This window comes from Streptomyces sp. 15-116A, assembly GCF_025290915.1.
GTDB lineage: Bacteria > Actinomycetota > Actinomycetes > Streptomycetales > Streptomycetaceae > Streptomyces.
This window is the reverse complement of sequence record NZ_JAOCQE010000011.1, coordinates 1-55,711: the sequence shown is the minus strand read 5'-3', so window position 1 is coordinate 55,711 and position 55,711 is coordinate 1. Positions and strand designations below refer to the sequence as shown.

Below are 55,711 nucleotides of genomic sequence, written 5' to 3'. Positions count from 1 at the left end.
CCGCACATGCGGATCAACGCGGTGGAACCCGGCTACACCAAGACGGACCTCAACGGCAACACGGGCACCCAGACCGTCGAACAGGGCGCGGAGATCATCGTCCGTATGGCCCAGCTGGGCCCCGACGGCCCCACGGGGGGCTACTTCGACGCGGAGGGCCGGTTGCCCTGGTAGCCCGTCATCCCTGAGCCCTGAGCCCTGGAGCCGAGGACAGGAGACGGACTCGACAGCCCCTGCCCTTCCCTCCAACAGGGCAGTTCCCCATACGAGCAGGCGCAGAGAACAGCAGCCGCCCCGACGACCGGACCCCCTGAAAACCCCACGCAGCCGGCGCCCGCCCGGCAGACGACCGGCACCCCCACCCACCGTCCCCGCCGCCCCCCTTTGGGCCGCCCGGCCAAGGAGAACTCCGCGGTGGAGGGGCGAGCGTCAAGAGTGAAGCGAAGCGGAATCGGCGCTAGCCGACGCCAGAAGGGCGCTCTTGACGCTCGCCCCGGAACCGCCACCCTGAGAAAACCCGGGCGGCCATGGGCACCTTGCAGCCAACGCCCCCTACAACCCACCACCCGGCAACCGCAACACCGTCATCCCCGGGTGACGTACGTACTGACCCTCACCGCTCACAGTCACCCTGAACGCCTCCGGCCCCGGCCGCCCCGCCGCGTCGTACGCGTCCAGGACAGCCTCGACCCGCTCCCACAGCTTCACGAGCCCGCCCTCACGTACATCCCACCCGCCCCCGTTCTGGGTGAGCGTGGCAGCCGAACCGCTTACGACGTCGATCAGATGCACCACACCATCAAGGGTGATCAACTGAGCGTCCGGCACGGCACATTGGGCCAGGAACAGCAGATGGAACGCCTCCGTCGTCGCGGCGGTAAGGCGATCACAACTGTGCCGGGCGGCCCGAGGCTCCTCAGGCAGCCCCGCCGTCCAGTCGGACGGATTGCCGAACGCGGGCGCCACATGCCTCCGTACGGACATGAAGGAGATCGTGCCCGGCAACAACGGCCCTTCAGCCGAGCCATCGCCAGCCACGGTGAGCAGAGCGCGCGCATGCCCGTAGAACCAGCCGGACAGATTCACCAGGATCTTCCCGCCAGGACGACACTGAGCAATCAGCGCAGACGGCACCGCCCGCATCGAGCAGGCGGTCACGATCCGATCGAACCAGGCCTCGGGCCAGTACCCGTACAGCCCGTCCGCGACAGCCAGCGTCGGCACATAGCCGCAGGCATACAGCGCCTCTGCCGCGGCCTCCAGCCGACTCGAGTCGACGTCGACGCTCGTCACATGCGATGACCCCAGCCGCTCACACGCGAGCGCGGTGGAGTACCCGGTGCCGGTCCCGATCTCCAGCACATCGTGCCCCTCCCGCACATCGGCGTCCTCCCACATCCGCACGACGAGCGACGGCAGCGTCGACGACGAGGACGGCGCACCCCCATGCCGTACGACCGGGCTCTTCCAGTCCGGCTCCTCACCGTCGAACTGCGTCACCAACGTGGAGTCGGAGTACGCGCCGGCGAGCCACCGCCCATAGTCGAGCTCGGCGGTGACCGGCTCCCACACGGTCAGCCCCTGCTCATCGCGCTCGGCGGCGGCCAGATAGAAGCCGGGCACAAAGCGGTGCCGCGGCACCTTCTCCACGGCCGCCCGCCACGCGGGATCGCCCAGCACACCCCCGTCGGCCAGGCCCTTCACCATGGCCTCCCGCAGCCGCACCGCATCGGTCTCAGGATCGGCGGGCACCATCATGGCTGACCGCCTCCTTTCTCGGTCAGAACATCGGCGAACGCCCCGGCGATGGCGTCCGCATCAGGCAGCCACCCCCACTGGCCGTTCGGATTGCACTCGATCGCCCACCACGCTTCAGGCTCGTCGGCGCATCCCGTGAGCGCGAAGTCGAAGCAGCCGAAGACCAGGCCGAACGCCCGCAGGTAGCTCTGCAGAGCCGCCTCGATACGGGGAGGGACAGCGACAGAGCCGTAGGCCAACTGGTCCCAGTCCCCTCTGCGCCAGTCCAGCGCACGGTCGGGCGTGATGATCTCCTGCGCGAAGACCCGCCGCCCGACCACAGTGACCCGTACGTCACTCCTCTTGGGAATCTCAGCCTGGAACAGGTGGGCGGTCACCGCGATCGACTCATCGAGAGTCGCCGCGTCGATACGTTGGGTCCAGACAGCTCCGGCACACCCGCCCTCGCCCCGAGGCAGCCCGCGGAACGTCTTGTAGACCACGTGCCCGTGAAGCTCGGCGAAGTTCCGCGCCGCATCAACGTCGTTGGTCACCAGGGTCGGCGGGATCTGCAACCCGAGCTCGGTGAACTGCCTGAGCTGCCTCGGCTTGAACTCGGCGTGGGCGACCGCCAGCGGATGATTGACGTACCGCACGCCGCTCAGCCCGTTGAGCACCCCACCGAGCCCGTGCCGCGCTTCGGCGACCGCGAACTCCCTTTCCTGCACGGAGAGATGGACGAACCGAGAGGTGTACGGCGTCGGACGCCGGAAGTAGACCGCAGCCACCTCCTCCAACCGCACCTCCCGGCTCGTTGTACGAAGCGACCCGCTCCACACCGTGCTGCCAGGGCTCAGGTGGAACGCGAAGGCGAGGTGCGGCCCGATGTCGGCAGGGTCGACGCGGGCAACGTGCACGCCACGCTCGTTGAGGGCTGCGATGACCAGGTCAGCGGTCACATCCTCCAGCGCGGTGATGACCAGGACGGTGGACGCCAACGGTCAGTCCGATTCGTAGTCGGTCGTCGTGTCGTCCTGGGACTGCGGCTGGGGCTGCTGCCCGTCCCCGCCCCCGGACACCGATGCCGTGCTACTCGTCCTCGACGTCCCGTGCTTGCCCATCTCAACCACGTGCCCGGCCGCGTCGGTGTAGCGGGCCGTCTGTGTGACCGAGTCCAGCGTCACAGTAGCGTAGGGAGCGGGACTGATGGGCCGCCGGTCTGTCACGAGCCGCATGGCCCAGGGTGCCTGGGCACAGGATGTCGCCATGGATGACCCTTCCTTTCTCGGGGCTTTGTGACGACCAAGCTAGAAATCGGCGAGACCAGCCCTCAACGAACGTGCATGGACTTGCACACAGTCACCCGAGCGAGTCGATGGCCGACGTGATCAAGGCACGGGCGGGTGTCCCGTAGACCGCAGAGTCTGCGAGAGTTGTGAAGGCCCGGGCGTACATACCGACCTCGTGCGGCTGCGAGATGGTGAGGAAGGCGGAGACCAACTCGACATTCACCTGGGCATCATCGAAGATCCAGAAGTCCTCGACCGGCCACAGGGCCGTACGGTCGGCGCTCAGCGGGATGACGCCCAAGCTGACGTTGGGAAGGGTCGCCAGCGACAGCAGATGACCGAGTTGCCCGGCCATCGTCTCCGCCCCGCCGATGATGTGCCGGAGCGTGCTCTCTTCCAGCACTACGGCGAAGCGGCGTGCTCCCTCGTACAAGACGCGCTGCTTATCCACGCGGATCTGAACTGCCGCGTCCAAGTCGTCGGGCAGAGCGCGCCGGTCGCGAATCGACATCAGAAGGGCCCTGATGTACGCAGGTGTCTGAAACGGGCCGGGTATCAGCCAGGACGAGTACGCCCGGAAGCGCCTGGTGCGTTCCCACAGGGGGATCACCGACTCCTGCGCACGTCGCAGCCCGGAGCGTTCCATGCGGCGCCACTCGACATATGCACCGTCGATGTTCCGCGCTGTGGCGATCAGGTCGGCCGTCTGATCGACCGCGCCGCAGTGCAGCGTGTACATGCGCAGGTCATCGTCGGACGGTGGTGTACGACCGTTCTCCAGGCGGCTGCACTTGCTTTCATGCCAGCCCGCCCTGAAGGCAAGCTCCCGCGCAGTCAAGCCGGAGTCCTTCCGAAGCTCCCGCAGGCGCTTGCCCAGGGCCTCTCGGGCTTGCTGGACGCTGGATGACGAAGACATGGAGGCTGAGGGACCGGGACAGTCAGGCCGGCTGGTACTCCTCATGAGGAGTCGCTCGCTCCCAGACAACGGCGAACGCGTCGGAGCACAGGTCCACGACTGCGGGGTCCGTCACAATCTCTTCTCCGGTCATCGTCCCGTCTCCTGCGAAGTGATTGAACAGGACGGTCGTGCCGTCGAACAGCCAGAAGTCGTTCCCCGGCAGCGCAAGTCCCGAAGCCTGCCTGCGCGGCAGCCAGCGCACGGCCTCACCGGCCTTGATGTTGTGCCCGCTGGTCAGCTCGTACTCGTAGCGGACGTAGGCGGAGATGGGCTCAGAGACGATGCGGGCGCGGTGCACGGCCACACCGCGGGCCACCGCTGAGGAAACCAGATCGATCCACCACGGCCAGCGCTCCGCCGGGTCGAAGCGATGCCCCGCGGACCACTCCTGATAGTCCTCGTCGAGCCCGTAGGCGTCCCGCATCTCCAGGTGGTACGCACTCCGCTGGGCGGAGCGGAACAGCTCCTCAAACCTCGTCTGCGGCACCGCCGTTCACCTCCGGGAAGAACTGCATCATGCGCCTGGGGAACTCGATCACAGTCTCGTGACTGGGGATATCTAGCTGCGCCAGCCGCTCGGCGTCCGTGACGCGCCATCCTTGCAGGATGTAGTTCCCGGTCTCGTCGTCCAGGTACACGGTCGGAGAGCCGTTGTTGGGACTCTCAGGGTCCTTGCCCAGGCGGTGCAGCGCCATGTTGCCTCCGGTGCTGGTGCCAACGGTTGACTTGACCAGACTTGCGGCGGTGTGACCCCGCCTGCCAGTTACTTGCACAGACTTCTACGCCTCTGAGCTGACCCTGGCTCGTATTCGATGCTGGCGCGGCCGACGATAGTGGCTCCGTCTCGGGGCGCTGCCGCGGCTCACTCGCCTTGTGCCTGCCGCTTCATTAGTGCCGCGAGGTCGATGCCTTCCTGGACGGCGATGTCGAAGTCGGGGTCGCGGTGCAGGAGGATCCTGCCCCGGTAATCGACGACGGCTCATGCGCTCCTCCGGCTGCTAGCCCAGAGCTCTGCTGTGCAGCGCATCAATGAACTCAACCCAAGCCTCCGCTCCAACGGGGACGACAGGTCCGTCTGCGTACTTGGCGTCGCGTATCAGTGCGCCGTGCGAGGCGTAGGCGCATTCGACGCACTCGGTGCCGCTGCCCCCGCTGTATGAGGACTTGAACCAGCGAGGCTCTGACGTTGCTGTCTTCAAGAGTCACTCCTTGCTGACCTGTCGGACGCGGTCAGGTGCGGCAGGCAGCTGGCGCCGTCGGCGATGCGGGTCAGGGACGCAGAGTTCCTCTGGCCAGACAACCTATGAAGTCGGCCCAGGCAGTCGCCGACATGCGCAGGTGACCACCTCCTGGCTGTTTGGAGTCCCTTACGAGCAGCCCGGCCGGTACGTAGGCAGCCTCCACACATTCGGTCGTGTTTCCCCCGCTGTGTGACGACTTGAACCAAGTCGGTTCCGTGACGGACTGATCGTCGGTAGGCATTCAAAGCTCCTTGCTGGCGCGGTGGATCAGTGCGGAGGAAGCCTCCATGTCCAACGCTTGTGCGCGGAGGTACTCGAACGCAAGTCTGTATCGCTCCAGTTCCTCCTCCTTCTCGAGGAACAAGGAGCCTGTGTGGAAGTCGACGTACACCACGTCGAGTGCGGGTTCTGTACCGCCGATGATGACGAAGCTCCCCAGTGCGGCCGCATGCGCGCCCTTGGCGAAGGGCAGCACCTGGAGCGTTATGTGCGGAGACTCGTTCGCCATAAGCAGCCGCTCAAGCTGTTCCTTCATGTCTCGTGGCGATCCGACGACCCGGCGGATCACGGACTCGTCCAAGATTGCCCACAGGCTCAGCGGCCTGGGGCGGGTGAGGATCTCCTGCCGCTTCATGCGGATGTCGACGAGCCGCTCGATCTCGGCCGGGGCCAGCGGCACCTCGTTGGCCTTCTGCAGCGCGGTGCTGTACGCGCGTGTCTGCAGTAGCCCGGGGACGTAGACGCAGGAGAAGTGGCTCTCTCGCACGGCATCGTCTTCGAGGGTGAGCAGCAGGTTCATGCTCTCTGGGATGGAGTCGCCGAACGAGCTCCACCAGCCTTGCTGCTTGGCGTCTTTCGCGAGGCGAACGACAGCTTCGCGCTCAGCATCTGACGCGCCGTATTCCCTGCACAGAGCGTCCACGACAAGCCACTTCACCGGGCCGGACTGTGTCTCGTATCTGCTGACCGTCGCCTTGGAGACGCCGACGAGCCGCCCGGCCTCCTCAAGAGTCAGACCCTTCCGCGCACGCAACTTGCGCATCATCGCGCCGAGTTGACGGCGGCGGGTGGTGGTGCGTTCGGGCATGTGGCTCCTCGCAGGGTGCCGGGCGACAAACCCGGGGGTGATCTCACTCAGGCTAGGCAGGGCCGAAGCGACTGACCATCAGATTCACCCGATGGATTTCAGTGAGAAGTTACACAGCGAGACTTCTCTGTGCCATGCTCGCTTCCGGATCGCTACGCAGTGCAGCCGTACGGATACGGCAGGTGCAGGCATGTGTGTGGCTTGGGAGGGAGGAGTACCCCATGGCCAGCTCCGAGGTGATCGCACACCGGCTCCGTTGTGTTCTGCCTTTCGAGGCGGTACCTGCTGAGGTGCGGCTGTTGCGGCGGGCCGCCACGAGACAACTTGACTGCTGGGGTGCGCCGACCATCGCCGAAGAGGTGGAACTGCTGGTCAGCGAGCTGGCCACGAACGTGATCAAGCACGTGGGCCGAGGTGCTCCCGCGACGCTCGTACTGGAGATGGGCGAGAGCAGGCTGCGTCTTGAAGTCCACGACAAGAGTGACGTGGTGCCGGTGCAGCAGTCCGCCGACTGTGGAGACGAGTGTGGCCGCGGCCTGCATCTCCTGGCTGCGATGGCCGCTGACTGGGGAATCGTGCTGACGGCGGCGGGAAAGGCGGTGTGGTGCGAGATCGACCTGAATGCACGGAGCGGCTGCCGGCGCATGGAGCGAGCCGTCCTGATGCTGGAGGCGTACCAGGAAGTGAGGGGGGCCGCCTCTGGCCCGCTGGTGCACAGCAGAGACGTGGGTCTGCGGGAGTCGGCGGTGGAGCTGATCGCGGATCTGCTGCACTGGACCGCCACCCGTGGGTTTGACCCCGAGGACATCCTGGACCAAGCCCAGATGCACTATGAGGCCGCGCCGGACGTCGCGGCCTGAGCGCCTTGTTTCCGGTCTGCGCCGGTACGTCCTCGGGCGGTCGGCTCTATCCAGACAGTCTGGTCTGTGAGGTAGCCGGCCCAGGATGCGCAGCTGCCGTCCGCAAGAGCGACTCCGCGTCCTTGGCGGCCTCGTGCTCGTGCAGCAGCAGCGCCGCTTGCACGACATCGTGGTCCGTCCGGTCACGGCCGTAGATGTGCACCAGGTTGTCGGCGAGCTTGTGCTGCTCGCGCATCCGCAACACGGTTATCAGCGTAGCGAGTTCAACAGGCGTGTAGGCCTCTGCGGTGTGGCGCAGGAGCGCGAGAGTGCTGTCCGGCCGGCCGCCGTGCAGCAGTTCCTCGGCGCGGAGTGCGATGTGCCGGGCGGCCGACCTTTCGTTTTTGCTCAGTTGCCGGTCCCTGCGTCGGCGGGGGACCGGCAACAGAGTTGCCGCCCGTGCCGACATCGCGACCTTACGCGAGCCGGCTCTTGAACCCGGTTGAGCAACCGGTTTTATGGTCCGGGCCAGCTGTGCCTCACGCTTGAGAACGGTCGCCTGCCGACGGAGTTCGCGCAGTTCTGCGGCATCTTCTGCCGCCGCACGCTCAAGCCTCTCCTGGTTTTCCTGCAGGGCCCTGAGCCGCTCCTGGGCGACGCGCTCCGCCTCACGGTGCCTTGAGCAGTTGCCGCATCGTTCCTGCTCGGCTTTCGCGTGCAGTTCAAGCAGCTTTTCCCTGGTGACGGGGAGGTTCTGCTCACCGCCTGCGTCCCGGCAAGCGGTCTCGAATATCAAGAGAGCCGTGGCACGCGGCGGGACGTGCTGGCCCCTGAGGTACCGCGTCAGCGCGCTCTCGCTGACGTTGAGGTAGCCAGCGGCCTGAGCTTGTGTTGGGTGAGTGAGGGGCGCGCCGTCGGCCGACCTGATCACGAAATGGCGGCAGATCTCCTGGAGCGCAGCACCGAACCGCCGCTTGTCCTGAAACACGTCGTCCGGGAAGTCCTTCTCCGTCCAAGCGAACGGGCGGCGACTGGTTCTGCGTGCTGCCATGTGGGGCAAACCTCCGCGATTCTGGCCAAACCGGCCCCATCTGCCGTCCAGTTAGCGGCAGTACCCGCCATTCTGCCGGAGGCGGGCAAGGCGTTGCCTGGTGGATTCTGCTTCCTCTCTTGCTAGTTAGTGCGCAAGTTGCTTCGAGACGGTTCGCTGTCATTCCGATGTGTCACTCTTTAGGTGTCAGCCGCGAGTGGCGCGGGGGGTCGGTGTAAGTCACAAGTACCGTGAAGCGGCGCATGCCTGTCGTTTCACGGAATACGTGGTAATTCACCGCATATGTTCTCCATGGGGAAGGGAACTCAACATGACGATGCCGTCTTGGCGTGAGACCAAGGTCGGGAACCACAAGCTGGGCAGCATGGCGCGGGCGGCGTTGTGGTTGGTCCAGGAGGTCGGGGAGGGGCAGATCTTCACTGTGGCCAAGCTCCGCGAGGCCTTCCCGGACATCGCGCAGATCGACCGGCGCATGCGTGATCTGCGCGACCACGACTGGGAGATCACGACCAACCGGGAGGACCCCGCGCTGCTTCCGCAGGAGCGCAGGTTCGCGAGGCGTGGCAAGGACGTGTGGGTTCCCGGTCAGGCGAAGGGGCCCAGCCACAAGGCCAGCATCACCAACGCACAGCGGGCAAAGGTGCTTCAGGAGGACGGCTACCTCTGCCGGACGTGTGGAATCGCCGGCGGTGAAGCGTACGAGGACGGTGTCGAGCAGTCGGTGCTGAACGTCGCCAGGCGACAGGTCACCCTGGCGGATGGCCGCGTCACGCACCAGCTGGTAACCGAGTGCAAGCGATGCGGGCGTGGGAGCGTCGACCGCTCAGTGGACCTGCGTGAAATCCTTTCCCGGATCGAGTCGCTTGCGCCCCTGGAGCGGAGCGTGCTCAGCGGGTGGGTGAAGGCTGGCCAGCGTACGTACAGCTCGCTGGAGGTCCTGTGGGGGATGTACCGGACTCTTCCGGAAGAGTCCCGTAAGACTGTGGCCGACGCTCTTGACCTTGACGGCACCGAAGACTGAGACAGGACGGACACACGATGATGCGCGAGCTTCCGGCCCCGCCCCGTGCGGCCGAGTTCAGTGAGCTGATCAGTAAGAAGGTGGATGAAGCCAGGGCGTCCGGCGGCACCCGGGAGACCGTGACGGTCGACTGGAACGGGCAGCAGGCCCACGTCGAAGTGATCGACCTGCCGCTCAACGGCCTCTACTACAACCCGAGCACCCACCGCATTCGAGCCCAGCGCAGCCATGACCCTGAGAAGGAGGCGGCGCTGGAGAAGGACCCGTGGAGCGCGGAGAGCCAGGATTACCTCCAGTTCTTGCTCAAGGCGTCGCCGGCGAACCCGAACGTGCGGGACAAGGACTTCGACACCCTCAGGGACAGTCTGCAGGAGTTCGGGCAGAACGACCCCGGGCTGGTGACCCGGCACGGTGTGCTTGTCAACGGCAACACCCGAGCAGCCGCGCTGCGGGAACTCGGTCAGCAGTCGATGCGGGTCGGTGTGCTGCCGGAGTCGTTCACCTGGGCCGACGTCAACGCTGTCGAGCTGGCCTTGCAGTTGCGCAAGGACCACCGGCGCGACTACTCCTACATCAACCGCCTTCTCGCTATGGAGGAGCAGGCGGCACTGGGGCGCACGCCGGAGCAGATCGCGAGGGACTTCCGGATTCAGGTCCGCACCTATCACCAGGAGCGGTGGATCCTGAGCACGATCCGTGAGCTCAACGAGCGCAGCCGCACGGGCGGCGGCAACGCACTGCGCCTGGTGGACTGGGAAGGAGCTCAGGAGCGCCTCAAGGAACTCCACCGCCTGTACGTGAAGTTGGAGACGGTCGACCGTGACCAGGCGGAGGTCCTGAAGGAGCTGCGCCTGGCCGCCATCCTTCTTAACTTCTCGAAGACGGATGTCCGTCACATCGACGAAGACTTCCTGAAAGCGGGTTTCGACGAGCAGTTGCCCAAGGGGAGCGGCGGCGCTGCCCAGCCGCAGTCGGTGTCTGTACCCGGTCTTGACCTGGAGGTCCCCGCAGCCTCCTCTGCGGTTGCCGAAGCGCGCGCGATGAACGATGAGATTCTGCGGGCCGCCGCGGTCGTGCGCAGTGATGCGCCGGCGATCGGCGATGAGCAGAAGGCCTCCGCGCAGGAGGTCTGGGACCGTGCGGAGAAGGCCTTCGACAAAGCGATCGAGGCAGCTGGCCGTAGCGCACGGCTGCGCAAGCGCAAGCAGCTTGCGCCTGCCCGGCTGGCTGACGCGTGCGCCAGCATCGACCAGTGCGTGAGTGACCTGGTACAGGCACGTACGGCCCGCAGCTTGGACGAGGAGCAGTTCGACGAGGCGCTGGTCAAGCTGCGGACCAGCCTGCTCAAGCTTGCGCAGCAGGCCGGGCGGGGGCTGCCGCAGCCCGGTGAGGGCGTTTCCTGGCTGCTTGAGGCCGTGTCGGCGGAGGGTTCGCGTTGACCGGCACTGATCGTGAGGTGTCCCTGCGTCTCGGGTTCGACGAAACCCGGACCCGTGTCGTCTTGCGGACGACCGAAACGTATCTGCAGGATCTTGTCCAGCTGGCTGCCCGGTTCCGTACCGGCGGCCAGCTTGGCCCGTCGAGCGCCTCGGTCTCCCTGGACGAACTGCTCGCCGACCTGGGAGTGCTCAGCTCCTGGCCCGACCCGGCTGGCGTGGAGTGGGCGGACGACCTGCGGGATCTGGTGTCCGGCGTGGTCCGGGACGCTCAGACTGTGCAGGAGCGGCTTGCGGGTCGCGAGACGCCCGGCGAAGTGGCGCCCGATGACGTCCCCGCACTTCTCGGCGACACCTGGAAGGGCGAACTCAGCGAGTTCCAGCGCCGGGATATCGCGAAGCTCCTGTCGTTGCAGCATGGCGCCAACTTCAGTGTCCCCGGTGCGGGGAAGACGCGCGTCGCGCTCGCTGTGTACGCGGCGCAGAAAGCGGCCGGCCGCGTGAGCCGCCTGCTGGTTGTCTGCCCCAAGTCCGCCTACGAGTCGTGGCGTTATGAGACCGCCGAGTGCCTGATTCATCCTCTGCGCATCAACGTCCTGGACGGGTCGATGGATCAGTGGGCTGAGGTGCTCGTGGTGAACTACGAGCGCCTCGACCGGTCGCTGTCCATGCTGGCCAGCTGGCTCAAGGCTGGGCCCTCCATGATCATCCTCGACGAGGCGCACCGGATGAAGCTCGGTGCCAGGGGCACTTACGGTGCGGCCTGTATGGCGCTCGGTCCGCTGGCGGCGCGCAGGCTGATCCTGACAGGTACGCCGGCTCCAAACGGTTCCCGGGACCTGGAGAACCTCCTGGGTTTCGTCTGGCCCGGACATGGCCAGCGCACGGTGGTGCAGGCGGTGGCCGGAGGAGACCTCGCGCACGCCAGTACCGTTCTCCGGCCCCTGTTCACCCGCACGACGAAGCAGGAACTCGGCCTGCCTCCCGTGCAGCTGGGTCTGCGCTTCGTTGATATGCCGCCACTGCATGACGAGATCTACACGGCAATCGTTGGCGGTGAGAACAGTGGCGCCGCACGAGAGGACCTGAGTTCCCTCGGGAAGACGGCCCTCCGCCTCCTCATGGCTGCCACGAGCCCGGCCTTGCTTCTGGAAGGAGGCAGCCGGTACGAGCCGCTCGCCTACCAACTGCCGCCTCTGGAGATCCCCGAGGGGACCTCGCTGTACTCGCTTATGCAGAACCTCCCTGACTACGAGCTTTCGCCGAAGTACAAGGAGGCTGTGGCGATCATCGCGGAGAATGCCGCCCAGGGCCGTAAGACGCTGGTCTGGACGACGTTCGTCAGGAGCCTGACCACGCTGGAGCGCATGCTGGAGAAGTACAGCCCTGCTGTCGTCCACGGAGGCACCCCTGACCGGGAGGAACAGCTTCGCCGGTTCCGGGAGGACCCGGCGTGCATGGTGCTCATTTCAAACCCGGCCACCCTGGGTGAGGGAATCAGCCTCCACCACGTCTGCCACGACGCTGTCTATGTAGACCGTGACTTCATGGCAGGCCGCTTCCTGCAGAGCCTCGACAGGATCCACCGTCTCGGCCTCGCCCCCGATACAGAGACCCGGGTGACAGTCCTGGCGGTGCGGAACTCCATCGACGAGGTGGTGGCTGACCGCCTGGAGCGCAAGCTGGAGTTCATGGGCCGCATCCTGGACGACCCCACGGTGCAGCAGCTCGCAGACCTGGAGGAGGAGCCGGCTGTGGCCGCCGGCCTGGCACCGAGCGATGTCGAGGCGCTCCTGAGTCACATGGGAGGCCGCCGCTAGGACTGGCTGCGTGCGGCTGGCTTCTCGGGACTACCCTCTGCGGTGTGTCTCATGATGGTGAATGGGTGGCTCCGGAAGGTTCCTGGGCTTCGTCCGCTGCACGCCGCCGGAACATGCAGGCGATCCGCAGCCGTGACACGAAGCCCGAGTGGCTCATCCGGCGGCTCCTCCACGCCAGGGGGCTCCGCTACCGCGTGGCGGCACGGCCTCTGCCAGACCTTCGCCGGACGGCGGACCTGGTTTTCCGTCCGGCAAAGGTGGCCGTCTTTATAGACGGCTGTTACTGGCATGGCTGCCCTGAGCACTACGTGCCCCCGAGAACGAATTCTGGCTACTGGTCCGAAAAAGTGCTGCGCAACGTGAGAAGAGACCGGGATACAGATCAGAGGCTGAAAGAGGCCGGGTGGCTCGTGCTCCGCTTCTGGGAGCACGAGCCGTCAGAGGCCTGCGCCAACAAAATTACCGAGGTGGTTCTCGCTCGCAGAGCCGGGGCTGACGGTTTCTGACATCGAGAACTCCATCTGCTGGGCCTCGTCTCCAGGGATCGCTCCCTCATCAGAGCAGTCGATTTCGTAATCAGCGAGCAATTCGTCGCTGTGCTCGGGGCGGAGTACGGCGGCGATTGCTCGGCCCACCGCTTCGGCCACCGGCGGCGGAAACGCGTTTCCAACCTGACGGTATCGTGCAGTCTTCCTGCCCTGGAAATCCCAGTCCCGAGGAAAGCCTTGGATGATGGCTGCCTGCTCAACGGTCAGCATTGGGCCAGCGTCCCTGAACAAGTCGCGTTCAGGGTCGCAGTCCTTCCGGTCATTGGCGAGGCCCATGGCGTTCACATGCATCGCAGCCCAGGCCTTCTTGGCGCGAGTCGGACCCAGGTCGGCACCGCCGTGCTTCCTGGACCCGCCGACCAGAGTGGGCGCCACTCCCCGGCCGAGGACCGCCGCCTTCTCCGCGGCCTCGCGCCATGCGTAGTACACGTCTTTACCGGTTCGCTCGCCTGGTTCTGCCGGTTCACCCCGCTGGTTCTTGTCCCAGAAATCCTCGCAGCGCTCACGCATGGTCTGGTCGAGGCACTCGAAGACCGTGGCCTCTTCCGTCCTGAGGCGGATGGGCCAGTGGAATTCCCGCCCGCCCTTGAGTGCTTTTTCATGGAAGGCTACGAGGATGGCTCGCGGACGCAGCTGAGGAACTCCAAAGTCCTTCGCGTCGAGCCGACGCCAGACTTTGCGCATGGCGAGGTCTTGCGCCTTTGCGCTCTGTGTCGCATCGATGTCTGGAACGGTGTAACCGGAGTCGCTGAGATGATCCAGGATGCGCTTCCTGTACTCGATGAAGAATTCCGGAGGTTCGAGGATTCCTCGGACATTCTCGATCATCACTGCCCTGGGCTGCAGCTCATCGATGATCTTCAGTGCTGCAGGGAAGAGGTCTCGCTCGTCGTCCTCTCCCAGCCTCTTTCCGGCCAAGGAGAAAGGAGGGCAGGGGACTCCGCCTGCTAGCAGGTCGAGGTTCCCTTTTTCCTTGAGTTCTTTCGCCGTCGGAGAGTCAAGGAAATCTCTGACGTCCATCGGCGTAATATTGCGGGCCTTTTCAGGAGTCCAGCCCGGCCAGTCTCCAACGTTAGATCGCAGCGTGTTTACAGCGTGGGGGTCCCACTCAACCAATGCGAGATGATCGAACCCGGCGTTGTGGAGCCCAACGGCTTGTCCGCCGGCCCCGGCACAGATCTCGATTGAGGTCAGTGGCTGGGCGAACTGCGGGCGCTCATGGCCGCTGGGGGGCATGACTCTCCTTCTGCGATGGCTGCTCATGCGAGCGTCAGTGATCTTGTCCACTGACTCTCGGCATCAAGAGTCTCGCATTAAAGCAAGCGCACGTCTGGGCTCTGGGAGTGGCTTGCCTATCTCGTGTGACCCTGGCGCGCTGCACGCACCGCGTGTTCGGCGTGCTCGGCGCTGCTTGCGCTGTCCGGCGATCGGCTCAACGGTGTTCGCCAAGGCTGTTGGGCCGCCCGCTTCTTTGCAGTGTCGTGGTGCGGCGGCTCACGGCCGGGGGTAGGGGTGCGCTGGCGCTGGGGGCTGTCTCCCTGGGGTGCGGACGCCCCGGCCGCCGAGGCGGTGGAGGGGCGGGGTTGGGACGTCGCGCAGGATGCTGGAGGGCCAGGGCTGTCGGATGTCAGGTAGGGGAGGGCGACGGCCCTGTCGGGGTGGTTCCGTGGTGGTTCGACGGGGTTACTCCGCGACCTCGGTCCGTTCCCACCACTGGTAGACGGTTGCTTCTCCGTCCTGGGTTTTTTCGTGGCGCGTTGTGACCTTGTAGTGCTCGTAGCCGCCTCGGTGGGGGATCTTGAGTTCTTGGCCGGGTGGGGTGATCGGGACGACGTTGCCTGCGAGGTCGTCCGGCCCGCCGTCCAGGATGGCTTTGGTGGTCATACGTCCAGTTTGCCCCGGGTCAGGGCGCGGTGCCGCCGTGGCAGGTCTCGTACGGGGTCGTCGAGCCGCACCAGCAGGGGGCGCCCGGGTCCGGGGGCCAGGCGACCGCTCGGCCTCGGGCCGCCAGGGTCGTCGCGTACTGGGGGAGGAGGGTCGCGTCCGCGGGGGAGGTTCCCTCGGCGGCCGCGAAGGCCTCGTAGGACGGGACCGTGCCGGTGACGATGCCCAGGTTGCCGGTGCCCGAGGCGGCCAGTTCGCGGAGGGCGGACTCTATCCTCGCCAGGTGCTCCTCGTGGGAGGGGTACTCCTCCAAGAGGGCCGGGTACGCCGTGAGGAGCTCCGTCAGCTCAGAGGCCGGCCAGTGGAGCATCGCCACCGGGAACGGGCGGGAGAGGGCCTCGCGGTAGGCGCCCAGCTCCGCGCGCAGGCGGATGAGCTCCGCCTCCAGTTCCGCCGGGTTCTCCGAGCCCAGGGACCACACGCGGTTCGGGTCGTGGAGTTCGTCCAGGGTGATCGGGAGGGTGTGGACGGAGTCCGCGAGGGCGTCCCACTCGTCGTGGGCGGCGCCCAGCATCCTGCGGACGCGGTGGCGGCCGAACAGGAGCGGGTGCGTAGGCTTCGGGGGCTTCGGGTTGTCGGTCACCAGGAGGCGTACCGCCTCCGTGAACGTCTCGTGGGCCTGCTCCAGCTCGTCGTGGGACTCCAGCGACTCCGCGACGATCACCCAGGGCGCCGGGTCGCGGGGGGACGCCGCGCGGAGGCCGTCGATGATCGCCCGGGCCTCCGCCTCGTGGCCGTACTCCCAGAGGTTGGAGGCCTTCAGGGCGCGGACCAGGTGCGGGTTGTCCAGGGGGGTGCCGGAGGCGAGCAGGCGGTCGTAGAGGGCCGTGGCGGCGGGGCGGTCGCCGGAGAGTTCGCGGTGGGCGGCGGCCCGTAGCAGCAGGGACTCGGCGTCCTCGGGGTAGAGCTCGGCGGTCCGCTCCAGGCGTGCCGCTTCGGCGGTGTGGTCGACGTTTTCGGCAGGCGTGTCGGGGCGCATGGGGGACACCGTACTGCCGACGGGGAGAGGGCGTGAGAGGGCGGCTGGTCAGGGGTGGTGGGGTGCGGCCGGTTCCCTTGCGTCGGGGCGGTCGGGGCGGCGCGGGGCGTCCGCTGGCAGGCGGATCTTCGAGGGCCTGGGGGCTGAGGGCTGAGGGCTGAGGGCCGGGGGCTGGGGCCGCGGGCCGGGTGCCGGGCTGGGGCGTCTTCCGGGCGTCGGGGCGTGGGAACCGTTCCGGCGGGTCCGGCGTTTCAAGAGGTGACGGGGAACAGCAGGAGGGGAGGGGTGCGCGTGGAGCGTGGTCGGGTTGCCGCCGAGCGGGCTCGCCGTCTCGCCGTGCTTCTTCCGTTCGTGCAGGTCCTGCTTCCGCTCGTGCAGATTCTCGCGCTGTGCCTGCTGGATGCCGGTGGCTTCTCCGTGAGTGTGGCGCTGGCCGCCACGACCGCTGCCGGGGCCGCGCTGCTGACCTGTGCTCTGGTCGCCGCGCGCTGCGCGCCGGTCGTCGCGCCTCAGCGGGTGCGTACGGCGATACGTGAGCGAGACCGGCGTACCGCCTTCCTGCCGCAGCGTGATCCCGACGCCAAGGGCCGAATACGGCCCAGAGCGCCCGGGCTCGTCGCTTCGGCGACCGTCGTCGCGTAGGGCACGCGTCCTCTTCCACTGGGTCCGGGGGCGTGTCCTCGGGCGGGTCGTCATGCCGTGAATCTCCGTACCGGGACCGATGGCGGTCCGGTACTTCGGCGCGACGAGGCCCCGGAGGGCTCATCTTCATGTCTGTCATGTCTGGTTTTGCTGGTGTCGTCGAGGGGCTGGCGGATGCCCTTCAGCCGGTGGTCGGCGGGTCCGCCGCGGCTGCCGCGATCGTTCTGTTCACCGCGTTCGTACGGCTGCTGGTGCTCCCGCTGTCGTTGGCGGCGGCGCGGGGGCAGAAGGCCAAGGCTGCGCTCCAGCCGAAGATCGCCGAGTTGCGGAAGAGGTACGGGCGGAATCCCGAGAAGCTGCAGCGGGCGGTGCTGGAGCTGCACGCGCGGGAGAAGGTCTCGCCGCTGTCCGGGTGCCTGCCCAGCCTGTGCCAGCTCCCGGCGTTCTTTCTCCTGTACTACCTGTTCTCGAGCGAGACGATCGGCGGGCGGGGGAACGAGCTGCTGGGGCACGAGCTGTTCGGGGCGCCGCTGGGTGGGCGCTGGCTCGATGCGCTGAGCGGCGCTGGTGGTGGCGGCGTGTTCGGGCAGGCCGGGGTCGTGTACCTGGGGGTGTTCGCCGTGGTCGCGGCCGTCGCGTACGGCAGCTATCGGCTGACGCGGCGGATGATGGCCGCCGGTGGGGTGTCCGGGATGCCGGCCGCGGCTGGTGGGGACGTGGAGCAGGTGCCGGGGATGGCCGCCGTGAGCAAGGCGATGCCGTTCATGTCCTTCTTCACGCTGATCACCGTGGCGGTGGTACCGCTGGCCGCCGCGCTGTACGTGGTGACCAGCACGACGTGGAGTCTCGTGGAGCGGGCTGTTCTGTACCGGTGAGGTAGGGGCTGGGGCGGGCGTCCGGTCCAGTACGTGAACGGGGTATTGCGGAGTGGACCTCGCTCTTGGAGGATCAGCCAAGTCCTCCGATGTGCTGCGTCTCGCCGCACCGGTCGCAGCGCATCGGACGGACGCCCGCGATCGAGGGAGACGTGTTCATGAAGCTGCTGCGAGTCGGTACGGCGGGACAGGAGCGTCCCGCTCTGCTCGACGCCGAGGGAGTCCTGCGGGACCTCTCGGGTCTCGTCGCGGACATCGACGGGGCGCTGCTCGCGGACGAGGCGGCGCTCGGCCGGATCCGGGCCGCCGCCGACAGCGGTGAGCTGCTCGCGCTGGACGAGACGGGGCTGCGGATCGGACCGCCGGTGGCGCGGATCGGCAAGATCGTGTGCATCGGGCTGAACTACTTCGATCACGCGAAAGAGACGGGCGCCGAGCCGCCCGCCGAGCCGGTGATCTTCTTCAAGGCACCGGACACGGTCGTCGGGCCGCAGGACACGGTGCTGGTGCCGCGCAGGTCGGTCAAGACCGACTGGGAGGTCGAGCTGGCGGTCGTGATCGGGCGTACGGCGCGGTATCTGGAGTCGGCGGAGGAGGGGCTCGCGCATGTCGCCGGGTACGCCGTGTCGCACGACGTGTCCGAGCGGGAGTTCCAGATCGAGCGCGGCGGAACCTGGGACAAGGGCAAGAACTGCGAGACGTTCAACCCGCTGGGGCCGTGGCTGGTGACGGCGGACGAGGTCGCCGACCCGCAGAATCTGTCGCTGCGGCTGTGGGTCAACGGGGAGCTGAAGCAGGACGGGACGACGGCGGAGCAGATCTTCCCGGTGGGGGAAGTGGTGCGCTACGTCAGCCAGTTCATGACCTTGTACCCCGGGGATGTCATCAACACGGGGACGCCGGCGGGCGTCGCGATGGGGCAGCCGGAGCCCAAGCCGTTCCTGCGGGCCGGGGACGTGGTGGAGCTGGAGGTGGAGGGGCTGGGGCGGCAGCGGCAGGAGCTGAAGTCGGCGTGAGGGGTGCAGGTTGGGTGCTGCCGGGGAGCGTGTGATGCCGGGGCCGTGTGATGGTGCGGTCTGCGGATCTGCGGGTCTGCGATCTGCGGTCTGCGTGACGCCGGGGGCCGTGTGATGCTGCGGTCTGGGTGTCACCGGGGCCGTGTGAATCTGCGGTCTGCGTGATGGTGCGGGTCTGCGTGATGCGTCAGTCCGCGTAGTGGGCTGCCAGCGCGGCGGCGCGGTCGCGCAGCGAGGTACGCAGGGACTGCGGGGCGATGGCTTCCGCGTCCGTGCCGAGCTGCCACAGTGCCCATTCGGCGTGCCGTGCGTCCTGGAAGGTCAGCTCCAGGCGCAGCCGGCCGTCCGCATCGGGTTCTTCGTCGGGTTGCTCGGCGCGGACGGCCAGCGCGGTGTTCAGCAACTCCTCCCGCCGTGCCGGGTTCACCCGCACCAGCACGGTGAGGTGGTCGCCGGAGGAGAGGAACTCCGCGGACCGTTCCCGCCAGATGCGGTCCAGGTCGACACGGTCGGGGCGCTCGGCCGGTTCGGGGAGTTCCTCGGCGGCCTGCATGCGCGAGAGGCGGTAGGTGCGGTCCGCCCCTGCTCTCGTGGCGAGCAGGTAGGGGCGGTCGCGTACGGTGACGAGGCCGATCGGGTCCACGGTGCGCCAGCGCGGGGCCTGCCCGGTGGCGGCGTAACGGATGCGCAGCTTATGCCCGGCGAGCACCGCGCGCCGTACCTCGGCCATGACGGAGGCGGACACCTCCTCGGTGACGAGCCGACGTGAGAGCAGGTCCGTCTCCGGCTCGACGAGGAAGCGCTGGGCCGCGTCGCTCGCGGTGGCACGGTGGGTTGCGGGCAGCGCGTCGACGACCTTCCGCATGGCCGAGGCGAGCGCCGAGCCGAGGCCGAACACCTGCTCACCGCGCCCTGATCCGGCGGCGGTCAGCAGGGCAAGGGTCTCGTCATGATTGAGCCCGGTCAGTTCGGTCCGGAAGCCGGGCGACAGGGCGAAACCGCCGTGCCGTCCGCGTTCGGCGTAGACCGGGACGCCGGCCGCGGACAGCGCCTCGATGTCGCGCAGCACGGTGCGGGTGGACACCTCCAACTCGCGGGCCAGGGTGGCCGCGGTCAGCTGCCCGCGCTGACGCAACAGCAGCACGAGGGAGACCAGACGGTCGGCACGCATCCGAAAACTCTATCGAGATACGTGACCGAGGGTGTCATGTTTTCTTGCGAGGCTCGTCAGCACAACTCCCCATGACGCGAATGGAGCTGACGTGGCAGTAGAACGAACGGCGGTCAACCCGTGGCCGTGGTCGACGGAACTGGGCTTCAACCAGGGCGAGGTCGTCTCCGGCCACACCCGGACCCTGTACATCTCGGGACAGACGGCGATGAGCGAGGACGGCAAGCCCCAGCACGACGGCGACATGGAGGCACAGCTGGCGCTGAGCCTCGCCAACCTTGAGGCGGTGCTGGATGAGGCCGGTATGTCCCTGGCGAACCTGGTCCGCCTCAACGTCTACACGACCGACGTGGATCTGCTCTTCCAGCACTACGACGTACTGGCGGCCCGCTTGGGAGCGGCGGGGGCGGCCCCGACCAGCACGATGCTGGGGGTGACGCGCCTGGCCGTCCCGACGCTGATGGTGGAACTCGAGGGCACGGCAGCGGCATGAACCGCGGGGCGGGCCCGAACCATACCTTATGCCGGGGTTTGTGCCCGCCCCCATCGGAGCCGAGTACCGAGCGATGAAATCATGATCCTCACAAGTGCCGTCAGGTGCTTAGCAACAGCCCTCGCCCCACCGGGAGCCAGCAGTGCAACGCCGTACCCTTCCCCCTGCCGCCGCGCTCATCGCATCGGCGGTCCTCCTGCTCACCGCCTGCGGTCCGGGAGGGGGAGACGACTCCTCCCCGGACGGGATCAAGGGCGCGGACACGGGAGCGAGCAGCAGCCCGTCGGCGTCCGCTTCGGCGGCGTCGGGTGTCAAACGCCCGACGATCAAGTTGCCCGCGAGTTTCCAGGTGAGCTTCGAAGGCTGGACCAACAGCGACCCGAGGTTGCAGGCCGTCATGGACGACGGCAGGGAGCGCCTGCTGGGCACCTACGCCGGTGTCACCGATCAGAACCCGAACGCGGACTACATCGCCTTCTACAACGAAGGCACGGCCCTGACCACGGCGCAGAAATGGGTCAAGGGACTGGTTGACGAGGACCTGACCCTTGTCGGCAAGGGCCGGGCCTTCGACCCGCAGGTACGTATCAGCCCGGATGGCTCAGGCACGCTTTTCTACTGCGTGGACGAGGGCAAGGGCTCCACCAAGAACCTCAAGACGGGCGAGGTGACGAAGACGCCGGCCGATGACGCGTTCGTGCTCTACCAGACCAAGTTGCGCAAGGAGGACGGCGGGGTCTGGAAGACGACGACGGTCACGACGAGGCGGGGCGGCTGCCGGTGAAGCGTCGCGTCTGTGCCGTGAGCCTGACTGCTGCGGCTGTGGTGGCTGCTGCGCTGATCACGCCGTCCACGGCGTTCGCGTACGGCGAGGACCAGGGCGAGGCGGCAGGGCCGCCCGGCGGCTCGGGCACCGAAGCTGCGGGCTCGGCCAGTGGCAAGGATCTGATGGCGAGCGTCTCCCAGTCCCGGATCACCATCAAGCACTCCGACGGAGGTACTGCCCAGGCGTCGACAGGGGAGCTGGCGTCCGTGGATCCCAACTGGGAACCACCGGCGTGCTGGTACGAGCCGGTCATGACGCCGGAGCAACTCAAGGCCGGTGTGGAGCGGTTGAAGAAGACGGGGGGACTGGGCGCGGTCAACGCTCACCTCTTCTGGAACAGCGACCTGTTCGTGGATCAGTACGAGAAGGCCAAGGCCGAGGACGGCTACAAGAACTACAACCTCGGCAAGGACGGCATGTTCTGGCGCAGTGTCGTCCGGCCCGGCCACGAAGAGGACATCAGGGCGTGGGACTGCGATCGCGTCATGTTCTGGCAGAACGCCGGCACGATCCCCGACGATCCCAACGCCCCCACCCCTGACGTCCTCGCCGCCTACGCGTACGACAAGATCCGTGTACCTGATACCGAGATCGAGCTGAAGCCGGCGGCCAGATCGACCGTGAACCTGCCCACGTGGGTGTGGCTGGACAAGGGCACCTTCAAGGAGGTCACGGTCCGCGCGGAGCTGCCGAACACGGGACTGTGGGCGGAGACCACCGCCAAGCCCGTCGCCCTGCACCTCGATCCGGGCACGGACGACGCCGAGACCTACCCTGCCTCCGGTGACTGCACGATCAACGACGACGGCTCGATCGGCACCCCGTACACCAAGGGTGACGCCGACAAGACCCCGCCGTGCGGCATCCGCTACCTCCGCGCCAGCGAGGGCAAGCCGTACCAGTTGAAGGCGTCGATCACCTGGCAGATCTCCTGGGAGGGCACGGACGGCGCGACGGGCGATCTCCCGCACGGGACCTTCGAGACCACGCAGGACATGAACGTCCAGGAGATCCAGTCCGTCAACCGTTGAAGAGCCGGAGCGCTCTTTACGTTTCCATGAACCACGCATTGCCCGCTCTGGAACCGGCCCGCCTAGGGTCCCTTGGGTTGGCATGTGCACAGAGTGAAGTACGGGGGTAGGGCATCGTGTCGGACTTGCGGAAGGAAGCGGCGTCGCTGCACAAGGCGGCCTCGGGGCTGCGGAAGGTGGGGCAGCACACGGCGAAGCCGTTGCAGGAGTTCAAGGCCGCCTCGCACGACCTGTCCGCGCTCGGCGCCCTCGGGTCCCTCCTGGGCGCGAAGGGTGAGATCGAGGAGGGCATGACCACCCTGGCGAAGCTCACCAAGGAGCTGGACGAGGAGTGGGAGGCGGAGGCGAAGCTGATCGGTGAGGTGTCCGATGCCTTCGACCTGCTGGACCTCCTGCTGACGGCGCAGGCGCGCGGCAAGAAGGGCTGAGCCGGGCGTGGTCGACCTCAACCCCCTGCACTACATCAACAAGTTCAACCACATGATGGGCGACAACATCGCCCAGGGTCTGGAGTTTCTGGGCATATCCGATCCGGCGGTGGACCCGGACGGGATACGGGAGATCGCCAAGAAGTGGCGGCATCTGGCCACCGGTCTGGACGAGGCGGCGGAGGCGGCGGGCAAGGCGCTGGCGGGGGTGGAGTGGGAGGGCAAGGCCGCCAAAGCGTTCCACAAGCGCTCCAAGACGGCCCGTAAGCAGGCCACCGAGATGGCGGACGGGCTGCGCGAGGGCGCCAAGGCGCTGGACGACTTCGCCGACACCGCGCACGAGCTGCTCACCGAGATCGGCGTGCTGCTGGTGGAGATCGCCGAGTTCGAGATCGCCGGCCTGGCCCTGTCCGTGCTCACCGGCGGTGCCTCCGCGGTGGTGTCGTCGCTCATGGCCGGGCAGCGGGCGGCGAAGGTCGTGGCGCTGGTGGCGCGGATCGAGAAGGAGGGCACGACCCTCGCCAAGGCGATCCGTACCGTCATGGAGACCATCCGGGCGGTCGAGCGGGCGCTGAAGGCGCTGAAGGAGATCCGCGGAGTGGCCGCCGCGGCCAGGATGGCAAAGACGGGCGCGCAGTTCGCGGCGTTCGACACGCTGCTGCGGGACCCGGCCGCGTTCAAGGACCCGGACAAGCTGGCCGGCCTGCTCACCGAAGGCGCCCTGCTGGGCGTGGGCTTCGGTGTGCTCGGCAAGGCCCTGGGCAAGGGACTCAAGGCACTCAAACCGGCCGAGTTGGCGAAGCTCAGCAAGGGCCTGAAGCTGAACTGCGCCACCTTTGAGCGCCTCTCGATGCGACCCGGCTTCAATAAGCTGCCTGCGTCGATCCGCAACGCGATCAAGACGTTCGTGCGGGACCCCATCGACGTGGCCACCGGCGACATGGCCCTGCCTCGCGCGGACGTCGAACTCCCCGGCATCCTGCCGCTGGTCCTGGAGCGCACTCACATCTCCTCCTATCGCTGGGGCGGATGGTTCGGCCCGTCCTGGGCGTCGACCCTGGATCAGCGCGTGCAGGCGGACGACGAGGGCTTGGTGTACGCGGCCGCGGACGGCGCCCGCATCTGTTTCCCGCTCCCAGACCCGGAGACCAATGACCCCGTCCGTCCGGAAACCCCCGGCTCCCGCCTGGCCCTGTCCTGGGACGACGAGACCGACGGTGCCATCCGCATCAGCGACCCTGACACCGGCCTGACCCGTGTCTTCCACAGCCCGGTCACGGCAGCCGACGACACGGCGGTCGATCTGCCACTGCAGCACATCCAGGACCGCAACGGCAACCGCATCACCATCGCCTACGCCGACGGCGGCGACATCCCCACTGCGGTGGTCCATTCAGGCGGCTACCACCTCGTCCTCGACCGCCACCCGTCCCTGCCCCGCATCACAGGCCTGCGTCTCGTCGACCCCGATGCCCCGGATGCCCCCGGCATCACCCTTGTCACCTTCGGCTATGACGAGGACGGCCACCTGACTGAGGAGATCAACTCCTCGGGCCTGCGGCTGCGGTACACGTATGACTTTGATGGGCGCATCACCTCGTGGACCGACCGCAACGGCACCACGTATGCCTACACCTATGACGAACGCGGCCGGGTGATCCGCACCGAGGGCAGCGACGGCTTCCTGACCGGCACCCTCGTATACGACGACTCAACCCGCACGACCACGGTCACCGACTCTCTGGGACACGTCACACGCTACGAGCACAACGAGGCGCTCCGCCTCATCCGTCTCACCGACGCCAGGGGGCAGGTGACCCTCCAGGAGTGGGACGACGAGCACAGGCTGACCGCAGTCACCGACCCCCTCGGCCACACGACTCGGTACATCTACGGCTTTACCGGGCAGGTGACAGCCGTCCTCCGACCTGACGGCCAGCGGACCATCGCCGAGTACAACGAACTGGATCTTCCCACCGCGGTGACTGCTCCCGGCGGCGCCGTATGGCGCCTGGAATACGACGAGCGCGGAAACCGCACCGCCGTGACGGACCCATCCGGTGCAACCACTCGCGTGACATACAACCGGGCAGGCCATGCCACGTCCATCGTGGATGCGGTCGGCAACACCACTGTGTTCAGGTGCGACGCGGTTGGCCGGCCGGTGGCCGTCACGGATCCCCTCGGCGCAGTCACGGCGTATGAATGGGACCCCTTCGGCCGCGCGACCTCGATCACTGACCCGTCGGGAGCCACGACACGCCTGGAGTGGACGACCGAGGGCAAGCTGGCCCGGTCCGTCGCCCCGGACGGAGCCATCGAGTCGTGGACCTACGACGGCGAGGGCAATTGCACCAGCCACACCGATGCGATGGGTGCGGTCTCCCGCTTCGAGTACACGCACTTCGACCTGATGTCGGCACGCACGGGCCCGGACGGCAGCCGATTCGAATTCGTACACGACACCGAGATGCGTCTCGCGCAGGTTTCAAACCCGCAAGGAATGACGTGGACGTACCAGTTCGACCCGGTCGGCAACCTGGTCGCTGAGACGGACTTCGACGGCCGCACCGTCACGTACGAGTACGACGCGGCGGGCTTGCTGAAGTGCCGCACCAACGCCATCGGCCAGCAGATCACGTTCGAGCGGAATGAACTGGGCCAGGTGGTGCGAAAGGAGGCTGCCGGGCAGATCACCACGTTCACGTACGACCCGACGGGCCAGTTGGCGCAGGCCACAGGGCCGGAAACGGCGCTGTGGCTCCTCCGTGACGGCATGGGCCGACTCCGCGAGGAGACAGTCAATGGCCGGTCGGTGACGTACACATACGACGAGCTCGGCCGCCGCACTGGTCGCAGCACGCCCAGCGGTGCGACCAGCACTTGGACGTATGACGCAGCTGGCAACCATGTCCAACTGATAGCCTCCGGCCGCAGCATCACTTTTTCTCACGACCTGGCAGGCCGAGAACTGGCGCGGCACGTCGGTGAGGCCCTTGGAATGGCCCACTCGTATGACTCCCAGGGGCGGCTGACTACCCAGGCGGTCAGCACTGCGAGTGGCCGTCTGATCAAGCAGCGGACGTACGCCTACCGCCCCGACGGCAATTTGGTGGGGATCGAGGACGCCCTTTCCGGTCAGCATCGCTTCAACCTCGATGCGGCAGGCCGAGTCACGGCGGTCCATGCCCCCAACTGGACGGAGAAGTACGCCTACGACGCGACAGGCAACCAGACCTTCGCGTCATGGCCGGCAACCCACCCAGGCCAGGATGCGATCGGTGAGCGCACGTACGAAGGCACCCGTGTCACCCGCGCCGGCAGGGTCCGTTACGAGTACGACGCGCTGGGCCGCATCGTCCTGCGACAGAAGACCCGCCTGTCCCGCAAGCCGGACACCTGGCGCTACGAGTGGGACGCCGAGGATCGCCTCATCCAGGTGACGACTCCGGACGGTACTCGTTGGCGCTACACCTATGACCCGCTGGGTCGCCGCACAGCCAAGCTCCGGCTGGGCGACGACGGCGAAGCAGTGGTCGAACGCGTGGACTTCACGTGGGACGGCACGACGCTCTGCGAGCAGACCACGACGTCACCGGACCTGCCGAACCCGGTCACCCTCACCTGGGACCACCGGGGCCTGCACCCCATCGCTCAGACAGAACGCATCACGGCGGCGACGGCACCGCAGGACGAGATCGACTCCCGCTTCTTTGCCATCATCACCGACCTGGTCGGCACGCCCAGCGAGCTCGTCGACGAGCATGGCCACCTGGCCTGGCGAGCCCGCAGCGCCCTGTGGGGTGCCACAGCGTGGCCCGAGAAGAGCACTGCTTACACCCCGTTGCGTTTTCCGGGCCAGTACTACGACCCAGAAACCGGCCTTCATTACAATTACTTCCGCCACTACGACCCCGAGACAGCCCGCTATGTGTCCGCGGACCCCCTCGGACTCGAGCCCGCGCCCAATCCCTCCACGTACGTTCACAACCCGCATACGTGGACCGATCCTCTCGGACTCAGCCCCTACCCACCCCGTATCAAGGGCGGAGGCTGGGACCTGAGGGGACGCGACCCTCTCAGCATCATCCCTGACAACGCCGAGATGCGTGTACTCAAGCCGCACCCCAACGGCGGATCCCAGAAGGGCGTTGAATACAAGTGGACGGATCCTGAAACAGGGAACACGGTCCGACTCCGAGTCCACGACAAGGACGGAACCGCCCCAGTGGGTTCGAACGCTGCCAGCGGTGATGTGTACCGAATATCCGTCGGCGGTAAATATCAAGACGAAGCGGGGAACCTGCATCACCGAAATGTCCATAATCCGAACAGTCCACACTATAATCCGGATGCCGCCAATGACACGCATATTCCATGGCCGATCTCCTTCGTGCTTCCTTATTAGCTCTGAGCAGGTGAAGTCTCATGGGTGCTTCTGAGTTCCTGGATCTGATTCGTAACATCACGAATACCGAGGCGCGCGTACGCGAGCGTGCTGCGGATGAAGTGACTGACTGGCTGAGCTCTTACTCTGCGGCCGAAGCTGCCGCTCTCGCCACGATCCTGGCAGCGACAGCGGCGTCCGAGAAGGACCATGCGGCGTTGGAAGCTCAGCTACACGCGATATCGGAGCTCACGTCAACAGGAAATGTTCGCGTGACGCATATCTCACACCTTCGAGAGATCGATCTTCTGGGATTGTCGACCGAGGCTCGCGAGTACGTTGTTGATTTGCTCGAGGGCTGAGGTGGCCATCAGAGCCACACTGCGCGACGCTACTCCACCCTGGGCGGGTCGAGCAGGTCCGGGGAGTTCCCCTCGGTTCCGACCTGCGTCGGACTGTTTGTGCGACGTCGATTTCCAGTCGATCACGCACGGTAGGCAGAGGGACGCCTTGAAGTCAGCTGACTCCGCGACGACGAAATCGGGCCGCCATGGACCCGGCTGGGAACACCTCTCCCAGCTCAATTTACGGGGGTGGCGTCTTCAGCGAGACCATCTGGCTACTGGACCCCGAATGTCCCGACGGCGAGTACAACCTCATCGGCCAGGCCACGGAACGCGCGGCAGTCCTCGGCGAGGTGTGGAAGGGCGAAGCCAAACCGGTGGAACTCCAGGAGTCCGGCGCGCAAGTCCTGCCCTGGGCCTATGTCGAGGACAGTGGCATGTACCTCTACTGGCTGCGGCGGCCTGGACAAACGCCGAATGAGTGGACGGTCATCCTCAACGAGGGCCGAGGTCCGGTGCGATGAGCTTCGATGGCTCGCGTATGTCTCCGGTGCCGACGAAGTCAGCGGCCCGACCCTTGTGACGGCCAGCGACTGGGGCGCTGCAGTCGCGCCCTGAATCGAGCGGGGGCTGGAGTCCCTTGGCGGCGTCGACGGTACCTCGGGTCGTCGAGATGCCTCGCCTCAGGTGAGCAGAGCGGCCAGGCGGCGCCAGCCCTCGCGGGGGAGGGTGTCGCGGGATGCGTCGGTGAGGAGTTGCAGGGCTACGTGGTCGGCGCCTGCTGACAGGTAGGTGTCGATCCGGGTGCGGATGCCGGCTTCGTCGCCCCAGGCGAACACCGCGTCGATCAGGCGGTCGCTGCCGCCGTTGGTCAGGTCGTCCTCCGTGAAGCCCAGGCGGAGGAAGTTGTTGGTGTAGTTGGGGAGAGACAGGTACATGGCCAGGGTGGTCCGGGCCAGGGTGCGGGCGCTGGTGGGGTCGGGGTCGAGGATGACCTTCAGTTCGGGGGCCAGGAGAGGGCGGTCGCCCAGGATGCCGCGCGCCTGGGCCGTGTGTTCCGGGGTGACCAGGTACGGGATGGCGCCGGCCGTGCGGTCGCCCGAGAGTTTCAGGGTCTTCGGGCCCAGGGCGGCGAGGAGCCTGCGGTCGGCCGGGACGCCGGCCTCGTCCAAGGCGTCGAGGTAGGCGACCAGGGACGAGTACGGGCGGCGGTACTGCTCCGCCAGCTTGGCGTGGCTGACGCCCAGGCCCAGCAGGAAGCGGCCGGGGTGGGTGGCCTCCAGCTCGGCGAAGCTCGCGGCGGCGGCCTTCGCCTCGTACTGCCAGATGCTCTGGATGCTCGTGCCGACGGTGAGCGTCGACGTCGCCTCGATCAGCGGCGCCGCGTGGTGGGCGGCGCTGCTGCCGCCCAGCCAGACCGCGCCGAAGCCGAGGTCCTCCAATTCGGCCGCTGCGTCGGTGAGTTCGCCGCGCCGGGAGGGGTCCTCCGAGCGCAGGGCCGCACTCCAGATGCCGTAGCGGCCGATCGTCTGCTTCAGGGGGGTGGGCTGCGGTGCGGGGGCGGAGTGGTGGTCGTCGCTCATCGGGGTCGGTCCCTTCGGCGCCGGTGGGGCGTGATCACGCTTGTCGTCAGCGTCAACCGTGCCGGGTGCGCCGATCATCCCGGCTTCCGAGGGGCCGGGTATAACACCGCGTTATCGCCAAGTGTTAGTACCCCGCCCGCATGTTCCTCCGGGATTCTGTGGCATGGCTGTGGCGAACTGCCGTTTCACGGGCGGAAGTTCGCGGCTGCCGACGCGGCCTCCGGGTCGCCGACCCCCACACGCGCACGTCCCTGTGGCGTGCCATCCGAATCGAGGAACCTTGCGTATATCAAGGCTCGTTCCCGCTCTCCTCGCGGCGGTCGTCTCCGTTTTCGCGCTGCTCGTCCCGGTCGCAAGCGCGGCCGAGGCGCCGGTGCCGCCCAGCACCAAGGGGCCGCAGCCCATCATCGGTGGTGGGTATGCCAGCAGCGGTCCCTGGGCCGCGCGGCTGTTCTCCAACGGCAGAGAGACCTGTTCCGCCACGATCATCGCCCCGACCTGGATCCTCACCGCCAGGCACTGTGTCAGCGGCGGCGGGCTGTCGTTCCGGATCGGCAGCCTGGACCAGCACAGCGGTGGCACCGTGGCCAACGGCGTGCAGACGTACACGCACAGCTCGGACCTCGCGCTCGTCCGCCTCGACCGGTCCGTGTCCGCGACCTACGCGCGGCTCGGGCAGCCGGGGTCCGTGCGGGTCGGGCAGAGCGTGCAGGTGTACGGCTGGGGCGCCACCTCCCGGTGCGGCTCTGAGATCAACTGCCAGTCCCGGTATCTGAAGGTCGCCAACGTCACTGTCACCGGTGGGTGCAGTGACGCCTACGGCGGCTCCGCGATCTGCGCCCGCCGCGGGGACGGCATCACCGCCGGCGGCGACTCCGGTGGGCCGATGATGGCGGGCGGGATCCAGGTCGGCGTCGCGTCCACCAGTGACCGGCAGACCACGACCGCCTACACGAACGTGACGGCGTACCGGTCCTGGATTCAGTCCATCGCGGGCGTCTGAGTCCGACAGCAGGCCCCTCACCCGCGGTGAGGGGCCCCGTCGTATCCGCGCAGCTCAGCGCTCCGCCAGGAAGTGCTCCAGTGCCTCCACCACGAAGCGGTGGTCCTGGAGTTGCGGCAGGCCCGAGACCGTGACCGCGCCGATGACGCCCACGCCCTCCACCGTGATCGGGAACGAACCGCCGTGCGCCGCGTACGTGTCGGGGTCGAGGCGGGAGGACTCCTCGAACGTCGTGCCCTTGGCGCGGTGGCGGGCGCCGACCAGGTAGGACGCGGAGCCGTAGCGCTCGACGACCCGGCGCTTGCGGGCGATCCACGCGTCGTTGTCGGGCGTGGAGCCCGGCAGGGCGGCGTGGAAGAGCTGCTGGCCCGCGCGGTGGATGTCGATGGCGACCGGCGCCTGGCGCTCGCGGGCCATCTCCACCAGGAGGGAGCCGAGGGCCCAGGCGTCGTCGTAGGTGAACTGCCGGAAGACCAGGCGGCGTTCCTGCGCCTCCAGCTCCTCCACGCTCGGCGTCAGCTCCGGGTGGAACTTCGGCGTCAGCTCCGGGTTGTGCGTCACAGCGTCACCGTCACCTTCTCGAGGGCCGAACGGCGGGCCGCCTCCAGTACGTCCAGGGCGGCGGCCGCCTCCAGCGCGGTCACCGGGTTGGGGCCGCCGGCCGCCAGGGCCTTCGCCACAGCCGCATAGTAGGCGGGGTAGTCGCCGGGGAGCGTCGGTTCGGGGCGTCCGCCGCCGGTCACCGGGGACTCCCCGGCGCCGACGCGGCCCCACAGCTCCTCCGGCTCGGCGCCCCACTGGCCCCCACCGCCGGGGCGCAGGCCGTCGCGCAGGGCGGCCTCCTGCGGGTCGAGGCCGTACTTGACGTAGCCCGCCTTCGAGCCCAGGACGCGGAAGCGCGGGCCGAGTTGGGCGGTGGTCGCGGAGACGTAGAGGTGGGAGCGGACGCCGCTCTCGTGGGTCAGCGCGATGAAGGTGTCGTCGTCGGTCGCGGCGCCCTCGCGGCGGATGTCCGCCTCGGCGTAGACGGCGGTCACCGGGCCGAAGAGGACCAGCGCCTGGTCGACGACATGGCTGCCGAGGTCGTAGAGCAGGCCGCCGATCTCGGTCGGGTCGCCGGACTCCCGCCAGCCGCCCTTGAGCTGCGGGCGCCAGCGTTCGAAGCGGGACTCGAAGCGGTAGACGTCGCCGAGCTCGCCGTCGGCGATCAGCTTGCGGAGGGTGAGGAAGTCGTTGTCCCAGCGGCGGTTCTGGAAGACCGAGAGGAGCAGGCCGCGCTCGTCGGCGAGCGCCGCCAGCTCGCGGGCTTCGGCGGCTGTGCCTGCGAGGGGCTTGTCTACGACGACCGGCAGACCGGCCTTCAGCGCGGCGGTGGCGAGCGGGACGTGCGTCTTGTTCGGCGAGGCGATGACGATCAGGTCCAGCTCGTCGTCGGCGCGTGCGAACAGCTCGTCGGGGGTGGCGGCGATGCGGACGTCCGGGTACTCGGAGCGGGCCTGCTGCTGCCGCTCCGGGTTCGAGGTGACCACCGTGTCGAGGGCGAGGCCCTCGGTGGCGGCGATCAGCGGGGCGTGGAAGACGGAGCCCGCGAGGCCGTAGCCGATGAGGCCGACGCGGAGAGGGGTGCCAGTGCCAGTGGTGGGGCCAGTCATGAGGTCCACTTTCGCAACGCTGTTGCCAAAGTGCAAGCGCGGGGGACAATGGGAGGTGTGAACAGGGCGAACGGTGGTGGCAGTGTGGGTGCGGGCCGGGCGGCCGGCGCGGGGGTCAATCTGCTCGCCCTGCGCAGTCACAACAGCGCACTCGTGCTCGATCTGCTGCGTGCGGCCGGGGCGGGCGGCATCAGCCGGCTTGAGATCGCCGAGCGGACCGGGCTCACCCCGCAGGCGGTCAGCAAGATCACCGCTCGGCTGCGGGAGGACGGACTCGCGGCGGAGGCGGGGCGCCGGGCGTCCACGGGCGGCAAGCCGCGCACCGTCCTGCGCCTGGTCCCCGAGGCGGGGCACGCGGTGGGCGTGCATCTGGACCGGGACGAACTGCGGGCGGTGCTCGTGGACCTGAACGGGACGGTGGTGGCGGAGCAGAGGGCTCCGCTGGATCTGGGGGCGGGCGCGGAGGCGGTGCTCGGGCGCGTGGCACGGGCGGTCGACGCAGTACGCCGGGAGGAACGGGCGGTCGACGCAGTACGCCGGGAGGACGGGGCGGCGGCCGAGGTCCGCTCCCTGCTCGGGGTCGGGGTCGCGCTGCCCGGGCCGCTGGATCACCGGCGGGGGGTGCTGCACCGGGTGACCGGGTTCCCCGAGTGGGACGGCTTTCCGTTGCGGGATGCGTTGGCGGGGCGGCTGGGGGTGGCGGTCGTCGTCGACAAGGACACGAATGCCGCGGCGTTGGGGTTGGCGGTCAAAGGGGCGGGGAGCGTCGGGGGTGCCGAGGGCGGCGGAGGCGCTAAGGGTGCTGGGGGCGTGGGGAGCGTCGAGGGCGGCGGAGGCGCTAAGGGTGCTGCGGGCGTGGAGGGTGTCGAGCGGCCTGAGGGCCGCGGTCCTGGTGACGGGGGTACCGAGGGCGATGAGCGTGGCTCGGGTCTCGGCCTTACCGAGACCGTCCAGGATGCCGCGAGTGCCGTCGGGGTCCGCGGGCGGGGCGGGTCCTTCGCCTATCTGCATCTCGGGACGGGGCTCGGCGCCGGGCTCGTGATCGACGGTGGCGTGCATCGGGGGGTACGGACCGGGGCGGGGGAGTTCGGGCATCAGGTGGTGCAGTTGGACGGGCCGCCGTGAACAGCCCGAGCCCGACGAGGAACATCCGCTTGCGCCCGTAGAGGTCCCCGGCCCGCCCGCCGAGCAGCATGAACCCGGCGAAGGCGATCGCGTACGCGTTGACCACCCACTGCAGGCCCTGCTCGTCCAGCCCGAGGGCGGTGCGTATCGACGGCAGGGCGACGTTGACCACGGAGATGTCGAGGACGACGAGGAACTGGCCGGCGCAGGCGAGGGTCACCACCAGCCAGGGGGGAGGCGTGCCGCGTCGGGAGGGCGAGGTGGTCGCGCCGGGAGCTTCGAGCATGAGCGCCATGCTCTCAATCGCCGCCCACCCCTCCGTCAAGGGATGGTCAAGAAATCGTTAGAGTCCCAAAGCAACGGAATAGTTGCCTGAGCAGACAGGTTCCCGGTGCCATGACCCGAACGACGACGGACTCCGCCGCCCCTCACGACGTACGCGCGGTGAGCGGTGCCGTGGTGCCGCTGCTGGCCTTCGCGGGGATCGTGGTCGCGGTGATGCAGACGCTGCTGGTGCCCGTCATCAAGGACCTGCCGCGCCTGCTGGACACCTCGCCCGCCGACGCCACCTGGGTCCTGACCTCGACCCTGCTGTCCGGGGCCGTCGCCACCCCGATCATGGGGCGGCTCGGCGACCTGTACGGCAAGCGGCGCATGCTGGTGACCAGCCTCGCGGTGATGGTGGTGGGCGCGCTGGTCAGCGCGTTCACCAGTGATCTGCTCCTGATGATCGCCGGCCGTACGCTCCAGGGCTTCGCGATGGGCGCGATCCCCCTCGGCATCGGCCTGATGCGGGACCTGCTGCCGCGCGAGCGGCTGGGCTCGGCGATGGGCCTGATGAGCTCCTCCATCGGCGTCGGCGGCGGCCTCGCCCTGCCCGCCGCCGCGCTGGTCGCCCAGCACGCCGACTGGCACGCCCTCTACTTCGGCGCCGCCGGTCTCGGCGTCCTCGCGGTCGCGCTGATCCTCCTCGTCGTCCCCGAGTCCCCGGAGCGGGCCAGGGGCACCTTCGACCTCCCGGGCGCGCTGGGACTGTCCGCCGGGCTGGTGCTGTTCCTGCTGCCGATCACCAAGGGCAGCGACTGGGGCTGGAGCTCCGCCACGACCCTGACCCTGTTCGGTGCGGCGGCGGTGGTCCTGCTCCTGTGGGGCCTGATGGAGCTGCGCGTGCCGGCCCCGCTCGTGGACCTGCGCACCACGGCCCGCCGCGAGGTGCTCCTCACCAACCTCGCGTCGATCATGGTCGGTGTCTCCTTCTTCGTCGTCTCCCTCGTCCTGCCCCAGCTGCTCCAGCTGCCCACCGCGACCGGCTACGGACTAGGCCAGTCGATGGTCGTCGCCGGTCTGTGCGTGGCACCGCTGGGCCTGACGATGATGTTCACGGCCCCTGTGTACGCCCGCCTCTCGGCCCGGTACGGCCCGAAGACCACCCTCATCCTCGGCCTGCTGATCATCGCGGCGGGCTACGGCGGCGGCCTCGGCCTGATGAGCGCCGCCTGGCAGACCGTGGTGACCTCGGTCGTCCTGGGCGCCGGGATCGGCCTCGCGTACTCCTCGCTGCCGGCGCTGATCATCGGCGCGGTCCCGGCGTCGGAGACGGGCGCGGCGAACGGGCTGAACACGCTGATGCGGTCCATCGGTACGTCGGTGTCGAGCGCCGTCATCGGCATGGTGCTGGCGGGGACGGCGAACACGATGGGAGGGGCGGAAGTGCCGTCCCTGCACGGCTTCCGCGTGTCCTTCCTGATCGCGACGGGAGCGGTGGCCGTGGGCCTGCTGCTCGCCCTGTTCCTGCCCGGCGGGCGCCCGGCGACCGGTGGGCAGCTGCGGGCGAGCAGCGAGGAGGAGGCGCACGTGGAGCGCGCGTCGCGGCCGGCCGGCAAGGTCTCGGCCTGACCCGGTCGCCGGGCGGGGCCCGCTGTAGGGCGCCACGGTCTCGGTACGACCCGGTCGCCGGGCGGGGGCCCGCTGTTGGGCGCCACGGTCTCGGTACGACCCGGTCGACGGGCGCGGCCGACCGCAATGCGGCAGGCCTCGGCCTACCCGGTCGCCGGGCGGGACCCGCCGTAGGGCAGCATGACCCCCGTGGACACCCGTACGACCTCGCAAGAGGGCCCCATGCCGACCGCACCCGCCCCTTCCGTCCTCACCGCGTTCGAGACGGCGAAGGGCTTCATGCCCGTGGACGAGGGCCTCGCGCTGTACGCGGCGGCGAGGGAGGCGGGCGGTCTGGGACTGCCGCTGCTGGAGGTCGGCACGTACTGCGGCCGCTCGACGATCCTGCTGGCCGACGCGGCCCGGGCGGCCGGTGTCACTGCGCTGACGGTGGACCATCACCGCGGCAGCGAGGAGCAGCAGCCCGGCTGGGACTATCACGACCCGGAGACGGTCGACCCCGAACTCGGCGTGATGGACACCCTCCCCACCTTCCGCCGCACGCTGCACAACGCGGGCCTGGAGGACCACGTGGTGGCCCTGATCGGCCGCTCCCCGCGGATCGCGTCCCTCTGGTCCTCCCCCCTGGCCCTGGTCTTCATCGACGGCGGCCACACCGACGAACACGCCACCGCCGACTACGAGGGCTGGGCCCCCCACGTCGCCGAAGGCGGCCTCCTGCTCATCCACGACGTCTTCCCCGACCCGGCGGACGAGTTCACCGGCCAGGCCCCCTACCGCATCTACCTCCGAGCCCTGGCCTCGGGCGCGTTCACGGACGTCTCGGCGACGAACTCCCTGCGGGTGCTGCGCCGGACGGGGCCGGGTATCTGACCGGCAGGCTCAGCCCGCTTTCTTCCAGGGCTCACACCCGCTGGTCTGGAACGCCTCGTCGCTCGCGGAGATCGTGACGGTCGTCGGTCCCTCGGTGTTGCCGTTGGCGATGATCTCGTCGAGTTCGCCCGAAGTCCCGCTGAGGCGTGCCCAGTAGCAGCTCGGGATGGCCGCGTCGTCCGGACCGCTGGTGCGGTACGTTCCCGGCTCGATGTCCTCGCCGACGACGAATGTACCGTCGCCGGGTATCTCGTCGGCGGATCCCCGGGAAGCCTCGGTCCGGTCGGGGGCGGCCTCCTCCTCCGAGGCGTCGGCCGTGCCGGAGCCGGCTTCGGGCGGAGACTCGGTGACGGTCTCCGTGACCGTGGCCGCTGCCGACGGTGAAGCACCGCCGTCCGGGTCGCTCGCGGCGCTCGAGCCGATGACACCGCCGATGACGAGTCCGAGGACGACGGCTGCCGTATGAGTGAGGACACTTCTCACCGAACGTCGCTTACGGGGCTCAGAGGGAGGTTGTGGTCCCCACGGCGGGAGCTGTTCCGGCCGCCCCCATGGGCCTGAGGCATCGTTGCCGTTCATGGATTCAGCGTGCGCCCGGGGAGCCGAACTCGCACGGCGGCAGCCGCTAGGGTGGCTGGGTGTCGTACACGGGCCCTGACTTCGATCCTCCCCCGCCTCGGCGTTCCCGGCGAGGGCCGTTGACCGTTGCGCTGGCCGCGCTGGTGCCGGGGGCGTTGCTCGGGTGGGCGGTGTATGCCGTGGTCGGCGGGGGGTCGGGGGGCGACGATCCGAAGGAGGGTGCGTCGGCCGGGGCGTCCGCGTCGGTGTCGTCGTCGTCTCGTGCGCCGTCCTCCGCGAAGGCCTCGCCCGAGCCCAGCGGCACCAAGCCCAGCGCGTCCGCCACCTCCGGGGCCCCCTCCGCCTCCGCGCCGCCCGCCTCCGGGCCCCTCAAGGGCAAGGTCGTGGTCATCGACCCCGGGCACAATCCGGGGAACTTCCGGCACACCGCCGAGATCAACCGCCAGGTGGACATCGGGACCAACCGCAAGGAGTGCGACACCACCGGCACGTCCACCAACGGCGGTTACACCGAGGCCGAGTTCACGCTCGACGTCGCCCACCGGATGCGGGCGCTGCTCGAGGCGCAGGGTGCCACCGTGAAGCTCACGCAGGACGCCGACCGGCCGTTCGGGCCGTGCGTCGACGAGCGGGCGCGGATCGGCAACAAGGCGAAGGCGGACGCCGTGGTGTCCCTCCACGCCGACGGTTCCGGGGCAGGCAATCGCGGATTTCATGTGATCCTGCCCGGCGCCGTGAACGCGGGTGCCGCCGACACCCGGGCCATCGTCGAACCCTCCCGCGACCTCGGCGAGCGCATCGCCGGGAATTTCGTCCGCGCCACCGGCAGCGCCCCCTCCAACTACGTCGGCGGCGGCACCGGTCTCGTCACGCGGAAGGACCTGGGCGGTCTCAATCTGTCAACGGTTCCCAAGGTGTTCATCGAGTGCGGCAACATGCGCGATAGCAAGGACGCGGCACAGCTGACCAGCGGTGCCTGGCGGCAGAAAGCGGCGCAAGGGATTTCCGACGGAATCGTGAGTTTTCTGCGCGGGTAGCAGTTCGGGGCACTGGTCCCGGCGGACAGCCTGATCGTGCGGACGATAGTGTCGTCCCCATGATGAGGGGCCACCCCCGCGCTTCGCACCCGGGCCCGAGGGCGACATGGTGACAGCGACGCCTCTACCGACGACGAGACGACCTACGAAGGACCTGAAGTGAATATCCGCTCCCTCACTCGAGGCGACGGCGTGGTGATCGGAGCAGCGGTGTTGCTGTTCATCGCGTCGTTCCTCGACATCTACTCGTTCGACGGCGTGGACGACGCCGACATCCCCAGCCTCTGGGGCAGCGGGCCGGTCGTGCTCGGTGTCGTCCTGGCGGGCATCATCGGCGCCGCGCTCATCGTGGTGGCCCGGGCGCTGCCGCAGCCCAAGAAGGTCGCGGGTCTGGACCTCGGTCAGTTCGGCATCGCGTTCACGGTCTTCGCCGCCTGGTGCGCGCTCGGCAACATCTTCGATCCGCTGGGCGGCTTCGACAACGACGGCAGCGGACTCGGCGACCGGATCGGCGCCGGCACCGGCCTCATCCTCGCCCTCATCGCCACCCTCGTGATGGCCGCCGCCGCCGTCGCCACCCCCCTGGTCCCCGCCCTCAAGGGCACCCTCCTCCCGGCCCCCCGCCCCGCCGGCCCGCAGCCGTACGGCGCCCAGCCGCCCGGTGGTTACGGCTACCCCGGTGCCCAGCAGGCGCCCTACGGTGGTCAGCCGCAGCCGGGGCAGCCGGGTCCCGCCGGGCAGCAGCCCTTCCCGGGCGGCCAGCCTCAGCAGGGGCAGCCGGCGCAGCAGCCCGCCGGTGACTTCTCGCCGTTCTGGTTCGCCGTGCCGGTGCCCCGGCCGCTGTTCCCGGAGGACGGCTCGCCGACGCCGATCGCCGAACTCGCCCCCGGTACCTGGTACCTGGCGGTCGAGCAGCGCGGCCAGGCGCTCGTCGCCCAGACGCAGGACGGCCGTCGCGGCGTGCTCCAGGACACCTCGGGCATCCAGCGCGGCTGATCTGAACCGTCGTGGCGTTCACGGCCCCTCGTCCTTCCGGGCGGGGGGCCGTTGCCGTACAGTCGACGCGCCCACCGTCGCTGACGCACCGTCAGGAGGCAGGCCTCATGCGGCTCGGTCTCGCGCTCGGCTACTGGGGCCGCGGCCCCTCCCCCGGCCATCTGCCGCTCGCCCAGGAGGCGGAGCGGCTCGGATACGACTCGGTGTGGACGGCGGAGTCCTGGGGCTCGGACGCGTTCACCCCGCTCACCTGGATCGCCGCGCACACCTCACGCATCCGGCTCGGCACGGCGGTCGCCCAGATGGCCGCGCGTCCGCCGACCACCACCGCGATGCACGCCCTCACCCTCGACCATCTCTCCGGCGGCCGCGTGATGCTGGGCCTCGGCCTGTCCGGGCCGCAGGTCGTCGAGGGCTGGTACGGCCGTCCGTTCCCGGCGTCCCCGCTGACCGCGACCCGCGAGTACGTCGAGGTCGTACGGCAGGTGCTGCGCCGCGAGGCGCCCGTCGAACTCGCCGGCCGCTTCCACGCCCACCCGTACCGCGGCCCGGACGCGACCGGCCTCGGCAAACCCCTCAGGCCGATCACCCACCCGCTGCGCCCCGGCCTGCCGATCCTGCTCGGCGCGGAGGGCCCGAGGAACGTCGAGCAGACGACCCGTATCGCCGACGGCTGGCTCCCGCTGTACTGGTCCCCCACCCGCCCCCAGGCGTACGGCCCCGCCCTCGACGCCCTCCCCGAGGGCTTCACGGTCGCCGCCATGGCCCAGGTGCGGGTCTGCGACGACGTCACCGAGGGCCTGCTCCCGGTGAAGGCCATGCTCGGCTTCTACATCGGCGGCATGGGCCACGCGGCCCGCAACTTCCACGCCGGCCTCATGGCCCGCATGGGGTACGAGGAGGAGGCCCGCCGGGTGCAGGAGCTGTTCCTGTCCGGGCGCCGGGAGGAGGCGGTACGGGCCGTGCCGGACGCCTTCGCCGACGAGATCTCCCTGGTCGGCCCGCGGGAACGCATCGCCGAGCGGCTGGAGTTGTGGCGCGCGGGCCCGGTCACGGACCTGCTCGCCCTCTCCCCGGACCCGGTGACCCTGCGCGTCCTGGCGGAACTCAACTCCTAGCCGGTGGGAGGGCGGGGCGCGTCAGACGTCCCCGCGGGGCTCCAGCACGACCACCGCCGTCTCGGACGGCCTCAGTTTCGCGAAGGCGTCGAGGTTCGTGTCGATCTCACGCCAGCGGGCCCACAGCCGTGACCGCTCCTCGCCCACCGCGGCGCGCCCCCGAACCGGCCTGGGTCCGTCGACCGAGTCGACGACCGCGTCCGGGTGGGCCTAGGCCTCGTCAAATCCCCGTCTGCCTGGCGACGCCATGCACGCTCCCCCACTGCCTTAAGGGCGTGGGAGGTGCCCCCACTCGCCGCACCGGGCGCCGACCACGTACAACCAGTACGCCGGTCGACGCCCGGCACGCCGAGAGCACGCTCCCCCACCCTCGAACCGCGCTTCGCACGGCTCGGGCGGGAGGTGCCCCCACGCCGCCGCCAGGCCCGCCCTCCGGGCGGACGACGGGGATTTGACGACAGGGCCTGGAGGTTGAGCCACCAGGCGGGCTCGCCCGCACCCCACCCGTTCATGGCCAGGGTCACCAGGTTCGGGCCGTCCTCGACGTATCCGACGACGACGCTGCGCGGCCGGCCGGTGCGGCGCCCGGTCGTGGTCAGCCGGACCGTGCCCCACTTCCCGGGACGCGGCCGCCACAGCGCGATGCGGGCGCCGAGCACGCGGTACGCGGCCCGGTGCACGTACCACGCGAGGCGGATGAACCAGCGCGGCGGCAGCCACGGCGCTTTCGCCCGCTCTTCACCCGCCATGAAGACCTCCCGTGCGCCCGGCCTGGCACCTGACGAGGACGCTAGCCCCGGCCGGGGAGGCGCGCCAGAGCCCGCACGGGCCCGTTTTCCGATCGCCGAACGGGCCGGAGCGGCTGTGTCTCACGCGGGGTCGACGGCGGGTTCCCGTTCGGCTGCGGTCGGCTCGCGCGTCTGGCCGGCCCGCGGTGTCGTTGACGCGGATGCTGCCGACGTCCGACGGAAGAGGGCGTCGTGCCCAGCCGTGAAAGGACAAGGCATGCACATATCTCGAACGGCAGCAGGCCGTCGGCGTCGCGCCGCTGCCGTCGCCGCGGTCGTCGCCTGCTCGACGGCGCTGATCGGGCCCAACCCTGCCGCCGCCGGCGGCGATACGCCCGTGCCCGCGGTGCCCGCCCCGAAGCTGGACTTCAGACCCTGTGTCCCGGGCAGCCCGTTCGACTGCGCGACCGCCGAGGTGCCGCTGGACTACCACAACCCCCGCGGCCGCACCATCGAACTGGCCGTCGTCAAACGGAAGGCGACAGGCCCCGGACGGCGCATCGGCACCCTGCTCTTCAACCCCGGCGGCCCCGGCGGGCCCGGCACCGTGCAGATGCCGTGGAACTACGAGTCCTTCCCGCGCGAGGTGCGGGAGCGGTTCGACATCGTCAGCTGGGACCCCCGCGGGATCGGCAACAGCACCGCGGTGAACTGCTTCTCCAGCCCGGAGGAAGCCGCGGCCTGGGCCGCGAGCAAACCGGCGGGCTTCCCGGTGGGGGAGCAGGAGCGGACGGCCTTCTTCGCTGCGTACGAGGAGCTGGGCCGGCGCTGTGAGCAGAGTGACCCCGAACTCCTGCGCCACGTGTCGACGGCCGACACCGCTCGCGACCTCGACCTGCTCCGGCAGGCGGTGGGCGACGAGCAGCTCACGTACTACGGCATCTCCTACGGCACGTTCCTGGGCGCCACCTACGCCAACCTCTTCCCCGGCAAGGTCCGCGCCATGGTCCTCGACAGCGACTGGGACCCGCAGGCCTGGACGAACCACGGGTCCGACGAGGCCCCCGGGTCCACGGCCATGCTGCGCCTGGGCGCGGACCGTGCCGCGGGGGAAACGGTGGACCAGTTCCTGGCCCTGTGCGGGTCCGCCCCCACCGCCCGCTGCGCCTTCTCCGCCGGCAGCCCGGAAGCGACCCAGGAGAAGTACGACCGGCTGATGAAGCGCCTCCGGGAGCGTCCCGTGGGCGAGTGGACCTACGCCCGTACGGTCGACGACATGGTGAACGGCCTCTACGTCGTCCACCCCGGATGGACGGACCTCGCCCGCAGGCTGCAGGACCTGTGGCAGGGCCGCACCCCGGAGCCCACCCCGTTCCCGCCCGCACCACCGGTCCCGAATCCGAATCCGTACCTGGGCGAGGAACAGGCCAGTGCGGTGTTCTGCGGCGACAGCCCCCATCCACGCGACCCCGCCGTCTACCAGGAGCTGGAGCGGGCCAGCGCCGCCCGTGCGGGAGACGCCGGACGTCACTGGACGTGGGCCACCGCGGCGTGCACCCACTGGCCGGGAGTCGCCGCCAACCCGTATCGCGGACCGTGGAACAAGCCGACCGCGCATCCCATCCTGGTGGTCGGCACCACCGTCGACCCCTCCACTCCGTACGCGGCCGCGAAGGCGATGACCCGGGAACTGGCCGACGCCCGCCTGCTCACCCACAGCGGGCACGGGCACACCGCACTGCTCAACCCCAGCAGCTGCGTCGCCGAGTACGAGAGCCGCTACCTCGTCGACGGCACCCTCCCGCCGGCCGGAACGACGTGCCGCCAGGACACGCCGCCCTTCTCCGAGCCCCGACCGCGCGGCGGCATCTCCACCGGAGGCGGCGGGACGGCGGACGGCGGCGCGGGCCGTTCATAGCCTGCGCTCCGGGTTTCAAACGCCCTTTCGGGGCCAGACGGAAAGCATGTCCCCTCGATATCGCACTGGCAACTCCGCAGGGACGGTCGTCGCGGTGATCGCGGACATCATGGCCGTCATCCTCGGACTCTGGATTCTGATGTACTTGCTGGACGCCAACCGCGCCAACGACCTGGTGCAGTTCGTCCATGACGCGGCCAACTGGCTGGCCGGTTGGTCCCGTGACCTGTTCACCTTCGACGAGGCATGGGCGCGTGTGGTCGCCGGCTACGGACTGGCCGCCGTCGTCTACCTCTTCGTCGGCCACGCCATCGCCAACCGCCTGCGCCGCCACTGAGCCGCAGCGCGGACGCCCCGGTCGCTCAGATCTCGGCGCAACAGTCCGGGTCCAGGCCCCTCGGCAGGTGGTCGCCCCCGAAGACGGCACAGGTGGCCTCGTGGCCGCCGAGGGCGGCGACCGCCAGGAGCAGCGAGCCGGCGGTCCAAGTCGTCAGCTCGCGCGGCCAGATGGCGTCGTCGTCGAAGACGTAGCCCGTCCAGTACAGGCCCGTCTCCGGGTCGCGCAGGTGCTGGATGGACTGGAGGATCTCCAGCGCGCGGTCGGACTCGCCCATCGCCCACAGGGCCAGGGCGAGTTCGGCCGACTCGCCGCCGGTCACCCACGGGTTGGGGACCACGCAGCGCACCCCGAGGCCGGGGACGACGAAGCGGTCCCAGCCCTCCTCGATGCGCGCCTTGGCCTCCGCGCCGGTGAGCGCGCCGCCCAGCACCGGGTAGTACCAGTCCATCGAGTAGCGGTCCTTGTCCAGGAACCGCTCCGGGTGGCGCCGTATCGCGTGCCGCAGCGCGCCCGCCGCCAGCTCCCAGTCGGGCTGCGGTTCTTCGCGCTGCTCGGCGACGGCCAGCGCGCAGCGCAGCGCGTGGTGGATGGAGGAGGAGCCGGTGAGCAGCGCGTCCGCGGTGGGTGTGCCGTCGTCGTCGCGCCGCCAGCCGATCTGCCCGCCGGGCTGCTGGAGCCGCAGCACGAACTCCACCGCCGCGTACAGGGCGGGCCACATGCGGTCGAGGAACGTGTCGTCGCCGGTGGAGAGGTAGTGGTGCCACACCCCTACGGCGATGTAGGCGACGAAGTTGGTCTCCCGTCCCCGGTCGGTGATGTCGCAGGGGTCGCCGTCGGCGTAGGCGGCGAACCAGGAGCCGTCCGGCTGCTGGTGCCGGGCCAGCCACAGGTACGCCCGCTCGGCGGCCTCGTGCTCGCCGGCCGCGTCGAGTGCCATCGCGGCCTCGACATGGTCCCAGGGGTCGAGGTGGTGACCCCGGAACCACGGGATGGCGCCGTCCGCCCGCTGCACGCCGAGGATGCCGCGCACGGTCGCGGCGGCCTGCCGGGCGGTCAGCACCCCGGGCAGGACCAGGTGTTCCGTCCGGGGAGTGGTCACGCGGCGTCCACCGGCGGCAGGTGCGGCTTGGTCGCGTACGCCACGAAGCTCTTGCCGATCAGCGGGTTGAGCGCCTGCTCGGCGACCCGGGTCGCCAGCGGCTTCTTCATGATGTCCCAGACCAGCAGCTTGTGGTACGCCCGCACCGGCAGCGCCTTGTCGTTGTCCACGCCGAACGCGCACTTCAGCCACCAGTACGGCGAGTGCAGCGCGTGCGCGTGATGGGTGCCGTAGGGCTTCAGGCCGGCCTCGCGCATCTTCGCCAGCAGCTCGTCCGCCTTGTAGATGCGGATGTGGCCGCCCTCGACCTCGTGGTACGCGTCGGACAGCGCCCAGCACACCTTCTCGGGACCGTACCGCGGCACGGTGACGGCGATGCGGCCGCCGGGCTTGAGGACGCGGACCATCTCCGCGAGGACGCCCTTGTCGTCGGGGATGTGCTCCATCACCTCGGAGATGATCACGACGTCGAAGGACTCGTCCGGGAAGGGCAGGGCGAGCGCGTCGCCCTCCAGGGCGGTGGCGCTGGCACCCTCGGGCGCCTCGCCGGCCTCCTTCATCGCCGCGAACCACTTGGCGACCTCGCGGATCTCGTCCCCGTTCTGGTCGAGCGCCACGACGCGCGCACCGCGCCGGTAGCACTCGAACGCGTGCCGGCCGGCTCCGCAACCGAGGTCCAGGACACGGTCGCCGGGGGCGAGCGGGAACCGGGAGAAGTCGACGGTCAGCACGTGGCCCTGCTTTCGGGGTGAGAAGGGGCGGTCACTTCCACGGGGGTGGTCATGGGGGCGGGTGTCACGGCGGGGCTCACGGGGCGGCCGGGCGGCAGTCCGGCGATCGCCTCGCGGTAGCGGGCCACCGTGCCCTCCGCGGCCCGCGCCCACGTGAAGTGCCGCAGCACCCGCTCACGGCCGGCCGCGCCCAGGCGCCGTCTCAGCTCCTCGTCGCCGAGCAGCCGGTTCAGCCCGGCGGCCAGCGCCCCCGCGTCGCCGGGCGGTACGGCCAGACACGTCTCGCCGTCGCGTCCGGCGACCTCGGGGATCGCGCCGCCGGTCGTGGCGAGCAGCGGGGTGCCGGTGGCCATGGCCTCGGCGGCGGGCAGCGAGAAGCCCTCGTACAGCGACGGCACGCACGCGACCTGCGCCGAGCGCACCAGGTCGACCAGTTCGGCGTCGGAGATGCCCTTGACGAACTCGACGGCGCCCTCGAGCCCGTACCGCTCGATGGCCTGCGCGACCGGCCCCTCGGTGGGCCGCTTGCCGACGACGACGAGATGGGCGCCGGGGTGCTCGACCCGTACCTTCGCCAGTGCCTCGACGAGGAACACGAGGCCCTTCAGCGGCACGTCCGCGCTGGAGGTGGTCACGATCCGGCCCGGTACGACCGGCACGGACGGATCCGGCGCGAACAGGTCGGTGTCCGCGCCGATATGGACGACGTGGATCCGGTCCTGCCGTACGCCGAGGTGGTCGACGATCTCCTGGCGGGAGGTGCCGGAGACGGTGAGCACGGACGGCAGCCGGCGCGCGACCCGCTTCTGCATGCGGGTGAAGGCGTACCAGCGGCGCACCGAGTAGCGCCGCTGCCAGGTCTCGGCGGCGTCCAGCTCCAGCTGCCGGTCGACCGTGATGGGGTGGTGGATGGTGGTGACCAGGGGCGCGCCGAGGTCGCCGAGGAGGCCGTAGCCGAGGGTCTGGTTGTCGTGGACGACGTCGAAGTCGCCGCGGCGGGCGCGCAGATGGCGGCGGGCGCGCAGCGAGAAGGTGAGCGGCTCGGGGAAGCCGCCGGTCCACATGGTGCCGACCTCGAGGGCGTCGATCCAGTCGCGGTACTCGTCCCGCTTCGGGGTGCGGAAGGGGTCGGGCTGGCGGTAGAGGTCGAGGCTGGGCAGCTCGGTGAGGCTCAGCCGGTCGTCGCCCTCGTCGAGGACGTCGAGGACGGGATAGGGCTGGGCGCCGATGACCTCGACGCGGTGTCCCAGGCGGGCGAGTTCGCGGGAGAGATGACGTACGTAGACGCCCTGTCCGCCGCAGAACGGGTTTCCCTTGTAGGTGAGGAGTGCGATGCGCAGCGGTCGCAAGCCGTCGGCGGCGGGGCCGCCCTCGAGGGGCCCGGCCTGACTGGCCTCAGCGGTCACCCTGGGCCCCCTTCTCCCTGCACTGTCCCGCGAGACTACGACGGGACGCTAATCTAGAACAAGTTTCAGAGTTGATCGTTCAGAGAACCCGAATCTACCGGCAGGTAGGGGCGCTGTGAGCAGTGGATCAGGTGATTCACGCCACGGCGGACGGCGTGCCATGCTGTCTGATCACTCGCCCTCACCGACGGTCACGAAGCGGGCCCGCGCCCGGGTGGACCGGCGCGGGCAAGACGGGCACAGCAGGCGGGACGGGCAAGGTGGACAAGGTGGCAAAGACGGAAGCCGGCACCACGCGAACCGCTCCGGCCTCGCCGCTCACCGAGCGGCAGGAGGCGCGCCGGCGCCGCATCCTGCACGCGACCGCCCAGCTGGCCAGCCGGGGCGGGTTCGACGCGGTGCAGATGCGCGAGGTCGCGGAGTCGTCCCAGGTCGCGCTCGGCACTTTGTACCGCTACTTCCCGTCCAAGATCCATCTGCTGGTGGCGACGATGCAGGACCAGCTGGAGCACATGCACGGCACGCTGCGGAAGAAGCCGCCGGCGGGCGAGACGGCCGCCGAGCGGGTCGCGGAGACGCTGATGCGGGCGTTCCGGGCGCTGCAGCGCGAGCCGCATCTGGCCGACGCGATGGTGCGCGCCCTGACCTTCGCCGACCGCAGCGTGAGCCCGGAGGTCGACCAGGTCTCGCGCCAGACCACGGCGATCATCCTGGACGCGATGGGCCTGACCGACCCCAGCCCGGACCAGCTCTCCGCGGTCCGGGTCATCGAGCACACCTGGCACTCGGCGCTGATCACCTGGCTCTCGGGGCGGGCCTCGATCGCGCAGGTGAAGATCGACATCGAGACGGTGTGCCGGTTGATCGACCTGACGGGCGAGGGCCGCGAGCGTCAGCCGTAGCGAAAGTTTCGCGGTTCGCCTCCTCTCCACGCCCGCGTGCGCGTCTGTGCGCGAACGGTTGACCGCCCCTGCCGTCGTTCGTATCGTCAGCGCATCCGTTCGGAAATGAAAGCGAAACTTTCGAGAAGTGATGACATGAGCATGACCGCCTTACGCACCGCCGCCACCGCCCTGCTCACCCTCACCGCGCTCGCCGCCCTCCCCCAGAGCTCCGCCCACGCCGCCGACACGCTGGGCGCGGCAGCGGCCGAGAAGGGCCGCTACTTCGGCGCGGCGGTCGCGGCCAACCACCTCGGCGAGGCGCAGTACGCGGCCACGCTCAACACCGAGTTCACCTCGGTGACCCCGGAGAACGAGATGAAGTGGGACGCGGTGGAGCGCACCCGCAACTCGTTCACCTTCGGCGCGGCCGACCAGATCGTGAACCACGCGCTCGGCCGCGGCATGAAGGTCCGCGGCCACACGCTCGTCTGGCACTCCCAGCTGCCGAGCTGGGTCTCCGGCCTCGGCGCGACGGATCTGCGCGCGGCGATGAACAACCACATCACCCAGGTGATGACCCACTACAAGGGCAAGATCCACTCCTGGGACGTGGTCAACGAGGCGTTCCAGGACGGCGGCAGCGGCGCCCGGCGCAGCTCGCCGTTCCAGGACAAGCTCGGCGACGGCTTCATCGAGGAGGCGTTCCGCACGGCCCGGGCGGCCGACCCGAACGCCAAGCTCTGCTACAACGACTACAACACCGACGGCGTCAACGCGAAGAGCAATGCCGTCTACGCCATGGTCCGGGACTTCAAGTCCCGTGGCGTGCCGATCGACTGCGTGGGCTTCCAGTCCCACTTCAACAGCGCCTCCCCGGTCCCCGCCGACTACCAGGCCAACCTCCAGCGCTTCGCCGACCTCGGCGTCGAGGTGCAGATCACCGAGCTGGACATCGAGGGCTCGGGCACGGCCCAGGCGACCAACTACGGCAATGTCGTACGGGCCTGCCTCGCGGTGACCCGCTGCACCGGCATCACGGTGTGGGGCATCCCGGACAAGTACTCGTGGCGGGCCAGCGGGACACCACTCCTCTTCGACGACAACTACAACAAGAAGCCCGCGTACCACGCCGTCCTGAACGCCCTCGGCGGCTCCACCGACCCGGGCGGCCCCGGCACCCCGGGCACGACCTGCACCGCCACCTACAGCACGGCGGAGGACTGGGGCAGCGGCTACAACGGCAAGGTGACCATCACGGCGGGCAGTTCACCGATCACCGCGTGGAGCGTGAAGGTCACGATGACACCCCCGCAAAAAATCGTGGCCGTCTGGAACGGCGCCGCCACCTGGGACACCACCGGCAAACATCATGACGGTCCGCTCCACCCACAACGGCACCCTCCAGCCCGGCGCCTCCACGACCTTCGGCTTCACCGCCCAACGCAACGGCACGACCACGCCCCCACAACTGAGCGCCTGCACCGCCTCCTGACCCCCACCCCCGCCCGGCCCGCACCCTCGCCGACGGGTGCGGGCCGGGGCTTCGCTCCTCCGCGCTCAGCCGATCACCGCCAGCCCGCTCCACCCCCGCGCGGCGGTGTTCTGTCCGGCCCACCGCTCCAGCAGCAGCCGTGCCTCGGCCTCCGGTGCAGCCAGGGACACCCGCTGGGCGCCCGCCTGCACCGTGCGCTCCTGCCGGTGGGTGCCCTCGCTGCAGCAGGCGCACAGCATGCGGACGGCGCTCGCGGGCTCCGCCCCGAACCCGGCCTCGGCGAACGCCGCGACCAGCGCCTCCAGATCGGCCGCCTCGCCGGCGCTCACGGTCACCTCCAGCGTGGGCAGCGGGGACGCCTCGAAGAGCATCAGCTCGTCGAAGACCGGGTACGTCCCCCCATCGACGACCCGCTCCCCGTTCGGCTCCCCGTCGTGCAGGACGATCTCGCCGTACCGCCGCCCCTCGCTGAGGGGGACGTTGACCACCCGCCCCCGCGTGGGACAGAGCCGCTCGATCCAGACGACCTCGCGCTGCCCGCCGGTGTCGAGCCGCACGCAGGCGACACCGAACCCCGTCTCGATCGGCCCTTCCCCCTCGGGGATGTCGATACCGAAGCCGCGCCAGGCGTCCCGGGCCGTGGCCCAGTCACGCTGGACGGTGGCCGCGATGCCCAGGTTCCAGTAGGCGGGGTCGCCCTCGCCGCGCGGGGCGCGGGCGACGGCCTCACGGCCGAGTTCGTACGCCTTGGCCCAGTTGCGCAGGAACTTGTGGGCGAGCGCGGCGTCGTACCACCACACCGCGCTCGGCTTCGCGTCCGGGTAGTGGGCGAGCACCCGCTCGAACTGCTCGGCCGCGCGCAGCCAGTCCTCGGCGTCCCACGCCGCGCGCGCCTGCTTGATGCACTCTCTGGCCTCGGCCTTGTCCATGCCGTTCTTCCCCACCCCTGCTCGCGTTCCGGCGAAATCCGCAGGAGGGCATCCCGGCCCGCCGACAGCGCTACTCCTCGGGCGGGAACACCGGCTCCCCGGTGTCGAGCAGGGTGATGACGATGGCCTCGACGGGGCAGTTCTCGGCCGCGGTGAGGATGTGTTCGTCCGCGTCGGTGTGGGCCGTGATGGGGTGGGACTGGCGGGCGGGGTCGAGGTGGAAGGCGTGGGGGGCGTGGTGGAGGCAGGTGGCTGAGCCGATGCACAGGGAGCGGTCGACCTCTACGTGCCAGCGGTCCCCCATCGTCCTCAGCCCTCCCACGTCGGCGGCAGGTGGATCGTCTTGTGTTCCAGGTACTCGCCGTAGCCCTCGGGGCCGAACTCCCTGCCGATCCCCGAGTTCTTGTAGCCGCCGAACGGGGCGAGCATGTCGAGGCTGAAGGTGTTGACCGAGTAGGTGCCGGTGCGGATGCGGCGGGCGACCTCGATGCCGTGATCGGTGTCGGCGGTCCAGACGCTGCCGCTGAGGCCGTAGTCCGAGTCGTTGGCGATCCTCAGCGCGTCGGACTCGTCGTCGTAGGGCAGGAGGCAGATCACCGGGCCGAAGATCTCCTCGCGGGCGATGCGCATGCTGTTGTCGACGTCTCCGAAGAGGGTGGGCTCCACGTACCAGCCGCGGTCCAGTTCGCGAGGGCGTCCGCCGCCCGTGAGGATCTTGGCGCCCTCCTCCTGGCCGATGCGGATGTAGTCGAGGTTCCGGCGCTGCTGGCGCTGGGCCATCAGCGGGCCCACCTGGGTCGCCGGGTCCAGCGGGTCGCCGACCACCAGCGCGCTCGCCGCCGCCGCGAGGGCGTCGGCGAACTCGTCGTAGCGGGAGCGGGGCAGCAGGACACGGGTCTGGGCCACGCACGCCTGCCCGTTGTTCATCCAGGCCGCCGGCACGATCCCGGCGACCGCCGGCTCGACCTCCGCGTCCGGCAGCACCACGGCCGCCGACTTGCCGCCCAGCTCCAGCGTCACCCGGGTCAGATTCCGCGCGGCCACCTCCATCACCCGCCGGCCCGCCGCGACGGACCCGGTGAACGCCACCTTGTCGACGCCGGGATGCCCGACCAGGTACTCGCTGACCTCGCGGTCGGCGGGCAGGATCGACAACACGCCTTCCGGCAGCCCCGCCTCACGCGCGATCTCGCCCAGCAAGTAGGCGTCCAGGGGCGCTTCGGGCGACGGCTTGAGCACCACCGTGCAGCCGGTGAGCAGCGCGGGCGCGAGCTTCGCGGCGGCCACGAACTGCGGGACGTTCCACGGGATGACGGCGGCGACGACCCCGACCGGCTCCCGCCGCACCAGGACCCGCCCCAGCACACCGTCCCGCGTCTCCTCGTACGCGAAGCCCCGTGCGACCGTGATCGCCGCGTCCCACACCATCACCGCGCCCAGCGCCTGCGCCAGCACGCTCCAGGAGTACGGCGACCCGTTCTCGGAGGAGATGACGCGGGCGATCTCCTCGTGCCGCGCCGCGATCCCGTCCTTGATGCGGCTGACGACCTCGATGCGCTCCTTGGGGCTCGTCCGCGGCCAGGGCCCCTCGTCGAACGCCTTCCGCGCCACCGCCACCGCCCGGTCCACATCCCCGGCGGACGCGTGCGGGACCCGCCCGATGACCTCCTCCGTGTGCGGGGAGATCACCTCGATGACCTCGCGCCCCAGGGGGTCGGTCAACTCCCCGCCGATGAACAACTGTCCGTGTTCCACGAGCTCGGTCATGGCCGACCGCCTCCCCGGGAGCCGCGTCTCCGACAGTCCCTGACGATCCATCAGATACAGGCACTGATACCAGTTCCGGTCACCACAGTCCACGGGTCGCGGCCCGGCCGGGCACGGGAAAGTCGTCCCGGGCTACCGTCGAAACGCGTTCTAGTTATAGTGGCCTGGCCGGAACCCGGCGACGATGGGGGGAGCCCATGGCGCAGGCGTACGACCATGGCGGCGGCGTCCGTTCGATCCGCGTCCCCATCCCGGACAACCCCCTCGGCCACACCTTGGTCCACGTCCTCGACACCGACGCGGGGCCTATCCTGATCGACACCGGCTGGGACGACCCGGCCTCCTGGACGACCCTCACCGAGGGCCTGACCGCCCGCGGCACCTCGGTCGCCGAGATCCACGGCGTGGTCGTCACCCATCACCACCCCGATCACCACGGCCTGTCCGGCAGGGTCCGCGAGTCCTCCGGCGCCTGGATCGCGATGCACCCGGCGGACACCGCCGTCGTCCGCCGCACCCGCGAGGCCCCGCCCGAGCGCTGGTTCTCCTACATGGCCGGCAAACTCACCGCCGCGGGCGCACCCGAGTCCCACGTGGCCCCGCTGCGCAAGGCTCCTGGCCACCGGACGCTTCCCGGACTCACCCCCGCCCTCCCCGACCGCGAGATCGTCCCCGGCGAACTCCTCGACCTGCCCGGCCGCCGTCTGCGCGCCGTGTGGACCCCGGGCCACACCCCCGGCCACGTCTGCCTGCACCTGGACGAGGAACACCCCGGCCGCCTCCCGGGCAACGGCCGCCTCTTCTCGGGCGACCACCTGCTCCCCGGCATCACCCCGCACATCGGCCTCTACGAGGACCCCGACGACACCACCCTCACCGACCCCCTCGGCGACTACCTCGACTCCCTGGAACGCGTCGGACGCCTGGCCCCCGCCGAGATCCTCCCCGCCCACCAGCACCCCTTCACCGACGCCCCCGCCCGCGTCGCCGACCTCCTCGCCCACCACGCCGCCCGCCTCACCGGCCTCCTGGCCCTCCTCACCACCCCGCTCACCCCCTGGCAGCTGGCGGAACGCATGACCTGGAACCGCCCCTGGCCGGCCATCCCCCACTCCTCCCGCACCATCGCCGTCTCGGAGGCGGAGTCCCATCTGCGCCGACTGGTGAAGCTGGGGCGCGCGGAGGCGGTGCCGGGCAGCGACCCGGTGACGTACGTGGCGGTGTGAGGCGGGGCGGGAGCCGGGGAGCCGCGTGAGGTGAGCCACCCCACCCGGCGCTTTCCCTACGTGCGGGTAAAGTGGCGGCGTCGTCATCACGCCGTACGGGGGGAAGCCGGTGCAATTCCGGCGCTGACCCGCAACCGTGAACCGTCTCCGGCCGAACGGCCGGACCGGTGAGCCGGACTGCCCCGGACGGATCGTGACCGGCTCACGTGCCCGGCAGTCCGCCGGTGCACGGCACCGTCGAGGTATACGGAGCCGAGCCGCCGGGGTCGCCCCCTGCCGCCCGGCTCCCTGCACCGGCACCCAGCCGGTACCAAGGGAGAGAGGCACCCGCCGATCATGAACGTCCGCCGCAGCGCAGCGGTCCTGGCCGCCGTCGCCGTGATCGGCGCCGCCGCCCCGGCCGCCGCCGACTCGTCCCCGTCCCCCCAGCCGTCGAAGGCCCTGCCCTACGGCGACAGCGACCCGCAGTACGACGGCGTCTGGCGCCAGTCGCTCGCCCTGCTCGCCCAGGACACCGCCGGCGTCGAGCCGCCGAAGGCCGCCGTCGACTGGCTGGTCGGCCAGCAGTGCGCCGACGGCTCCTTCGCCCCGTACCGCGCCGACACCACGAAGGCGTGCGACGCGAAGACGATGGTCGACACCAACCAGACCTCCGCCGCCGTCCAGGCCCTCACCGCCCTCGGCGGCCACGACGCGGTGACCGACAAGGCCGTCGCCTGGCTCAAGTCCGTCCAGAACGAGGACGGCGGCTGGGGCTACGCGAAGGGCGGCGCCAGCGACACCAACTCCACGTCCGTCGTCATCGGCGCGCTGGCCGCCGCGGGCGAGAAGCCGGCCGAGGTGACGAAGGACGGCAAGTCCCCCTACGACGCCCTGCTGAAGCTGGCGCTGCCCTGTAAGGGCGACGGCGCGGGCGCGTTCGCCTTCCAGCCCGACAAGAAGGGCAAGCTCGTCGCCAACGGCGACGCCACCGCGGCGGGCGTGCTCGGCTCGCTCGGCAAGGGCCTGGTCGTCGAGCCCGCCAAGTCGGGTACGGCCGAGGCTTCCTGCAAGAAGGCCGACACCCCCGAGCAGGCCGCCGCGAACGGCGCCGCCTACCTCACCGACGTGCTGGCGAAGGACGGTCACCTCGTCTCCGCGCTGGGCGGCTCCGAGCAGCCCGACCACGGCAACACCGCCGACGCGGTGATCGCGCTCGCCGCGCAGGGCGCGACGGAACCGGCGAAGAAGTCCCTGGCCTGGCTGGAGAAGAACTCCGCCGACTGGGCGGCCCAGAGCGGCCCCGCCGCCTACGCCCAGCTGATCCTCGCCGCCCACGCGACCGGCGCGGACCCCCGCGACTTCGGCGGGGCGGACCTGGTGAAGCAGCTGACGGCGACGGGCCCGGCCGGGGAGGCCGAGAAGCCCAAGGACAAGGCGAGCGACACGGCCACCGAATCCGACTCCGACTCGGACTCCGGCTTCGGCGTCTGGTGGTACGTCGGTGTGTGCCTGATCGCCGGTATCGGCATCGGCTTCCTGTTCAGCGGCCGCAGGAAGAAGCAGCAGCCGTGATCCGCCGGGCCCTCGTGCTGTTCCTGGCCGCGCTCCTGCCCCTGCTGGCGGGAGCGGGCCAGGCGCAGGCCGCCGGTTACCGCTACTGGTCGTTCTGGGAGCGCGACGGCGAGCAGTGGACGTACGCCACGCAGGGCCCGTCCACCGCCCGCCCCTACGACGGCGACGTCCAGGGCTTCCGCTTCTCCGTCAGCGAGAACTCCGCGGACGCGGCGAAGCCGCGCGGCACCGCCGACTTCGCCACGATCTGCGCGAAGACCCCGGCGAAGGACGGCACGAAGCGCGTGGCCCTGGTCCTCGACTTCGGCACCGCAGCCGACGCCCCGTCGGGCGAACGTCCACCGGCGAACCGCACGGCCTGCGCACAGATCCCGGAGAACGCGACAACGGCCGACGCGCTGGCATCCGTCGCCAAGCCCCTGCGCTACAACACCAACGCCCTGCTGTGCGCGATCGCGGGCTACCCGGAGAAGGGCTGCGGGGAGCAGGTGTCGGCGGACGACACGAAGCAGACCCCGGAGAAGGAGAAGCCCGCTTCGGGCAGCGGCCCGTCGGTGGGCCTGATCGCGGGAATCGGAGCGGTCGTACTCCTGGCAGCAGCAGCCTTCTGGCAAGCACGCCGCAGGCATGCCCGTTAATGGCCGTAGCCGCGGGGGAGGCACCCTGCCGGCGCAGGCAAGCACACCCACCCCCCGCAGCCGACCTCGCCCCCTCCACCCCGGCGCCTGGTGGCTCTGGTCCCTCTCCCTCGGCACCGCAGCCACCCGCACCACCAACCCCCTCCTCCTCACCCTCCTCATCACCGTCTCGGCGTACGTCGTGGCCACCCGCCGCCCCGACGCCCCCTGGGCCCGCTCCTACGGCGCCTTCGTCAAGCTCGCCCTCGCCGTGCTCCTCATCCGCCTCCTCTTCGCGATCGTCCTCGGCTCCCCGATCCCCGGCACGCAGGTGATCCTCACCCTCCCCGAAGTCCCCCTCCCCGACTGGGCGCAGGGCATCCGCCTCGGCGGAAGGGTCACCGCCGAGGGCCTCACGTACGCGCTGTACGACGGCCTGAAACTCGCCACCCTCCTCATCTGCGTCGGCGCAGCGAACGCCCTCGCCAATCCCTCCCGCCTCCTCAAGTCCCTTCCGGGCGCGCTGTACGAGATGGGCGTGGCGGTGGTCGTGGCGCTCACCTTCGCCCCGAACCTCATCGCCGACGTCCAGCGCCTGCGCGCCGCCCGCCGCCTGCGCGGCCGCCCGGACAACGGCATCCGGGGCCTGCTGCACGTCGGCCTGCCCGTCCTGGAGGGCGCCCTGGAGCGCTCCGTCGCGCTCGCCGCCGCGATGGACGCCCGGGGTTACGGCCGTACCGCCCAGGTCCCGCCCGCCGTACGCCGGACCACCGCCGCCCTCACCCTCGGCGGCCTGCTCGGCGTCTGCGCGGGAACGTACGGTCTGCTCACCGCCGCTGGGGCCACGTACGGCATCCCGGTGCTCCTCGCCGGTCTCGCCGCCGCCCTCGCGGGTCTGTGGCTCGGCGGCCGGCGTTCCCTGCGTACGCGCTACCGCCCGGACCGCTGGGACGCCCGCGCCTGGCTGGTCACCGGCTCCGGTGTCGCCGTAGCGGCCCTGCTGGCGCTCGCCGCGGCCCGCGACCCGGCGGCGCTGCACCCCGGCGTGATCCCGCTCGTCGCCCCCACGCTCCCGGTGTGGCCCGCGGCGGCTGTGCTGCTCGGCCTGCTCCCCGCCTTCATCACCCCCGCCCCCGCCTCCGCCTCCGCTGCCAAGGAGCCGTCGTGATCCGCTTCGAGAACGTGTCGGTGACGTACGACGGCGCGAGCGAACCCACCGTCCGCGACGTCGACTTCGAGGTCCCCGAGGGCGAACTGGTCCTGCTCGTCGGCCCGTCCGGCGTCGGCAAGTCGACGGTGCTGGGCGCGGTGAGCGGACTGGTCCCGCACTTCACCGGCGGCACCCTGCACGGCAGGGTCACGGTCGCCGGCCGCGACACCCGCACCCACAAGCCCCGCGAACTCGCGGATGTCGTAGGGACGGTGGGGCAGGACCCGCTCTCCCACTTCGTCACGGACACGGTCGAGGACGAACTCGCCTACGGCATGGAGTCGTTGGGCCTGGCGCCGGACGTGATGCGCCGCCGCGTGGAGGAGACCCTGGACCTTCTGGGCCTCGCCGATCTGCGCGACCGCCCCATCTCCACCCTCTCCGGCGGCCAGCAGCAGCGCGTCGCCATCGGCTCGGTCCTCACCCCGCACCCCCGGGTCCTGGTCCTCGACGAACCGACCTCCGCCCTCGACCCCGCGGCGGCCGAGGAGGTCCTGGCCGTCCTCCAGCGCCTCGTCCACGACCTGGGCACGACGGTCCTCATGGCCGAGCACCGCCTGGAACGCGTCATCCAGTACGCCGACCAGGTCGCCATGCTCCCCGCCCCGGGCGAGCCCCCGCTGCTCGGCACCCCGGCGGAGGTCATGGCCGTCTCCCCCGTGTTCCCGCCGGTGGTGGACCTGGGCCGCTTCGCCGGCTGGTCCCCGCTGCCGCTGACGGTCCGCGACGCGCGCCGCCGCGCGGCCCCGCTGCGGGAACGCCTCGCGGACCGGGAGCAGCCGCCG

At 69.8% G+C, this 55,711-nt stretch carries 56 protein-coding genes, 3 pseudogenes and 1 riboswitch (1 of these 60 cut by a window edge); of the genes and pseudogenes, 32 read left to right on the top strand and 27 right to left on the bottom strand.

Annotated features, from left to right (window positions below; genetic code table 11):
• On the top strand, window positions 1-174 hold the end of the coding sequence (locus N4P33_RS04070) for an SDR family oxidoreductase (RefSeq protein WP_260824768.1). The gene continues 534 nt to the left of window position 1, outside the view; 174 of the gene's 708 nt are visible here — the last part of the coding sequence; its start codon lies beyond the left edge, outside the window; its stop codon occupies window positions 172-174.
• Window positions 175-552: 378 nt separating this feature from the next.
• On the opposite strand, the gene tgmC is transcribed toward N4P33_RS04070, so the two are convergent.
• The 9 genes from tgmC to N4P33_RS04025 form a co-directional block, all read right to left on the bottom strand.
• Complete coding sequence (gene tgmC / locus N4P33_RS04065) at window positions 553-1,758, bottom strand: ATP-grasp peptide maturase system methyltransferase (protein WP_260824767.1); 1,206 nt, start codon at window positions 1,756-1,758, stop codon at window positions 553-555.
• Entirely contained in the window at window positions 1,755-2,735 is a 981-nt protein-coding gene (tgmB, locus tag N4P33_RS04060; protein ID WP_260824766.1) for an ATP-grasp ribosomal peptide maturase, read from the bottom strand. Before tgmB ends, tgmC begins: the two co-directional genes overlap by 4 nt.
• Window positions 2,736-2,738: 3 nt before the next feature.
• Window positions 2,739-2,972: a putative ATP-grasp-modified RiPP gene (locus N4P33_RS04055; protein ID WP_260824798.1), complete on the bottom strand. Its 234-nt coding sequence runs from the start codon at window positions 2,970-2,972 to the stop codon at window positions 2,739-2,741.
• Window positions 2,973-3,096: 124 nt separating this feature from the next.
• A complete protein-coding gene (locus N4P33_RS04050; RefSeq protein ID WP_260824765.1) occupies window positions 3,097-3,942 on the bottom strand; it encodes a helix-turn-helix transcriptional regulator in 846 nt (281 codons plus the stop codon).
• A gap of 22 nt (window positions 3,943-3,964) precedes the next feature.
• Window positions 3,965-4,471, bottom strand: a complete 507-nt coding sequence (locus tag N4P33_RS04045) for a DUF6879 family protein (protein WP_260824764.1) — start codon at window positions 4,469-4,471, stop codon at window positions 3,965-3,967.
• Window positions 4,452-4,679 carry a hypothetical protein gene (locus N4P33_RS04040; protein ID WP_260824763.1) on the bottom strand — a complete coding sequence of 76 codons (228 nt, stop codon included), beginning with the start codon at window positions 4,677-4,679 and terminating at the stop codon, window positions 4,452-4,454. The genes N4P33_RS04045 and N4P33_RS04040 overlap by 20 nt, the downstream gene beginning before the upstream one ends.
• 303 nt (window positions 4,680-4,982) lie before the next feature.
• The gene (locus N4P33_RS04035) at window positions 4,983-5,183 is read right to left on the bottom strand and encodes a DUF397 domain-containing protein (RefSeq protein ID WP_260824762.1); all 201 of its coding nucleotides are present in this window, start codon (window positions 5,181-5,183) and stop codon (window positions 4,983-4,985) included.
• A gap of 70 nt (window positions 5,184-5,253) precedes the next feature.
• A complete protein-coding gene (locus tag N4P33_RS04030; protein ID WP_260824761.1) occupies window positions 5,254-5,466 on the bottom strand; it encodes a DUF397 domain-containing protein in 213 nt (70 codons plus the stop codon).
• Complete coding sequence (locus N4P33_RS04025; protein WP_260824760.1) at window positions 5,467-6,312, bottom strand: helix-turn-helix transcriptional regulator; 846 nt, start codon at window positions 6,310-6,312, stop codon at window positions 5,467-5,469. It lies immediately after the preceding gene.
• A gap of 221 nt (window positions 6,313-6,533) precedes the next feature.
• Here N4P33_RS04025 and N4P33_RS04020 point away from each other — a divergent pair, with 221 nt between their 5' ends.
• A complete protein-coding gene (locus tag N4P33_RS04020) occupies window positions 6,534-7,172 on the top strand; it encodes an ATP-binding protein (RefSeq protein WP_260824759.1) in 639 nt (212 codons plus the stop codon).
• Between the two features lie 46 nt (window positions 7,173-7,218).
• On the opposite strand, the gene N4P33_RS04015 is transcribed toward N4P33_RS04020, so the two are convergent.
• Complete coding sequence (locus N4P33_RS04015; RefSeq protein ID WP_260824758.1) at window positions 7,219-8,202, bottom strand: hypothetical protein; 984 nt, start codon at window positions 8,200-8,202, stop codon at window positions 7,219-7,221.
• 310 nt (window positions 8,203-8,512) lie between these two features.
• Here N4P33_RS04015 and N4P33_RS04010 point away from each other — a divergent pair, with 310 nt between their 5' ends.
• Genes N4P33_RS04010 through N4P33_RS03995 form a run of 4 tightly spaced genes read left to right on the top strand, consistent with a single transcriptional unit; the run spans window position 8,513 to window position 12,985 of the window.
• Entirely contained in the window at window positions 8,513-9,223 is a 711-nt protein-coding gene (locus tag N4P33_RS04010; RefSeq protein ID WP_260824757.1) for a hypothetical protein, read from the top strand.
• Between the two features lie 17 nt (window positions 9,224-9,240).
• A complete protein-coding gene (locus N4P33_RS04005; RefSeq protein ID WP_260824756.1) occupies window positions 9,241-10,662 on the top strand; it encodes a hypothetical protein in 1,422 nt (473 codons plus the stop codon).
• A complete protein-coding gene (locus N4P33_RS04000; protein ID WP_260824755.1) occupies window positions 10,659-12,479 on the top strand; it encodes a DEAD/DEAH box helicase in 1,821 nt (606 codons plus the stop codon). The genes N4P33_RS04005 and N4P33_RS04000 overlap by 4 nt, the downstream gene beginning before the upstream one ends.
• Before the next feature lie 44 nt (window positions 12,480-12,523).
• Window positions 12,524-12,985, top strand: coding sequence for a very short patch repair endonuclease (locus N4P33_RS03995; protein WP_399028447.1), 462 nt, complete (start codon window positions 12,524-12,526; stop codon window positions 12,983-12,985).
• Here the strand turns inward: N4P33_RS03995 and N4P33_RS03990 are convergent.
• The 3 genes from N4P33_RS03990 to N4P33_RS03980 form a co-directional block, all read right to left on the bottom strand.
• Window positions 12,917-14,263 (bottom strand): DNA cytosine methyltransferase, encoded by a 1,347-nt coding sequence (locus tag N4P33_RS03990; RefSeq protein WP_260824754.1) that lies wholly within the window; start codon window positions 14,261-14,263, stop codon window positions 12,917-12,919. The genes N4P33_RS03995 and N4P33_RS03990 overlap by 69 nt on opposite strands.
• Window positions 14,264-14,710: 447 nt before the next feature.
• Window positions 14,711-14,911 carry a DUF5988 family protein gene (locus tag N4P33_RS03985; RefSeq protein ID WP_260824753.1) on the bottom strand — a complete coding sequence of 67 codons (201 nt, stop codon included), beginning with the start codon at window positions 14,909-14,911 and terminating at the stop codon, window positions 14,711-14,713.
• A gap of 19 nt (window positions 14,912-14,930) precedes the next feature.
• Complete coding sequence (locus N4P33_RS03980; protein WP_260824752.1) at window positions 14,931-15,950, bottom strand: hypothetical protein; 1,020 nt, start codon at window positions 15,948-15,950, stop codon at window positions 14,931-14,933.
• Between the two features lie 291 nt (window positions 15,951-16,241).
• On the opposite strand from N4P33_RS03980, the gene N4P33_RS03975 reads away from it, so the two are divergent.
• From N4P33_RS03975 to N4P33_RS03965, 3 genes are all read left to right on the top strand, one after another.
• Window positions 16,242-16,592: a DUF6412 domain-containing protein gene (locus N4P33_RS03975; protein ID WP_399028443.1), complete on the top strand. Its 351-nt coding sequence runs from the start codon at window positions 16,242-16,244 to the stop codon at window positions 16,590-16,592.
• A 137-nt stretch (window positions 16,593-16,729) separates the two neighbouring features.
• On the top strand, window positions 16,730-17,467 hold the full coding sequence (locus tag N4P33_RS03970) for a YidC/Oxa1 family membrane protein insertase (protein WP_260824751.1): 738 nt from the start codon (window positions 16,730-16,732) through the stop codon (window positions 17,465-17,467).
• A 158-nt stretch (window positions 17,468-17,625) separates the two neighbouring features.
• Window positions 17,626-18,483, top strand: coding sequence for a fumarylacetoacetate hydrolase family protein (locus tag N4P33_RS03965; RefSeq protein ID WP_260824750.1), 858 nt, complete (start codon window positions 17,626-17,628; stop codon window positions 18,481-18,483).
• Between the two features lie 187 nt (window positions 18,484-18,670).
• Here the strand turns inward: N4P33_RS03965 and N4P33_RS03960 are convergent, their stop codons facing one another.
• Window positions 18,671-19,654 (bottom strand): YafY family protein, encoded by a 984-nt coding sequence (locus N4P33_RS03960; RefSeq protein ID WP_260824749.1) that lies wholly within the window; start codon window positions 19,652-19,654, stop codon window positions 18,671-18,673.
• Between the two features lie 91 nt (window positions 19,655-19,745).
• On the opposite strand from N4P33_RS03960, the gene N4P33_RS03955 reads away from it, so the two are divergent.
• The 7 genes from N4P33_RS03955 (at window position 19,746) to N4P33_RS03925 (ending at window position 27,687) form a co-directional block, all read left to right on the top strand.
• On the top strand, window positions 19,746-20,147 hold the full coding sequence (locus N4P33_RS03955; RefSeq protein WP_260824748.1) for a RidA family protein: 402 nt from the start codon (window positions 19,746-19,748) through the stop codon (window positions 20,145-20,147).
• A 142-nt stretch (window positions 20,148-20,289) separates the two neighbouring features.
• Window positions 20,290-20,931, top strand: coding sequence for a hypothetical protein (locus N4P33_RS03950; protein WP_260824747.1), 642 nt, complete (start codon window positions 20,290-20,292; stop codon window positions 20,929-20,931).
• A 17-nt stretch (window positions 20,932-20,948) separates the two neighbouring features.
• Window positions 20,949-22,004 carry a hypothetical protein gene (locus tag N4P33_RS03945; RefSeq protein WP_399028437.1) on the top strand — a complete coding sequence of 352 codons (1,056 nt, stop codon included), beginning with the start codon at window positions 20,949-20,951 and terminating at the stop codon, window positions 22,002-22,004.
• A 116-nt stretch (window positions 22,005-22,120) separates the two neighbouring features.
• Window positions 22,121-22,432: a hypothetical protein gene (locus N4P33_RS03940; RefSeq protein ID WP_260824746.1), complete on the top strand. Its 312-nt coding sequence runs from the start codon at window positions 22,121-22,123 to the stop codon at window positions 22,430-22,432.
• Window positions 22,433-22,439: 7 nt separating this feature from the next.
• Window positions 22,440-26,840, top strand: coding sequence for a polymorphic toxin type 30 domain-containing protein (locus N4P33_RS03935; protein WP_260824745.1), 4,401 nt, complete (start codon window positions 22,440-22,442; stop codon window positions 26,838-26,840).
• A 20-nt stretch (window positions 26,841-26,860) separates the two neighbouring features.
• A complete protein-coding gene (locus N4P33_RS03930) occupies window positions 26,861-27,181 on the top strand; it encodes a hypothetical protein (RefSeq protein ID WP_260824744.1) in 321 nt (106 codons plus the stop codon).
• A gap of 188 nt (window positions 27,182-27,369) precedes the next feature.
• Window positions 27,370-27,687, top strand: coding sequence for a hypothetical protein (locus N4P33_RS03925; protein ID WP_260824743.1), 318 nt, complete (start codon window positions 27,370-27,372; stop codon window positions 27,685-27,687).
• 159 nt (window positions 27,688-27,846) lie between these two features.
• Here N4P33_RS03925 and N4P33_RS03920 read toward each other — a convergent pair whose 3' ends face one another.
• On the bottom strand, window positions 27,847-28,746 hold the full coding sequence (locus tag N4P33_RS03920; protein ID WP_260824742.1) for an LLM class F420-dependent oxidoreductase: 900 nt from the start codon (window positions 28,744-28,746) through the stop codon (window positions 27,847-27,849).
• A 280-nt stretch (window positions 28,747-29,026) separates the two neighbouring features.
• On the opposite strand from N4P33_RS03920, the gene N4P33_RS03915 reads away from it, so the two are divergent.
• Window positions 29,027-29,749, top strand: a complete 723-nt coding sequence (locus N4P33_RS03915; RefSeq protein ID WP_260824741.1) for a trypsin-like serine protease — start codon at window positions 29,027-29,029, stop codon at window positions 29,747-29,749.
• Between the two features lie 54 nt (window positions 29,750-29,803).
• Here the strand turns inward: N4P33_RS03915 and N4P33_RS03910 are convergent, their stop codons facing one another.
• Window positions 29,804-30,310 (bottom strand): heme-degrading domain-containing protein, encoded by a 507-nt coding sequence (locus N4P33_RS03910; protein ID WP_260824740.1) that lies wholly within the window; start codon window positions 30,308-30,310, stop codon window positions 29,804-29,806.
• Window positions 30,307-31,401 (bottom strand): Gfo/Idh/MocA family oxidoreductase, encoded by a 1,095-nt coding sequence (locus N4P33_RS03905; protein ID WP_260824739.1) that lies wholly within the window; start codon window positions 31,399-31,401, stop codon window positions 30,307-30,309. The genes N4P33_RS03910 and N4P33_RS03905 overlap by 4 nt, the downstream gene beginning before the upstream one ends.
• Before the next feature lie 48 nt (window positions 31,402-31,449).
• Here N4P33_RS03905 and N4P33_RS03900 point away from each other — a divergent pair, with 48 nt between their 5' ends.
• On the top strand, window positions 31,450-32,526 hold the full coding sequence (locus N4P33_RS03900) for an ROK family protein (protein WP_399028429.1): 1,077 nt from the start codon (window positions 31,450-31,452) through the stop codon (window positions 32,524-32,526).
• On the opposite strand, the pseudogene N4P33_RS03895 reads toward N4P33_RS03900, so the two are convergent.
• Window positions 32,516-32,821: pseudogene (locus N4P33_RS03895) on the bottom strand (MFS transporter); the annotation flags it as partial. The gene N4P33_RS03900 and the pseudogene N4P33_RS03895 overlap by 11 nt on opposite strands.
• 101 nt (window positions 32,822-32,922) lie before the next feature.
• On the opposite strand from N4P33_RS03895, the gene N4P33_RS03890 reads away from it, so the two are divergent.
• Both N4P33_RS03890 and N4P33_RS03885 read left to right on the top strand, forming a co-directional pair.
• A complete protein-coding gene (locus N4P33_RS03890; protein WP_260824738.1) occupies window positions 32,923-34,422 on the top strand; it encodes an MFS transporter in 1,500 nt (499 codons plus the stop codon).
• A 222-nt stretch (window positions 34,423-34,644) separates the two neighbouring features.
• Entirely contained in the window at window positions 34,645-35,295 is a 651-nt protein-coding gene (locus N4P33_RS03885) for a class I SAM-dependent methyltransferase (RefSeq protein ID WP_260824737.1), read from the top strand.
• A 9-nt stretch (window positions 35,296-35,304) separates the two neighbouring features.
• Here the strand turns inward: N4P33_RS03885 and N4P33_RS03880 are convergent, their stop codons facing one another.
• On the bottom strand, window positions 35,305-35,778 hold the full coding sequence (locus tag N4P33_RS03880; RefSeq protein ID WP_260824736.1) for a hypothetical protein: 474 nt from the start codon (window positions 35,776-35,778) through the stop codon (window positions 35,305-35,307).
• Window positions 35,779-35,933: 155 nt separating this feature from the next.
• Between N4P33_RS03880 and N4P33_RS03875 the strand changes: the two genes are divergently transcribed.
• The 3 genes from N4P33_RS03875 (at window position 35,934) to N4P33_RS03865 (ending at window position 39,025) form a co-directional block, all read left to right on the top strand.
• Complete coding sequence (locus N4P33_RS03875; protein WP_260824735.1) at window positions 35,934-36,911, top strand: N-acetylmuramoyl-L-alanine amidase; 978 nt, start codon at window positions 35,934-35,936, stop codon at window positions 36,909-36,911.
• Between the two features lie 159 nt (window positions 36,912-37,070).
• The gene (locus tag N4P33_RS03870) at window positions 37,071-37,907 is read left to right on the top strand and encodes a DUF5336 domain-containing protein (RefSeq protein WP_260824734.1); all 837 of its coding nucleotides are present in this window, start codon (window positions 37,071-37,073) and stop codon (window positions 37,905-37,907) included.
• Window positions 37,908-38,014: 107 nt separating this feature from the next.
• Window positions 38,015-39,025 carry an LLM class F420-dependent oxidoreductase gene (locus N4P33_RS03865; protein ID WP_260824733.1) on the top strand — a complete coding sequence of 337 codons (1,011 nt, stop codon included), beginning with the start codon at window positions 38,015-38,017 and terminating at the stop codon, window positions 39,023-39,025.
• A 21-nt stretch (window positions 39,026-39,046) separates the two neighbouring features.
• Here N4P33_RS03865 and N4P33_RS03860 read toward each other — a convergent pair whose 3' ends face one another.
• Together N4P33_RS03860 and N4P33_RS35635 are read right to left on the bottom strand one after the other, a co-directional pair.
• The gene (locus tag N4P33_RS03860; protein WP_260824732.1) at window positions 39,047-39,172 is read right to left on the bottom strand and encodes a hypothetical protein; all 126 of its coding nucleotides are present in this window, start codon (window positions 39,170-39,172) and stop codon (window positions 39,047-39,049) included.
• A 326-nt stretch (window positions 39,173-39,498) separates the two neighbouring features.
• Window positions 39,499-39,774, bottom strand: a pseudogene (locus N4P33_RS35635) (nitroreductase/quinone reductase family protein); the annotation flags it as partial.
• A 256-nt stretch (window positions 39,775-40,030) separates the two neighbouring features.
• Between N4P33_RS35635 and N4P33_RS03855 the strand changes: the two are divergent.
• On the top strand, window positions 40,031-41,671 hold the full coding sequence (locus N4P33_RS03855; protein WP_260824731.1) for an alpha/beta hydrolase: 1,641 nt from the start codon (window positions 40,031-40,033) through the stop codon (window positions 41,669-41,671).
• A gap of 46 nt (window positions 41,672-41,717) precedes the next feature.
• On the top strand, window positions 41,718-42,008 hold the full coding sequence (locus tag N4P33_RS03850; RefSeq protein WP_260824730.1) for a hypothetical protein: 291 nt from the start codon (window positions 41,718-41,720) through the stop codon (window positions 42,006-42,008).
• Between the two features lie 25 nt (window positions 42,009-42,033).
• Here the strand turns inward: N4P33_RS03850 and N4P33_RS03845 are convergent, their stop codons facing one another.
• Genes N4P33_RS03845 through N4P33_RS03835 form a run of 3 tightly spaced genes read right to left on the bottom strand, consistent with a single transcriptional unit; the run spans window position 42,034 to window position 45,247 of the window.
• Window positions 42,034-43,110: a prenyltransferase gene (locus N4P33_RS03845; RefSeq protein ID WP_260824729.1), complete on the bottom strand. Its 1,077-nt coding sequence runs from the start codon at window positions 43,108-43,110 to the stop codon at window positions 42,034-42,036.
• The gene (locus N4P33_RS03840; RefSeq protein WP_260824728.1) at window positions 43,107-43,841 is read right to left on the bottom strand and encodes a class I SAM-dependent methyltransferase; all 735 of its coding nucleotides are present in this window, start codon (window positions 43,839-43,841) and stop codon (window positions 43,107-43,109) included. The genes N4P33_RS03845 and N4P33_RS03840 overlap by 4 nt, the downstream gene beginning before the upstream one ends.
• The gene (locus N4P33_RS03835; RefSeq protein ID WP_260824727.1) at window positions 43,835-45,247 is read right to left on the bottom strand and encodes a glycosyltransferase family 4 protein; all 1,413 of its coding nucleotides are present in this window, start codon (window positions 45,245-45,247) and stop codon (window positions 43,835-43,837) included. The genes N4P33_RS03840 and N4P33_RS03835 overlap by 7 nt, the downstream gene beginning before the upstream one ends.
• 260 nt (window positions 45,248-45,507) lie before the next feature.
• On the opposite strand from N4P33_RS03835, the gene N4P33_RS03830 reads away from it, so the two are divergent.
• Window positions 45,508-46,149 (top strand): TetR family transcriptional regulator, encoded by a 642-nt coding sequence (locus N4P33_RS03830; RefSeq protein ID WP_260824726.1) that lies wholly within the window; start codon window positions 45,508-45,510, stop codon window positions 46,147-46,149.
• Window positions 46,150-46,284: 135 nt separating this feature from the next.
• Window positions 46,285-47,623, top strand: a pseudogene (locus N4P33_RS03825) (endo-1,4-beta-xylanase).
• A 65-nt stretch (window positions 47,624-47,688) separates the two neighbouring features.
• Here N4P33_RS03825 and N4P33_RS03820 read toward each other — a convergent pair.
• The 3 genes from N4P33_RS03820 to N4P33_RS03810 form a co-directional block, all read right to left on the bottom strand.
• The gene (locus tag N4P33_RS03820) at window positions 47,689-48,552 is read right to left on the bottom strand and encodes a tetratricopeptide repeat protein (RefSeq protein WP_260824725.1); all 864 of its coding nucleotides are present in this window, start codon (window positions 48,550-48,552) and stop codon (window positions 47,689-47,691) included.
• Between the two features lie 70 nt (window positions 48,553-48,622).
• On the bottom strand, window positions 48,623-48,856 hold the full coding sequence (locus N4P33_RS03815; protein ID WP_260824724.1) for a ferredoxin: 234 nt from the start codon (window positions 48,854-48,856) through the stop codon (window positions 48,623-48,625).
• A gap of 5 nt (window positions 48,857-48,861) precedes the next feature.
• Entirely contained in the window at window positions 48,862-50,319 is a 1,458-nt protein-coding gene (locus tag N4P33_RS03810) for an aldehyde dehydrogenase (RefSeq protein WP_260824723.1), read from the bottom strand.
• A gap of 197 nt (window positions 50,320-50,516) precedes the next feature.
• Here N4P33_RS03810 and N4P33_RS03805 point away from each other — a divergent pair, with 197 nt between their 5' ends.
• The 5 genes from N4P33_RS03805 to N4P33_RS03785 all read left to right on the top strand — a co-directional run.
• Complete coding sequence (locus N4P33_RS03805) at window positions 50,517-51,545, top strand: MBL fold metallo-hydrolase (protein WP_260824721.1); 1,029 nt, start codon at window positions 50,517-50,519, stop codon at window positions 51,543-51,545.
• A gap of 99 nt (window positions 51,546-51,644) precedes the next feature.
• A riboswitch (cobalamin riboswitch) is annotated at window positions 51,645-51,728 on the top strand.
• A 153-nt stretch (window positions 51,729-51,881) separates the two neighbouring features.
• Window positions 51,882-53,099 carry a prenyltransferase/squalene oxidase repeat-containing protein gene (locus N4P33_RS03800; RefSeq protein WP_260824720.1) on the top strand — a complete coding sequence of 406 codons (1,218 nt, stop codon included), beginning with the start codon at window positions 51,882-51,884 and terminating at the stop codon, window positions 53,097-53,099.
• A complete protein-coding gene (locus N4P33_RS03795) occupies window positions 53,096-53,737 on the top strand; it encodes an SCO2322 family protein (RefSeq protein ID WP_260824719.1) in 642 nt (213 codons plus the stop codon). The genes N4P33_RS03800 and N4P33_RS03795 overlap by 4 nt, the downstream gene beginning before the upstream one ends.
• A complete protein-coding gene (locus tag N4P33_RS03790; RefSeq protein WP_260824718.1) occupies window positions 53,727-54,884 on the top strand; it encodes an energy-coupling factor transporter transmembrane component T in 1,158 nt (385 codons plus the stop codon). Before N4P33_RS03795 ends, N4P33_RS03790 begins: the two co-directional genes overlap by 11 nt.
• Window positions 54,881-55,711: ABC transporter ATP-binding protein (locus tag N4P33_RS03785; protein ID WP_260824717.1), on the top strand; the 831-nt coding region annotated here is incomplete at its 3' end. The genes N4P33_RS03790 and N4P33_RS03785, both read left to right, overlap by 4 nt.

Bases quoted from the DNA above. Each gene is read 5' to 3' on its own strand.
- N4P33_RS03815 (WP_260824724.1), bottom strand. From the start codon at position 48,856: ATGGGGGACCGCTGGCACGTAGAGGTCGACCGCTCCCTGTGCATCGGC.
- N4P33_RS03850 (WP_260824730.1), top strand. From the start codon at position 41,718: ATGTCCCCTCGATATCGCACTGGCAACTCCGCAGGGACGGTCGTCGCG.
- N4P33_RS04055 (WP_260824798.1), bottom strand. From the start codon at position 2,972: ATGCGGCTCGTGACAGACCGGCGGCCCATCAGTCCCGCTCCCTACGCT.
- N4P33_RS03965 (WP_260824750.1), top strand. From the start codon at position 17,626: ATGAAGCTGCTGCGAGTCGGTACGGCGGGACAGGAGCGTCCCGCTCTG.
- N4P33_RS03900 (WP_399028429.1), top strand. From the start codon at position 31,450: ATGGGAGGTGTGAACAGGGCGAACGGTGGTGGCAGTGTGGGTGCGGGC.
- N4P33_RS03990 (WP_260824754.1), bottom strand. From the start codon at position 14,263: ATGCCCCCCAGCGGCCATGAGCGCCCGCAGTTCGCCCAGCCACTGACC.
- N4P33_RS04030 (WP_260824761.1), bottom strand. From the start codon at position 5,466: ATGCCTACCGACGATCAGTCCGTCACGGAACCGACTTGGTTCAAGTCG.
- N4P33_RS03810 (WP_260824723.1), bottom strand. From the start codon at position 50,319: ATGACCGAGCTCGTGGAACACGGACAGTTGTTCATCGGCGGGGAGTTG.
- N4P33_RS03960 (WP_260824749.1), bottom strand. From the start codon at position 19,654: ATGCGTGCCGACCGTCTGGTCTCCCTCGTGCTGCTGTTGCGTCAGCGC.
- N4P33_RS03820 (WP_260824725.1), bottom strand. From the start codon at position 48,552: ATGGACAAGGCCGAGGCCAGAGAGTGCATCAAGCAGGCGCGCGCGGCG.
- N4P33_RS03805 (WP_260824721.1), top strand. From the start codon at position 50,517: ATGGCGCAGGCGTACGACCATGGCGGCGGCGTCCGTTCGATCCGCGTC.
- tgmC (WP_260824767.1), bottom strand. From the start codon at position 1,758: ATGATGGTGCCCGCCGATCCTGAGACCGATGCGGTGCGGCTGCGGGAG.
- N4P33_RS04005 (WP_260824756.1), top strand. From the start codon at position 9,241: ATGATGCGCGAGCTTCCGGCCCCGCCCCGTGCGGCCGAGTTCAGTGAG.
- N4P33_RS03790 (WP_260824718.1), top strand. From the start codon at position 53,727: ATGCCCGTTAATGGCCGTAGCCGCGGGGGAGGCACCCTGCCGGCGCAG.
- N4P33_RS04010 (WP_260824757.1), top strand. From the start codon at position 8,513: ATGACGATGCCGTCTTGGCGTGAGACCAAGGTCGGGAACCACAAGCTG.
- N4P33_RS04025 (WP_260824760.1), bottom strand. From the start codon at position 6,312: ATGCCCGAACGCACCACCACCCGCCGCCGTCAACTCGGCGCGATGATG.
- N4P33_RS03905 (WP_260824739.1), bottom strand. From the start codon at position 31,401: ATGACTGGCCCCACCACTGGCACTGGCACCCCTCTCCGCGTCGGCCTC.
- N4P33_RS03865 (WP_260824733.1), top strand. From the start codon at position 38,015: ATGCGGCTCGGTCTCGCGCTCGGCTACTGGGGCCGCGGCCCCTCCCCC.
- N4P33_RS03885 (WP_260824737.1), top strand. From the start codon at position 34,645: ATGCCGACCGCACCCGCCCCTTCCGTCCTCACCGCGTTCGAGACGGCG.
- N4P33_RS03970 (WP_260824751.1), top strand. From the start codon at position 16,730: ATGTCTGGTTTTGCTGGTGTCGTCGAGGGGCTGGCGGATGCCCTTCAG.
- N4P33_RS04040 (WP_260824763.1), bottom strand. From the start codon at position 4,679: ATGGCGCTGCACCGCCTGGGCAAGGACCCTGAGAGTCCCAACAACGGC.
- N4P33_RS03890 (WP_260824738.1), top strand. From the start codon at position 32,923: ATGACCCGAACGACGACGGACTCCGCCGCCCCTCACGACGTACGCGCG.
- N4P33_RS03920 (WP_260824742.1), bottom strand. From the start codon at position 28,746: ATGAGCGACGACCACCACTCCGCCCCCGCACCGCAGCCCACCCCCCTG.
- N4P33_RS03800 (WP_260824720.1), top strand. From the start codon at position 51,882: ATGAACGTCCGCCGCAGCGCAGCGGTCCTGGCCGCCGTCGCCGTGATC.
- N4P33_RS03925 (WP_260824743.1), top strand. From the start codon at position 27,370: ATGGACCCGGCTGGGAACACCTCTCCCAGCTCAATTTACGGGGGTGGC.
- N4P33_RS03980 (WP_260824752.1), bottom strand. From the start codon at position 15,950: ATGCGCCCCGACACGCCTGCCGAAAACGTCGACCACACCGCCGAAGCG.
- N4P33_RS03985 (WP_260824753.1), bottom strand. From the start codon at position 14,911: ATGACCACCAAAGCCATCCTGGACGGCGGGCCGGACGACCTCGCAGGC.
- N4P33_RS03930 (WP_260824744.1), top strand. From the start codon at position 26,861: ATGGGTGCTTCTGAGTTCCTGGATCTGATTCGTAACATCACGAATACC.
- N4P33_RS04050 (WP_260824765.1), bottom strand. From the start codon at position 3,942: ATGTCTTCGTCATCCAGCGTCCAGCAAGCCCGAGAGGCCCTGGGCAAG.
- N4P33_RS03855 (WP_260824731.1), top strand. From the start codon at position 40,031: ATGCACATATCTCGAACGGCAGCAGGCCGTCGGCGTCGCGCCGCTGCC.
- N4P33_RS04015 (WP_260824758.1), bottom strand. From the start codon at position 8,202: ATGGCAGCACGCAGAACCAGTCGCCGCCCGTTCGCTTGGACGGAGAAG.
- N4P33_RS04020 (WP_260824759.1), top strand. From the start codon at position 6,534: ATGGCCAGCTCCGAGGTGATCGCACACCGGCTCCGTTGTGTTCTGCCT.